The sequence below is a fragment of the Maribellus maritimus genome, from assembly GCF_022267315.1.
In the GTDB taxonomy this organism is placed as follows: domain Bacteria; phylum Bacteroidota; class Bacteroidia; order Bacteroidales; family Prolixibacteraceae; genus Draconibacterium; species Draconibacterium maritimum.
Genome location: NZ_JAIKLE010000027.1, coordinates 1 through 57,671 on the forward strand (window position 1 = coordinate 1; position 57,671 = coordinate 57,671).

The window sequence follows — 57,671 nt, forward strand, 5'->3', positions numbered from 1 at the left end:
GATGAAATACGAAACGGTTTTACCGACTGGCTGAATGAACAAAGTCCGGAGTTCAAACAAAACCTGACGAGTTTGTACAATTCAACCTACAACTGCTATGTACGCCCAAAATACGATGGTTCTCACCAGACATTTCCGGGCCTTGATTTAAAAGCTCTGGGAATACCCAACCTGTATTCCAGCCAGAAAGACGCTATCTGGATGTTAAAACAAAACGGGGGAGGTATCTGTGACCATGAAGTTGGTTCCGGTAAAACATTGATTATGTGCTGTGGCGCTTATGAAATGAAACGTTTACAACTGGCAAATAAGCCCATGATAGTTGGATTAAAAGCCAATATCCATGAAATCTCCCAGACATTCAGAACAGCTTATCCACATGCCAAAATCCTTTATCCGGGGAAACAGGATTTTAGCCCGGCAAAACGGGTAAAGATTTTCAATGAAATCAAAAACAATTCCTGGGATGCAATCATCCTGACTCACGAACAGTTTGGGATGATACCACAGTCACCCGAAGTACAAAAGCAGATTTTACAGGCAGAACTGGACAGCGTGGAAGAAAACCTGGATATTGTCAGAAAACAGGGAGGAGAAGTTTCACGGGGAATGCTGAAAGGTCTGATAAAACGACAGCAAAATCTTGAGGTAAAACTGAAATCCATCACACACGATATTGAAAACAGGAAAGACAATGTTGTGGATTTTAAAATGATGGGAATAGACCATCTTTTTGTGGATGAAAGCCATCGGTTTAAAAACCTGATGTTTAATACCCGTCATGACAGGGTTGCAGGAATGGGAAATCCGTTAGGCAGCCAGCGAGCGCTGAATATGCTGTTTGCCATTCGTACCATACAGGAACGGACAGACAAAGATTTGGGTGCGACTTTTTTATCAGGTACCACCATTTCCAATTCTCTCACAGAGTTATTTCTATTGTTTAAATACCTCCGTCCAAAAGAATTGGAACGCCAACAGATAAAAACCTTTGATGCCTGGGCTGCCGTGTATGCAAAAAAGACCACTGACTATGAATTTTCAGTAACCAATGAAATTGTCCAGAAAGAACGGTTCAGGTATTTTATTAAAGTGCCGGAACTGGCGGCTTTTTACAATGAAATTACGGATTATCGGACGGCAAAAGACATCGGCATTGACAGGCCAGAAAAAGCAGAAGTTCTGCATAATATTCCACCTACACCGCAACAGGAAGAATTTATACAAAAACTGGTAGCTTTTGCCAAAAACGGAGATGCAACAATCCTGGGCAGACCACCACTCTCGGAACGGGAAGGAAAAGCAAAAATGCTGATTGCGACAGACTATGCCCGAAAAATGAGCCTGGACATGCGGATGATAAGCCCGCGCTATGATGACCACGTGGATAACAAAGCTTCTCATTGCGCTGCCCGGATTGCTTCCTATTACAATCAATACAACGATTACAGAGGAACCCAGTTTGTCTTTTCTGATTTGGGAACATACAAACCTAGTGAGTGGACACCTTACAGTGAAATAAAACGAAAACTTGTTGAAGACCACCGCATCCCAACCCATGAAATTCGGTTTATCCAGGAAGCTAAAACAGAAAAGGCCAGAAAAAACATTATTGAGGCGATGAACGAAGGTCGTATCCGTGTATTGTTTGGTTCTACAGATATGTTAGGGACAGGAGTAAATGCTCAAAAAAGAGCGGTTGCCATTCATCATTTAGATTCTCCCTGGCGGCCATCAGATTTGGAACAAAGGGAAGGCAGGGCCATTCGAAAAGGTAATGAGATTGCCAAGTTCTTTGCAGATAATAAAGTGGATGTAATCATTTATGCCGTTGAGAAAAGCCTGGATTCGTACAAGTTCAACCTTTTACAAAACAAGCAGCTATTTATTAGCCAGCTAAAGACAAATAGCCTTGGAAAAAGAACCATCGACGAAGGAAGTTTGGATGAAAAATCGGGCATGAACTTTTCGGAGTATGTTGCAATCCTTTCAGGGAATACAGACTTACTAGACAAAGCTAAACTGGAGAAAAAAATCACTGCATTGGAAAGTGAACGGCAGGCTTTTAACCGGAGTAAATCATCTGCTCGTTTCCGGTTGGAGGACATTCAGCAAAGTATTGACTCAAATCAGGAAACAATTTCCCGAATGCAGGAGGATTTGGATTTACTTAATCACCGGATTCAGAAGGACGATTCAGGATATATTTTGAATCCGGTTCAACTGGAAGGAGTAAAAGGCTCTGACCCTAAAATAGTTGGTGCAAAACTGAACGAAATCAGTGAAAGCGCTCGAACTCACGAGGAGTACAAAAAAATTGGAACTCTTTATGAATTTAATCTTCTCGTAAAAACCGAGTCAAGTATGAAAGATGGTTTTGATTTTAAAGAAAACCGTTTTTTAGTGGAAGGTGAAAGCGGAATAAAATACACCTATAACAACGGCCATATTGCCAGAGACCCGAAACTGGCAGCATCCAATTTTTTGAAAGCTTTGGAACGAATTCCGATTTTAATAGACAATCATGAAAGACATATAGAGAAAGCTTCCAAAGATATTCCGGTTTTGGAAGAGGTTGTAAACAGCCATTGGAGAAAGGAAGATGAACTTAGAAAACTAAAAAGTGATTTGGCGGCACTGGACAGGAAAATTCAGGCAATATTAAGAGTAAACGATGGAGATCATCAGATACTAAAGGAGGAAAATACTTTTCGAGATATTCGAATTGACATTGAAAATAAAGGAATTAAGCTCGTTGCCCAGGAAAATCATTTTAAAATCAGTTAACATATACCAGATAAAGATTAAAATAGCAAAACTGTATTTTGCTTTGGTATGAATAAATTTTCAGTGAGCATTTGTCAATATTATACCACTTACTTCGAGCATAAATCTTAAATAACTCTTGTCATTATTTTATTGTGTTAAAATAATAATCTAGTAAATTATACATATTTTTGAACTAAAAAACAAAATTAGTCAAATGTTTAAGGACGATGTCAGGGATACAAAAGAACTTATTTTAAAAATTGCAATGCAGGTATTTGCAAAGTATGGATTTCGGAAGACCTCAATTAATGATATTGCCCAAGCTGCATTCAAATCAAAAGGTTCAGTCCATTATTATTTTAAAAATAAAAATGAGTTGTTTCAGAAAGTTGTTGAAAAAGAGTTTCAACTATTGCGCACAGAATTAGAATTAGTAGCGAAATCTGACCTAAATGGTAAAATGAAATTGACTAATTACATTATTACACGAATGAAAATTCTTGTGAAATTATCTTACATCTCAGATGCGATAAAAAATGGCTATATGGATTATGAATATTTTGCAGGAAAAATCAGGAAGAAATTCGATGATGAAGAGATTTTATTAGTAAAAGGGATAATATCAAATGGTATAATAAATGGTGAGTTTGAAGAAAGGGATGAAGAGCAAACTGCCTATGTTATTGTGTCAGCATTGAAAGGACTTGAGGAACCTTTAATGGTCAATATTAAATGTAGTGAGTGTGATATAAATCTCGATTACATGATTCAGGTTTTATTAAAAGGAATTGAGAAAAGATAGATTTGTCCTAATATTGATATGAAATCAAACACATGGCAATGTAAGTTCGTAAAAGTGCTTAAAAGTTATAATGAAACTCATATCAAGGCTTTAAATATAATAATCAGGAGTTGTTTTAGAAGCTTTTCATAAAAATCAAAAAATGAATTATATCAATATATCACATATTATAAAAAACAGTAATTCGAAATTTCTAAAAAGACTACCTGATTTCTCTATTAGAATAATTGCCTGGATTATTGGACAAGAGGAAATAAACCGGATTCTAAAAAAATATGAAGGATTTGAGGGTGTTGACTTTCTGCCAAAAATAATTGAAGAGTTGGAAATTACAGTGGAATGTGAAGGACTGGAAAATTTACCGGAAAATGGAAAATGTTTTTTTGTTGCCAATCACCCTTTCGGCCTGCTTGACGGTTTAATCCTTACAAATATTGTTGGTACAAAATATGGACATTTAAAAGCAATTGGAAACGATGCTTTTATGTTTGTTCCAAACTTAAGACCAATAGTCTCAAATGTCAATGTATTTGGGAAAAATCCTAAAAAATACTTTGTTGAATTAAACAATGTTTTTGCTTCTGATTCACCAATAACACATTTCCCTTATGGGCTTGTATCTAGAATTTATAAACTAAAGATACAAGATAAATTCTGGCATAAAAGTTTTATTACAAAAGCAATTCAACATAAAAGAAACATTATTCCGGTGCGATTTTATGGACGAAATTCTTGTCTGTTTTATTCCATATTTTTACTCAGGCAAGTAGTAAAGATTAAAATCAATTTGGAACTGGTTTTGCTTCCACATGAACTATTTCGTAAAAGGGGAAAAACAATTAAAGTTACAATTGGTGAGATGATTCAATACAGTGATTTGCATGCATCTATGTCGCACTGGGACTGGGCACAAAAGATTCGTAATGAAGTTTATTCTTATAAAAATAATTAGTGACAAACTGTTATGAAATTAATTCATAAATTGAAAAGACATTTATCATTCAAATATCAGGAATGCATAAAACATTAAAGTAATGGATATGAAAAAAAATGTTGCATTGGTTTTGGGAAGTGGCGGAGCAAGAGGCTTGGCTCACATTGGTGTAATTAACGAACTCGAAGAGCAGGGATTCAATATCACATCAGTTAGTGGCACTTCAATCGGTTCATTAATTGGTGGATTTTGTGCTATGGGGAAATTAAATGAATTGACAGAATGGCTTACTACACTTCAAAAAAAGGATGTTTACAGTTTGATGGACCCCACCTTAAGCACGAATGGTCTGTTAAAGGCTGAAAAGGTTTTTAGAAAATTGAATACAATAATTCCGGATGTTCTTATTGAAGAGATGAATATTCCGTTTGCGGCAGTTGCAACCGATGTAATAAACAGAGAAGAAGTTATATTTACCATAGGTAGTTTTTATAAAGCTGCGAGAGCATCTATTGCAATCCCCACAATTATTACACCAGTTATATCAGAAAACAGTATTCTTGTTGATGGAGGATTGCTTAATCCAATCCCAGCCAATCGGGTAAAAAGAACAGAAGGCGATATTTTAGTTGTTGTTAATTTGTATGACAGCAATAACCCGGATATATTGTTGTATGAAGAAGACGTTAAGAAACATCTTGCTCCTCAAAAATCATCGATTAGTAATTTAATTATCCTGAACAATAGCATAAATAATATTATAAAGAGAATACAGGACTTTATTCCAACAGGTAATAAAAACAGCCAGGGTTACTATTCGCTGATTCAGTTTACAACATCTGCAATGCTTGAACAGATATCAAAATTATCTCTTGAATTGAATAAACCTGATATACTAATAAATATTCCTTTTGATGCAGCTAGAACGTTTGAATTTTACAAGGCAAAGGAGTTGATTGAAGCAGGAAGGAAGGCTGCACGTTTTAGTATCAACCAGTACAATATTCAAAGTGAGAAATATGCTGATAACCATGGGAATAAACAAGGATGAAAAAATCATATGACAGAAAAATATTTACAATTAAAATGCTTGGAATGGATTTAAAATTTCTTTTAAGTGCATGGTCTAAAATCATCGGCATTAATCGTAATAAGAAGATAAACAAAGCCTTTACGGAAAAAATAATGACAATTGTCACTGCTGTTAACGGATGCACTTATTGTACTTGGTTTCATGCAAAACAAGCAGTTTCAAGTGGGATAAGTGAGGAAGAAGTAAGAAGAATGCTTCAGCTCCAATTTCATGCAGATGCAACCGATTTTGAAATACCAGCTTTGCTTTATGCACAACATTATGCCGAAACAGACAGAAATCCTGATAAAGAAATGACTTTCAAACTATTTGAATATTACGGAGACACAACTGCCAACCATATAATTATAATTATCAGGATTATTTTTTTTGGCAACTTAACGGGAAACACTTTTGATGCTTTTATAAGCAGATTAAACGGGATTCCCGCCAAAAACAGCAATATAATCTTTGAGTTTATTTTCTTCATAGTAACTGCACCACTTTTATTACCACTTATACCATTTACAAAAAAATACAGAAACCCGAATTTTTAAAAGAATTTAATTAGTTTTTGAATGGATAAGATAACTACTATTATTAATGCTTACAATGAAAGATCAACAGGGAAAATTGCAGTTTTTGAATATCCCTAGTTACTCATATTAAAAACTAAGTTTAGAAAATATGAATATCAACACAAATATAACAGATTAAATATTAGTAAGTCAACAGCAATTGGTTGTGCTTGTAACGAAGTGAAAACAATTGAAAAAAGTAGTTGCCACCGTCAGACTGTCGTAAAATCTAACCAGATTTTGTTAAAAATCCAGGCATCTATCAGCGCCAGTAAAATTAGCTTTTTAGTACTTCAGGTATGAAGTAAATCAAAGGACAAAACAAGGCACAAGTAAAGGTTTTCCCGGTTTCGCTCTATAATGTTATTAACACAGAAAATGAAGTCCGCATTATCGACCTGTTTTTTGACAACCTTATTTTACTGGAATTTGGTTTTAATGTTGACCAGCCGGAAAATGGAAGACCGACCTATCATCCTTCTGACTTGCTAAAACTCTACATTAAAAGAGCCGAAGCTGACTTTGGTTTTATAATGGCGGCATACAATTTGCGAAGGATTCTCAATATTGTTTGAGAAAGGAAATTAGAAAAATAAATGGCCGGTATTTTCTGTTTTATGTTCAAAATATGCTCATTTTAAACTATTTTTAAACCAGATAATCAAACTGAATATGAAAAGTCCAATTTTTTTAATTTGCTTCTAAATAACTCGAATAATTTTCAAATAACGATTGCCCAAAGAGGTTTTTAGACAGACTACAGTTACAAAAGGACTGTACAATAAGGAGGTTTTATATGGTCATTAAATATATTGATAGAGAAAATAAGGGTATTTATATTGAACATCCTCCTGCAGAGGGGTTATTAAAATTTCTTTATAAAAATCCCATAGGAAGTAAAACAATCCTACCAATTGTTAAACGTAAATTAATCACCGAATGGTATGGAAAAATGATGGACAAACCCTCATCTGCTAGAAAAATTAAATCATTCGTTGACGATTTTCATATTGATGTAAGTGAGTTAGAAAAAAGTATTGAAGAGTTTAAATCGTTCAATGATTTTTTTTGTCGAAAATTAAAGCCAAATGCACGAAAAATTGGGAATGGGTTGATATCACCAGGTGATGGAAGGATTCTGACTTTTGAAAATATTTCAGATGTAAATAATTTTTATATAAAAGGCAGAAAATTTACCTTGACAGAATTTTTATCAAATAAATTATTGGCAGAGAAGTATCAGAATTGTTCAATGGTGATTCTTCGTATAGCACCTAATGACTACCACCGATATCATTTCCCTTATAGTGGAAAACCTTCAAAATCTATAAAAATTAAAGGAAATTATTATTCGGTTTCACCCCATGCATTGTTTAAAAATTATGCAAAAGTATTTTGCGAAAACAAAAGAGAAATATGTAGTTTAAACATAAACAAAGAGAAAGAAATTTTAATTGTATCAGTTGGCTCAACAATGGTTGGTAGTATCAATTCTTCTTACAGAATAAATACGATTGTAAATAAAGGCGAAGAAATGGGATATTTTTCATTTGGTGGTTCTACTGTTGTACTAATATTTGATCCGGATATTTTTAAAATAAATCAAGATTTATTAGAAAACTCAAAAGCAAATTTAGAAACATTTGTAAAAATGGGTGAAGAAATTGCCATCGAAAACTAACACCGTTTGCTAATTTTGGCAACTGGTGCACAACCTCTAATTTCAGAAAAATCTTCTATATGTGAGGCAAAAATGGTTTCAGTTAAGTGCGTTTCCAAATTCTTAATTTTAATCAAAGAAGGATAAATTCCATGGAATAAACAGGCTTAAAAGGGCGAAATTCACTTCTGGGATAACTGAAATGATATTTTACGGATATTTTAAATTACTATTTCTCAAGAGTAATTATCATTCATGCCTAATAATGTATTTAATCCATTTTTAAAACTCCTACCTAACGGTAACTGTTTCCCGTTCACTTCAACAGTGTTCCCAAAAACAGCTTCAATGTTTTTCACCGGAACAATAAAAGATTTATGAATTCGGATAAAACCTTTTCCTTTCAGCAAGTTTTCGAAGTTTTTCATACGGTCGAGCTTGGTATATTTTTTTTCTTTGGTGTGAATGACTACATATTCTTTCATTCCTTCGACGTACAAAATATCCTCAATTTCTACTTTTACCGATTTATAACCCGATTTCACAAAAATAAAATCACGGGAAAAACACTGATTTTCATTTTCTTCGTATGATTTTGGCAATTTAGCTTCCTGCTCCGAATTTTGTTTTGAAACCACTTTATTTACAGCCCTGGCAAATCGTTCAAATGCCACAGGCTTTAAAAGATAATCAGTAACATCCAGTTCATAACCTTCCAAAGCATATTCGGAATAAGCAGTTGTAAGAATAATGTGTGGCTTTTTTTGCAGGGTGCGAAGAAATTCAATTCCGGTTATTCCGGGCATCTGAATGTCCAGAAAAACGATTTCTGCTTCACCGCTTTCAATAATTTCGTAAGCATCTGCGGCTTTTCCGCAGGTGGCAAGCAATTCCAACTGTGGCATTTTTGCGATGTAATCGCTCAGGTATTTTCTGGCAATGGGTTCATCGTCAACAACAATGCATTTTATCTTCGAAATCATAACATGTCTTTTCTTTCAAACACCGGAAATTGTACAGAAACCATAAATTCATCGTTCTGTTTAACAGTTTGAAGTTCAAAACGGTCACCATAAATTAGCTTTAGCCGTTTTTTTACGTTGCTCAGCCCTATTCCGGGCAGCTTTTCTATTTTATTTTCAGTAAAATTATTCTTGCAAACAAAAAGGAACTGACCCTTTTCATCCCAGGTGTCAAGTTCTATCCAGCCATCTTCTTCTTTGCCAATTCTGCCATGTTTAAAGCAGTTTTCAATAAAAGGTAAAAGCAAAAGCGGAGGAATAAAAACAAACGGCCTGTTTACCTGAACAGAAACACGAATATTTTCAGGCGTTGAGATTCGCATTTTTTCCAAATCAATATAGTTTTGGATAAAATTAAGCTCCTTTTCTACCGGCACCAGCTTTTGCTCTGTTTCATAAATCAGGTAACGCATGGTATCCGATAATCCCAGCACCATTTGTGGCGCCAGTTCCGATTTGGAATAAGTAAGTCCGTACAAATTATTTAATGTATTAAACAGAAAATGCGGGTTAACCTGCGATTTCAGATATAAAATCTGAGCTTCCTGGCTGCGTTGAAGTTCTTCCCGGCTTTCACGCTCTTTTCGGTCCTTGTTTTCGTACAAACGGAATAAAACACCAATAACCGACAAAACGGAATAGATTAAAAAACCGGTTAAATAAGGAATACGCCCCGCTCCCAAACGACTGTAACGTAGTATATTTTTCCTTAAAGTGATATTATCCGGATCAAAAAAGCGGTTGGAGCGAACCGGCCCCGAAAAAAAGGCTGCATCTCCGGCAAAGTAATCTAATAATTTCACTCTTAAAATGGAAAGTGAAAAAATCGAAATCAAACCCAAAGTAATGAAAAGGATGAGATTTCGCTTCTTTATCAGAAATTGATTGGTAAGTATCCACCCTGCAAAATAGAAAGAAGCAGCCATTAATGAGATGCTGCTTACTGAGCGGTAAATGGCAAAATCGACAGGCAAAAAAATGGTAAGAGAAAAAAACAGCGAATAAGCCAAAACCAACCAAACCGCAATATGTATTATTATTTTTCTCATCCTGCAATGCTACCAAAATAAGTAATTCAAACGCAATAATCTAAACCAGTGCATAAAATTCTTCAATCAAAGTGCAGTATTAATCAATTAGCTGCAAATTAACTGTATTTGTAGTTGGTATCAGCAGATGTGCCGTTGGATGAAAATATTCCATGTACCGGAAACGGATGCTGTATGTTTGAATTGAAATTAAAAAATGAAAAAGGATGAAAAAATTAATTGTATTCAGTTTGATAGTATTTGCAATGACAGTAAAAAGCTTCGCACAGGATTTTGAAAATAAATACACCCCGCAGGAACGGGCTCAACTACAAACCGGGTGGATGAAAGAAAGTCTTCAGTTAAATGAGCAGCAGTTGCCAAAAGTTGATTCGCTTAACCTGAAATATGCTTTGAAGATGGAAGAGGTGAAAAGCATTCAGGGACGGCTGAACCAGGTAAAAAAAGCCCGCTCAATTGCTGAAGAAAAAGATGGGCAACTCAAGCAAATTCTCGATAAAACCCAGTACGAAACCTATTTGGAGAAGCGAAAGGAATTACGGCAAAAGATGAATGAAATAAGGAAAGAGAAGTAGGGTACGGAATGATCTATTCGGAATATATATAATTAATGTAAAACAATTAAAAATCAGAAAGATGAGAACTAGAAACACTTTATGGGGTATTCTGGCGCTGGTGGCAGTGCTGGGGCTTAGCAGTTTCCTGCCCGGGCCCAAGGAAGAAATTCAAAAGGCTTTTCGGCGCAGTCCTGAAACACGGGCAAATGCAATAACCAGCATTATGAAAAATCGCTTGGATTTAACCGAAACACAGGTTGAAAAGGCGTATCAGATTAACCTGAAATATGCACAAAAGCTACAACCTTTTGTAGGTGGCAGTGAACGCCCAGTTGCAATTTCGGATGAAGCAACAAAGATTAATGAAGAAAGGAAAAAAGAGTTGCTTGCGATTTTAACGCCAGTTCAACGTGAACAGGCCGACCAAATTCGCAAACAGTGGATTTCGCGCCTCGAAACAATTTTGGAAAGATTAAAACAAAACGATTTTAAAAACTAATAATTTAAAATTTCTCAATTATGAAAACAAAAAATTTCTTATTAGTGGGTATAATTACCCTGGCAGGATTATTTTCTATAACCTCCTGCAACAATGACGATGATCCTGTAGCAGAAGAAGCAATTTCCGAAGAGGAAGTGGTTGAAATTCTATCCACTTCATTAGCAAGTGGTACCGACGGAGTAACTGCGGATATTGAAACCGCTGCCGGACTCTCCAGGCAGTCTGTTGATGACAGCAATAGTATAAAGTCTGCCAACATCGGCAAAACCCTGAGTTGTGGCGAATCCAGTGATACAACTTTTACTATCCAGAGGGGAAGCAGTTTAATTACCTTCGAATCTTCGAAGACGTACAACTACATGCTCGAATGCGACGAATCGGAAAACCCTCTCCTGCTGGATATAAACTTAATGTATGAAGGAAATCTTGATGCACCGCGGGTTGCTTCTCAACATTCGGGAAGTGCTGATTTTACAGTTGCCAGCATTGAACATACGTCAGATATGTACTTGATAAATGGGACATGGAAACGAAGCGGGAGTTTTGAATCCAAAATCCGCAACCAGGGCACACGGCAGGCTTCGCTTCGTTTCGAACTTATTGACGTAGCCGTTGAAAAAGAACCAAAAGAAATTGATAACGGAACGATTATTTTTTCAATAGAAGGTGAAAGCGCTTCCGGAAGCAGCAGCGCTGATTATAAATATGAAGGCACCATCACATATAACGGAAATGGTGAAGCGATTATCGAAATTAGCGGCTCCAGTTCAAGTTACATTACAAATTTAGAGACAGGAGAAGTAGAAGAATTATAGGAATGAAATGGAAAATACGCCGGTAAAAATTTTACCGGCGTATTTTAAGCCCACCAATCAATAATTTAAAAGGATAATAAAATGAAAACGAAACAATTAACTATAGTTTTAATAATGATTTTTTTAATTAGTTCCGGTTACGGATCTTTTGCACAGCGAAGGGTAGTAAATACGCCCCGCCGGACAGTGGTGCAAGGCCCCGCGGAACAGTTGTTTACCGGAAAGCCCCGCCTGTAGTAAAACCTGTACGAAGGCTGCCTGCAAAAGCGGCTGTGGTTCGTTACCACAATCGACCCTATTATTACCATGGAGGGGTGTTTTATGTTGCCCGCAGTGGCTCTTATGTGAGGGTTGTCCCTCCGGTTGGGATAAGGGTTGCCGTTCTCCCGGCTGGTTATGCACGGTTAGTAGTCGGTCCTTCGGTTTTCTTTTATGCCGGCGGAATTTTTTATATTGAAGATGTATCCTCGTATGAATATGTTGTGGCAGATCCCCCTGTCGGTGCGATAGTCAGCCAATTACCTTTCGGTGCTGCCGAAGTAGAAATCGACGGGAAGCTTTATTATGAATACAACGGGATACTTTATAAACCGGTTCAACTGGAGAAAAAAGCGTACGAAGTAGCAGGTAAGCTGGAAGATTGATTTACCACATTAAAAAGTGTTTTTGTATTCTCAATATTTGAAACAAAAATTCAGGGCACGTTGCTTTAATACAATTACAATCCAAAAGTAAATATGGAAATATTGTTGAATATATTGGCATTGTCAATGGGATTTGCAATTGTGGTTATTTCCATTCCTCCGGTTATTAAAATAGCCCGGGCAAAAAAACTTTATGAGCCCTTAGACGAAAGAAAACATCACGCCAAGGATATACCCCCGTTTGGGGGTGTTGCCATTTTCATCGGATTTGTAATTAGCACAATTGTGGCTACTGAAAGTTATGTCTTTGAATCGCTAAAATATATTATTGCATCAATAATTCTGATATTTTTTATTGGGTTGAAAGATGATTTTTTGGTAATAACGGTAAAAAATAAAATGATTGTACAAATATTTGCCGCTGTACTTCTTATCACCCTGGGCAATGTGCATTTTACAAATTTACACGGGATATTTGGCCTTTATGAAATCCATTATTTTTCAACTGTGTTTGTTTCGCTGTTTGTAATGACAGGGATAATTAACGCATTTAACCTTATAGACGGTATTGACGGTTTGGCTTCAGGACTGGCAATGCTTGCAGGCACATTTTTTGGCGTATGGTTTTACCTTGCGGGTCAGATACAGTTTTCAATAATGTCGTTTGCTTTGGTTGGAAGCCTGGCAGGTTTTTTCCTTTTTAATGTTTTTGGTAAACAGAATAAGCTTTTTATGGGAGATGCCGGTTCGCTGGTAATTGGATTGATTGTTTCCACCCTTGTCATAAAATTTAATGAATTTAATATTATCAAAACTGCACCTTATGCAATTAACGCTGCGCCAGCGGTGTCTTTTGCTGTGCTGACTGTCCCGGTTATAGATACTTTACGCGTTATAACCATAAGGTTAATGCAAAAAAAATCGCCTTTTTCTCCCGACAGGAATCATATCCATCACAAACTGCTCATAATCGTACCAAACCATTTTAAAGTAACCCTGATCCTTATAAGTGTAAGTTCCTTTTTGATCGGATTTGCATTGTTTCTTAATAAAATTTCGATGAATATCAATATCCAAATCTTTCTGATATTCTCAACAGGGAACCTTTTATCATTTATTCCTGCAATCCTTACCAAAAGAGACACTATTCATAAGAAGAAAACAACTAAACCGGCCCGTATCCGGCGGCATCCGGTTCGAATTATTGACGTAGCCGTTGAAAAAGAACCAAAAGAAATTGATAACGGAACGATTAGCTGTTCAATAGAAGGCGAAGGCATATCAGGTAGCAGCAGCGCCGGGTATAAATAGGAAGGCACAATCACAAATAACGGAAATGGTGAAGCGATTATCGAAATTAGCGGCTCCAGTTCAAGTTACATTACAAATTTAGAGACAGGAGATATAGAAGAAATAAAAGAATAAAATGAAAACAAGAAAAACTATTTTTTAGCATTAACCGTTGCCGCTGTAACATTCGTAGCATGTGAAAAAGAAGTTGATATAAATGAAAAACTCAACGGAGATACCCTCGCATTGGTAAAAGAAGCCGTAAATACCGAAGCATTTGAAAATGAAATTACATCGAGCATTGATCAGGCAATTACATACGCTGAGAAATTAAATTCCGAAGAGAAATCGGCAACAATTTTAGATTGCACCAATATTACGGTAAGGCCAATTTTTGGTTTCCCGAAAACAATTACCGTTAATTTTGGCGACGGGTGCGAAGGGACAAACGGATTTGTGCGCTCGGGGTCCATGTCAGTTACTATCGGCGATACGTTACGAACCACCGGGACAAGCTACGACGTTGCTTTTGATAATTTTGCCATTGATGGATACTCAATTACCGGGACAATTTCAGTAGAAAATACCAGCTCCGGTGATATTATTTCATTCTCAGAAAAGATGGATTTAACCATGACCAGTGATGGAGGTATTGCAATAACTAAAATAAAAACTACGGAAAGAGCTTGGATTGAAGGGACTGAAACCAGCGATGTCAGTGATGATGTGTTTTCAGTTTCGGGCTCCGCAGATTTTTATTCATCATCGGGAAGAAGTTACTCTTATTCAATTCTTGAGCCACTTATTATTACGAACTTGTCAAAAGTTAAACCGAAATTAGTGTTCTAAAGTGTTGGTAACCAAAAACTTTTGAATGATTAAAAACGAAACAAAAAAACACAAAATTTCGCAATTCTTACTCTCTGGTTTACAGTTCATTATCGACTGTTTCTGCATTTTAACTTTAAACAACTTCTACACGTACTTGTGATATTTTTACCGAAGGTGTAATTAAAATTACAATGACAGGGAGTGAAGATCCAATAACAGTTGATTTTGGAAATAACGGATGCAATTGGAAAATATACGTGTCACAGGGAAATATCGTTAATGAAGAAATCAATTTAAATGATTGATTGTTAGCCGGATTAAGTCTTGAATTTTCTATTTATTCATAATGTGGTTTACTACCACGCTACTTTATAACAGCGGGGTAGTTCATTTCCCTGTTATTTTTTTTCTGTGATTTATTCCCCAATCTCTTAAAGCCTTAATAACATCACCCAGTGTTTCAGCATAGGAGGAAGTATTATATTCTATCATTACAGGATAGCCGTCAATAATTTTTCTTTCTATCAGTTTATTTTGTTCAAGATCTTTTAATTCATTGGATAAAACTTTAGCCGTGATTTTAGGAATGCTTTTTTGTATTTCAGTAAATCGATGATTTCCTGATGAAATTGAAATCAGGATCAACAACTTCCATTTTCCGCTAATAACATCTATTGCGTCTCGAACTGGCATGATAGCGGAAGAACAATCGGTGTGAATCGATTTTTTCATAATTATTTATCGCTAACCTTTAGGTAACTACTATAAATTAGATAGCAAATGTATTTAACTTTACCAAAGAAAAAATATAAATTTTTAAAATTATTGGAGATGAAAAATATTCTGAAGATTACCTCAAGTTTCAGAGGAGAAGATTCAATGTCAAGTAAATTGGCAAATGAAATTGTCAAAAAACTTACAGATGACAAACTGACAAGTATTGATACTATTGATTTATCCCAAGAACCCTTATCGCATTTGAGCAGATTTCATATAGAATCCTTTTTTACACCTGAAAGCGATAGGGTGGGTGAAATGAAAGAAATTGCCTGGCATTCAGATGCAGCCATAGATGCCTTATTGAAGGCAGATACAATTGTGATTGGAGTAGCCATGTACAACTTTGGAATTTCCTCAACCCTTAAGTCATGGATCGATTATATTGCTATTGCTGGAAAGACTTTTAAATATACAGAAAATGGAGCAGAGGGGTTGATTAAAAACAAAAAAGTTTATTTGGCAATAGCCACCGGAGGAGTATATTCCAATGATACTATGAAAAGCTACGATTATACAGAACCATATTTAAGAACTATTCTGGGTTTTATGGGGATGACAGATATAACCGTATTTCGGGTTGAAGGTGTCAATATCCCCGGCATAAAAGAAACAGCATTGGAAAAAGCAATCAACAGTATTGTAATTTAATAACAAAATTTACAACTATGAAATCAAAAAAAGTAGTTTATTGGATAACAACATCCGTTATTGGCTTGATGATGGTATTTAGCGCCTTCAATTACTTTACAAGTATAGAAGCAATAGAAGGTATGGCCCGGCTTGGATTTCAGCCCTTCTTCGTTAAAGAATTAGGATTCTTTAAAATCTTAGGTGTTTTGGCGCTTGTTATACCACAAGTTCCAATTAAAATAAAAGAATGGGCTTATGCCGGTTTTGGAATTGTTTTTATATCTGCATTCTGGGCACATGTAAATGCAGGTGACCCAGTTTCTATGTCTTCAATGCCTATCATTTTCCTGGTATTGCTTATAGTATCTAACATCTATTTGAATAAAATAAAAGTTTCGAAATGAATTTAACAATCTTTGGTGGAACAGGCGAGACAGGAATACTTGTTATTAAAAAAGCCTTGGAAGCCGAATATCGAGTGACTGCTTTCGCACGCAACCCGGCAAAAATATCCTTTCAAGATAAAAATCTTAAAATCATAAAAGGGGAACTTACAGATATTAATCAAATTGAAAAAGCAATGATTGGTGCTGATGTGGTTATCAGCGTTTTGGGGCCAACTGGAAAGACGAAAGGATTGAATATTTCTACAGGTATAAAAAATATCATTTCGGCAATGGAAAGAAATGGTGTGAAACGTTTTATAGCAACAGCAACGCCAAGTTTTAAAGTCCCAAATGATAAATTTCAGTTTAGCTTTTCGCTTGCCATTTTTATGATAAAAACTTTAGCAAAAGATGCTTATTGTGATATAGTGGCAACCGGAGAAGCCGTTTCAAATAGTCAGTTAGATTGGACTTTAGTACGCATACCAACGCTGAGCAGAAAACCAGGAACAGGAAAACTGAATATCGGTTATACAGGAACCGATAATGTTAAAGTATTTTCGCTTTCAAGGGAAGACTTGGCTGATTTTTTAATTAAACAAATTAACGATAAAAATTATTTGAAAAAGGCACCTGTTATAAGCAATTAATTATTAATCATTTTTACTTTGAGTGAGTTTGTCACTCTTGAATCGATTTTAAAGATTGGTTTGTATTGAGAAAAATTCTATATTTGACTAATTAAACAAAATAGTCAAATAGAATGGCAAAACCAGAAATCAAATCGATAATAATAAGTGCTGCCACTCAGTATTTTTCAAAATTCGGGTTTTATAAAACAACGATGGATGAGATTGCCAAACACATCCATAAAGCAAAAGGAGTTTTATATTATCACTATAATAGCAAGGAAGAATTATTTAACGAAGTATTAAAGCAGGAGCTTAGTACCGTAAAAACTGAGTTACAGAAGGTTGTTAATTCTGATGAAGATGCTTTAACTGTTCTTAATAACTATTTTTTTAAAAGGCTTGAGTTATTGCATGAATCTGTAAATTACCATGAAACTTTGAAAGCCGATTTTTTTGAAAAATATCATTTTGTGGAGGAAGTTAGGGAAGACTTTACCACGTTTGAGAGAAATAATTTTTATCAGATGCTAAAAAAAGGTGAGGATGAAGGGGTATTGCATTTTAATAATATTGACTCGACAGTAAATATCCTGTTAATGCTGGTCAACTCCATGGAAGTGCCGTTATTCCTTCAAAACAAATATTCCGAGTACATTCATACAATTAAAGAACTTGCAGAATTTCTTGTAAAGGGATTAAAATCTTAACAATTTATTAACTCGATTTGACTAAAAGTGTTTTATAGTCAAATATTATTATATATTTGCATTGACTTTAGAACATTAATAGTCAATAATTGCAATAATGTGAAGCATAAGAAGAAAATTAGAATTAATAAAAAGTGAATACAATGAAACAATTAAATTGGTTTTTTGCCGTAAGCGCATTAATCCTTGCCGGTTGCAGCACCGGAAATTCAAACATTGATAAAATTGTGGGGGGGAAAGGCATTCCTGTTAAAGTAAGTGAAATTGGTAAAAGTATTAATGCTACCGATCATATGTATATTGGAACCATTGAAGAATCCTTTTCTGTTCCTCTGAGTTTTTTGGTTACCGGAACTGCAGAAAAAGTCCTTGTGGATGAAGGACAAATGGTAAAAAAAGGCCAGTTACTGGCAGTCCTTAACAGTGAGAGTTATCAAAATATGTATCAGGTTGCATTATCAAAAGCTAAACAGGCTGAGGATGCATATAACCGGCTGGAACCTATGTATAAAAAAGGTAGCCTTCCTGAGATTAAATACGTGGAAATAAAAACCGGTTTAGAGCAAGCTCATTCATTGGCTTCAATTTCAGAAAAAAATCTTAATGACTGTAATCTTTATGCCCCTGCGGATGGGATCGTCGGCAGAAGGATGATAGAATCAGGAATGAGTATAATTCCCGGCAACCCGGTTTTTCAATTGGTAAAGATTGACAAAGTAAATGTAAAAATTCCTGTCCCGGAAAATGAAATTGCCGGGATACAAAAAGGACAGGAAGCATATGTAAAAGTAAGTGCTTTAGGTGACCGGAAGTTTGAAGGAGAGGTAACAGAAATTGGTGTATTGTCTAACCCTCTTTCTCATACCTATAATATTAAAGTTGCACTAAATAACCCGGACAAGATATTAAAACCCGGAATGGTTTGTAAAGTAAGCATCAATAATCCTGTAATGGGGAACAGAATTGTTGTTCCACTTTCAGTTATACAGGTTGGAGGGGACAAGAGTAAATATGTATATGTAGCCAACTCAAGTAAAGATAAAGTGGTTAAAAGAAATGTTGAGTTAGGCTCTTTAGCTAGCAACGGCGTGGTTATAACAAGCGGCTTATCTGCAGGTGATCTGCTTATTACCGAAGGGTACCAGAAAATAAACGAGAGCACAACCATCCAAATCGTAAGATAATATGAAAAGGTTCGAGATAGTTGAGTCTGCCATGCGACACAGGCAGATCGTATTTTTAATTAGCGCTTTGCTGCTTATACTTGGCGTTTATGCGCTTTTTGTAATGCCCCGGCAAGAATTCCCTCAGTTTACCATCCGGCAGGGATTGGTAATAGGTGTCTATCCCGGTGCCAGTTCCGAAGATGTAGAACAGCAACTGACAACAAAAGTCGAGAAATACTTATTTGGTTATGGAGAAATTAAAAAGGAGAAAACCTATTCAATCTCGAAAGATGGGATGATGATTGTTTTTGTCACTTTAAACGATGATATCAAAAATACCGATGAATTTTGGGCAAAGTTAAATCACGGACTGAATACTTTTAAGGCTCAATTGCCTACCGGAGTTTTGGCTTTACTGTCAGATAATGATTTTGGTGACACTTCGGCTTTGTTGATTACCCTTGAATCAGACAGAAAGACTTACCGTGAACTGGAAAGTTATTTAGATGAACTGGAAAACCGGCTTCGAAGAATTAAATCAGTATCCAAACTTCGTCATTATGGTTTACAAAAGGAACAAATCAGTATATATATTGAAAAAGAAAAGCTTACCAATTACGGGATAAACACTGCAACCCTGGCAGGAAATCTTTTTACACAGGGTTTTACTACAATGAGTGGCACTGTCGATAATGATCAGTTCATTGCGCCGATCCATATTTCGCAATCGTATAACAGCGAACAGGATATTGCCGAGCAAATCATTTATTCCGATCCTACCGGAAACATAATCCGTTTGAAAGATGTGGCGCGAATCGTTCGTGAGTATCCCGATCCAGACAGTTACATTGCTAACAACGGGCACAAAAGTTTATTGATTTCAATGGAAATGCAGCCTGGGAATAACATTGTTCAATATGGCAAAGAAGTTAATGAAGTATTGGAACAATTTCAATCTGAATTACCAGGTGATGTAAGCATCGAACGCATTGCCGACCAGCCAAAGGTCGTTAGTGATTCGATTAAGACATTTCTGATTGAAATGCTGTATGCCATTATTGCCGTTATTATGGTCACCATGGTTTTACTTCCATTGCGGGTGGCAACTGTTGCTGCAACTTCAATTCCTATCACAATTTTTGCCTCGCTTGGGATTATGTATTTAACGGGCATGGAATTAAATACAGTAACCCTTGCCGCATTGATTGTAACCCTGGGGATGATCGTAGATAATTCAATAGTAATTGTAGATAGTTACATGGAAAAACTTGATCAGGGAATGTCGCGATGGCGTGCAGCCATAAGTAGTGCTAAAAGCTTTTTTAAAGCAATTTTTTCGGCAACACTTGCTATTAGCATTACTTTCTTTCCTTTTCTATTTACCTCAACGGGAATGATAAAAGATTTTGTCAGACTATTCCCCTGGACTGTGACCATAACATTGGGAATTTCCCTGGCAGTTGCAATGTTGCTAATTCCATTCATCCAGTATACATTTATCAAACAAGGATTCGAACAATCAAAACGCAAGAAAAAGGAAGGCAGACGTAATTTTCTGGATATTGTTCAGGAAACCTATGAAAAGTGGCTCGTAAGAGCTTTTAAGCATCCGAAAATAACCATCGGAACAGGAATTTTGTCTGTATTGCTTGGCATTGTACTTTTCACCCAGATACCTCAGCAGTTAATGCCTATTGCCGAACGAAACCAGTTTGCAGTTGAAATTTATCTACCTAAAGGTAATTCACTGGAACAAACTGCCTTAGTTGCAGACAGTTTGGAAATAATGATGAAAAAAGATGATCGGGTAAAATCTATTACCTCATTTATAGGTACCAGTTCACCACGTTTTCATACTACCTATGCACCTAAAATGCCAGCCCGAAATTATGCGCAGTTTATTGTAAATACTCCTTCGAACCGGGCAACAGAAGAAATTCTTGATGAATATACAGACTTTTATGCAGAATATTTCCCCAATGCGCATGTTCGCTTTAAACAGCTCGATTACCAGGAAGCTGCCAACTCGATTGAGATACGTATTTCAGGAAATAATATTGCTGATTTAAAAACAGCCGCTGATTCACTAATTGTTAAAATGAGGACAGTGCCGGAATTAACCTGGGTGCATACCAATTTTGAAGAAATGTTGGCAGGCACACATGTCGATATTAACGATATAGAGGCTAATCGGTTAGGAATTAACAAAACAATTGTAGCCACAAACCTGGCTATGCGTTTTGATGGAGTACCATTAACAACTTTATGGGAAAACGATTATCCGGTTGCAGTAAAGCTAAAAGCGGAACGCGATCATGAAGTTTCGTACAGCGATATTGAGAATGAATACATTCATTCTCTGATCCCCGGAGTTTCTGTTCCGTTACGTCAAATCGCTGACGTTAAGCCCGATTGGACACAAGGTCAGATAATTCGTCGAAACGGAGTACCAACCATAAGCATTGTAAGCGATGTGAAACGCGGTGTGAATTTGAATCAGGTATTCCGATCTGTGAAAAAAATAGCCGATAGTCAACCCTTGCCCGAGGGGACCAGTTTGAGTTATGGTGGCGCGTATGAAACCGATTCGGAGATGCTGCCACAGGTTACCGGTGGCTTGTTCATGAGTATCTTTATTATTTTCCTGATCCTGGTGTTTCACTTTCGAAAAATCAACCTGGCCTTACTGGTTATGGGTTCGTCAACTTTAAGTATTATCGGAGCCGTGCTTGGTGTGTTGATCATGGGGCTCAACTTTGGAGTGACCTCCATATTAGGGATTGTCAGCCTGATTGGTATACTTGTTCGAAACGGCATTATTATGCTCGATTATGCTGAGGAACTTCGACAACATGGAAAGAAAACCGCACTTGAAGCTGCATTTGAAGCAGGTAAACGGCGTATGCGACCTATCTTCCTTACATCGATGGCTGCATCAATGGGGGTAATTCCTATGATTATCAGTAAAAGTGCCCTTTGGGCACCTATGGGTGTCGTAATCTTCTTCGGGACAATTACGTCTATGATATTTTTAGTTCTTATTCTTCCGGTGGCCTACTGGTTAATTTTCAGAAAAGTAGATAAAAACAAGAAGAAAATCACAATAGCTGAGCTTTTAAATAATTCTAAAATAAAGCCAGCATTATTAACACTTGCCGTTTTACTTGGCTTGACACCGGTACTTTCTGCTCAAAATCAAAATAATTATACACTGGAACAATGCAAAACGCTGGCATTACAAAATAATGCCCAGATTAAAAACAAGGTGCTGGATGTCGAATCATCCCAACAGGTAAAAAAAGCTGCTTATACCAGGTATTTTCCACAGGTGGACGCAACCGCATTCGCTTATAAATTTACCGATCCATTGATAAATATGGAAATGCAGGGAGGGAACCTCCCTGTTTATGACGGAAATCCGGCCAATCTACCATTGGCAACGCAATTTGCTTATTTCCCGTCAGTATCAATTCCGTTAATTGAGGAAGGCGTTATTGGAATGGCAACCGCAACACAGCCTGTTTATGCCGGAAAGCAAATTTCAACGGGAAACAAACTTGCTGATTTGGGGATAGAGGTCAATCAACTTCAATTAAAATCAACCGAAAAGGAGATTGCTTTTGAAACCGAGAAAAGGTATTGGCAAATTGTTTCACTGGGCGAAAAAATGAAGACCCTGGAAAATTACACCAGTTTGCTGGATACATTACATAAAGAAGTGACTGATGCTCTAAATGCCGGATTAATTACCCGGAACGACTTGTTAAAAGTTGAGTTAAAACAAAATGAACTGCAGATGAAACGGCTAAAACTTGAGAACGGGACAATCCTGGCTAAAATGGCTTTTTGTCAGTACATCGGTGTGCTTTATGATAAAAACATCAGTTTCGTCGATAGTACAGGATTAACAGAGTCACCGGAACTTATTTACACCGATCATCAGGAAGCGCTGGTTAACCGTGAAGAATATCAATTATTACAAAAAAGTACATCTGCCGAAAAGTATCTGACCAAAATGCAGAAAGGTGAATATATGCCCCAGGTTGCGGTTGGTGTCGGGGCCATGTATCTGGATATTATGGATGATAAGGGAGCTGTTAATGGCTTAGCTTTTGGAACTGTAAAAATCCCTATTTCCGGGTGGTGGGAGGCAAAATACAAGATGAAGGAACGCCAGTTTAAAGAAGAGCAGAACCGCAACATGGTAACCGACAATACCGAAAAACTTTTGCTTCAGATGCAGCAGGGAAGAAATTCACTCGAAGAAGCATACCAACAGGTTCAACTGGCGAAAATTTCTATCGGTCAGGCTTCTGAAAACTTAAGGGTAACACAGGATAGCTATTCCGCAGGTATGGTTAATATCTCTGATTTACTTGATGCACAGGCACAGTTGCAGCAATCAACCGATTTGTATGTAGACGCTTTAACTCAATTTAAACTAGCAAAAGTGAATTATCTGCAAATTACCGGGAGGTAATTTCTATTAGCGAATAGGTTAATATGTACAATACAGGATTAAAATGCAGGATATGGTGGTAAATAATCATCGTATCCTGCTAAAATAAATTTAACTCTACAGTGTTGCTGAGGGATTTACTATAAAAATTGAGAAAAAATACAATTGTTTCCGTGCGAAAAGTTATCACATATATTGTACTAAGTTTGTGCTTATTCTTCACCACTTTTGTTTCGGCACAAGAGGATCGCATTAATATACAGCGTCCAAAAGTGGCTGTAGTACTAAGTGGTGGAGGAGCAAAAGGTTTTGCCCATATTGGCGTTTTAAAAGTTTTGGAACAGGAAGGGATTCCAATTGACATTATAATTGGTACCAGTATGGGAAGCCTGATTGGCGGATTTTATTCATTGGGGTATACTGCGGATGAAATTGAATATATTGTAAAGAGCCAGAATTGGGAGAAAGTCCTATCCGATAATGTGCCACGAAATGATCTCTCAAAAAATGATCAGCTTTTAAAACAAAGATATTTACTCTCTTCTACATTTTCCGATTTCAAAACCATTACTCTTCCCCAGGGGATAATAAAAGGCCAGAATATTTTAAATATTTTTTGCGGTTTAGCCGGGAATGTCCCAGTTGATGCTGATTTTAGTCAACTCCCGATTTCATTTGCCTGCATTGCGGCCAATTTGGAGACAGGGGAAGAAGTGATTATAAAAGACGGTTTTTTCCCTACTGCCTTATTTTCCAGCATGGCAATTCCCGGAGTTTTTCATCCAGTAAATAGAGAGAACCTGCTTCTTGTTGATGGCGGATTGGTAAACAATTTCCCAACCGATGTCGCAAAAAAAATGGGAGCAGACATTATTATTGGCGTAGATATAAGGGGGGACCTATATCCCCGTGAAAAATTAAAGTCAATTGATGGTGTCTTCGGTCAGATGATAAATTTTCTGGGACAGGGAAAAGATTCATTAAACAACAGTTATTGCGACATTCTTATCCATCCTGATATTACCGGTTATTCGGTCGGAAGTTTTTCGAAAGAAGCAGCAGACACATTGGTTCTAAGGGGAGAAAAAGCTACCCTTTTATTAAGAGACACTATTCAAAAACTGAAAAAAGAGAACCATTTGGAACCGAGAATATATTCCCGCGAATATACTATAACAGAAAAATGGAAAATTACCGAGATAGGATTTACTGAACGAAAAAACCTGGATAAAACCTTTTTAAAAAACAAACTCAATCTGCAATTACCTGGGTATTATTCAAATAAGGAGTTAAAAAGTGCAATTGACAGGCTATACGGATATGGAGAGTTTGATCTCGTCTATTATTATCTCACAAATAATGAAACAGGTAAAACGCTCAATTTAAATATTGTCCCAAGAAAGATTTATTCCCAAAGTATAGGATTTAAAGTAAACACAAATGATGCAGCAGCTGTATTATTCAATATTAACAGAAAAGATTATGAAAAAACCATAGGTTTTCTATCTGCGAGTACTGAGCTGTCGGCAAATCCAGGTGTTAATCTTGTAGCAGAAACTAATAAAAGGAATTTGCCAACTTTAGGTATTGAATTAAAAGGGAAATACCAGAAGTATAAAATATATAACGAAGGGGATAAACTGTCAAGTGCAGATGTATTTTATTCAGCGCTAGATATTTATTTATATAAAACCTATTTCAACCGGCTAATTCTGGGTTTGGGCATACAAGAAGAATATTTTAACGGTGATGTTTTTACAAAAAACACTAATTCATTAGTCCTGGCCTCAAAAACCAACCAGTTTCTTTCCAATGCCTATACTTACATTATTTTCGATAATATGGACGATTTTTATTTTCCCCAAAAAGGCACTCGCCTGGAAGCGGAGTTTTCAGTATACTTTGATTTGTCAGGAAATAGCAGCTTAAGTTCTGCCCTGCTTTTTAAAATTAAAAATGCCATCCCACTATCTTTCAATACTACATTCTTGTTTGATGTTTACAGCCGCTCGATGTTCGACAATGCCTATCCACTAATAAAAACAACATTTGTTGGAGGTGAACCCTATTCGCAATACTTTAATTATCATTTACCTTTTGTTGGTCTTCCTCCGGTAACTCTTGCCGGCAGGTACACCAATATCGGGTTGGCAGGAATACGTTTTCATGTGGCTAAAAATCAATACGTTTCATTGGTATATAATTTAATGGCACAGGGCAATAATTATAATGAGCTAAATAATTTTCTTATCACTAATGGTGGCGGAGTAAGGTATTCAGTGGATTCCAGGTTAGGACCTATTGAAATAGGAATAGGTTATGCGGGAAGGTATGATAAACCCACATTCTCCGCCAATCTCGGACTTTGGTATTAAGAATTAGTAACATAAAGCAACGATTGTTTCTTAAATTATGAATAGAGAAAACAACTATTTGAAGATTCTTGTAACTGCAAACATCATTCTTTTGGTTGCACGGGTGATTTGGGTATTATATGGGAATATTCCTTTGCACAGTGAGGAGGCACAGTACTGGCTTTGGTCAAAGCATCTGGCACTGTCTTATTATTCAAAACCTCCTCTTATTGCCTATATCATTTTTCTATCTACCCAAATATTTGGTGATTCTGTTCTGGGAATCCGAATAATTGCCATAATAATTGGATTTATTGTTCCATTGGTCACTTACAGATTCGCTCTTGAACTATTTAAAAGTTCGAAAATAGCATTTTATTCAGTCTTAATCCTGTTTACACTTCCACACTACCATTATACGTCAATGATAATGTCTACAGATTCCCTTGTTATCGCGTTTTGGCTGTTAACCATGTTGTATTCATGGCGGGTTCTGCAGCAGGATCGTCTTAAAGACTGGGGATTGATGGGGATATTTCTTGGGTTAGGAATAATGAGTAAATACACAATGCTATTATGGATTCCGTCTTTTTTTCTGGTTAGTCGATTATTTCATTTAAACCTTTTTAAACAAAAAGAATTCTACCTTTCATTAGGTCTTGCAGGAATTATTTGTACACCGATAATTGTATGGAACATAACAACAGGATTTGTTGGATTCAAACATATTTTTGGGTTAATGGGAGCATATAAACCATTTGCAGGAATTGGAATTTCATTAACCCAGGTTGTTGAATATACCGCAGGACAACTCGGCAGTCTAGTTCCTTTTTATCTTCCGGCAATATATTTATTGATTAAAAGGAGGAATGGGAAACAAATTTCAGAAGATAATTTACCTGTAAGTTATCTTCTTATCCCGATACTATTTGTTCTTTCTTTTTTCGCTTTTGTTGCAATCCGAAAAACAGAAATTAACTGGACTTATTTTGCATATGGAGCTTACCCAATACTGTTAGGCTATGCTTTTGTAAAATTTATCGATAAAAAGAAGTTGAGACTAGCCATGGGTGCTACTGCTCTTTTAATCTTTATAATGTTCTCTCCTTCCGCATTTGGCAGATTAGGAACAAAGATTTATCCTCCTAAGATTGATCCTTTTCATAAGATGGCAGGATGGGACGATTTAGGAAAAACCGTTTCAGAATTTACAAAAGAAATGGAAGATGAAAAAATGTTTATTTTTTCAGATCGTTACCAGGTTGCCTCGGAACTGGCTTTTTATATGGAGGATAAGCCTCAAACCTATTGCATTAATAATGGCAGGAGGATGAACCAGTTTGATATTTGGCCCGGTATTAATCAATTTGCGGGGAAAGGGTATAACGCTATTTATGTCAGTCCTGTACCCATTCCTGATTATCTGAGAGAATGTTTTAAAAAAGTCGAGTTTATTGCCGCACAAAATTGTCTGTATCGCCAGACAGAAGTAGATACGCCTTTTCTAATATATAAGTTAACTGGATTTAAGGTATTTGTGCCTTCAATAAATCAGCAAGCATATTAAAATTGTGAAATGTAAAATAAGGCTTCTATATGGATAAAGATCTGATACAACACTAAAATCTAAGAATTTAGTATAGTGTAATATTCTATGTTTTAATTACTCATGTTTAATAAATGAAATAATGATTAAACCAAAAATTGAAGAAAATGCCAGAAAGATTTGGCAATTCTTAAATGAAAACCAAATAAGCTCTGTCTTTGAAATTGAAAAAAATTTGTTGATGCAACGACGTGATATTTTGATGGCACTTGGTTGGTTAGCCAGAGATGGGAAAGTCTTTTTCTTGGATGATCGAAATGATAGTAAAATAATGTTTCTGGAAGACATAAATGAAGACTAACTCAAATATTATAAGAAAATACCTATTGCCAAATACCGAATTATTTTGGTTTTGTTATCATCGGAAATTTGAGTTTAAAAAGCACTGTTACAGAAGTATAAATTTCTTTTTTAGTTTGATGCTTAGTATGCTTTCCTGTATTTCTGTTATAGCAAGTCCGAATGAGTTGTCTTCCAGGTATAGTTTACATCTGCTAGGCTCTAATATTGGCGAGTTTTCTGTTACCCAAACAGCCGAAAACGGGAATCTAATAATTGAAGCAATAACGGATGTAAATATCAACTTTCTTTTCTCATATCGTGTAAAATATGTCCAGAAAACGATCTATAATCAGGGAACCCTGCAAAGTTCTCAAGTCGAAACCTATAAAAACGGGAAACTCAATTCTGACTTTTTGCTGAAACTTGAAGGGAATTCATACTTGCTCGTTTCCGATGGAGATACTACCATTATAAATGGATTAATTGCTTACAGCGGCAGCATGGTTTATTTTAATGAACCCAAAGGAATTACAAAAATATTTAAAGAAAGAAATGCCGAAACGATGTGGATCAGCCCGGCAAATGAACATGAATACATAGTCAAAGACATAAAAGGCAGGGAGATTAACAGGTATTATTATAAAAACGAAATATTAGAATATGCAGAAATGCGACATGCCGTGGGAACCATTGAATTGAAACGAATAACAAAAGAGCGAAACAATGATTGAATTTTCAGAGATACAGAATATCTATTGGATATTACCGTTACTGGGATTTGTAATCGGGATGTTCGGGACAATGGTTGGCGGAGGTGGGGGATTTTTTTTCCTTCCTGTACTTACCCTCCTGCTGAAAGTCCCGGCTCAAACTGCTGTTCTTACTTCACTAGTGGCCACTTTACCAATTTGTGTAGCCGGTTCATGGGGACATTCACGCAAGGGGAATATCGATTTCAGGAATGCAGAAAATTTCATTGAAGGAGGGATGATAGGAGCATTATTGGGGGTCTTAATATCCTACCTGTTAAGCGGGGCACAATTGAAGGTAGCCTTTGGAATCTATTCCATATTGATTTCCATAAATATGGTATTGAGTAAAAGAGGGAAACAGATATTTAGGGACGAACAAGAGGAAGGTACAAAACTATTCAAAAAGAACAAAGTGTACCTATTCAGCCTGTTTGCCGGAATGATTACAGGAACCTTTGGGACAAGTGGAACCGCACCTGTCATTGCAGGTTTGTTTTCGCTGAAAATGCCTTTGAAGATAGTGATCGGCACATCACTTTTTATTGTATTGTTCAACACCCTTTTTGCCGTATGCATACATTTTTTAATGGGAACTATTGACTTAACCATCTTATTCTTCCTGACAGTTGGTTCTGCTGTTGGGGCGATAGCGGGGCCAAAACTATTATCAAAAATGAAACTTGAAAAAGTGGATAAATCGGCAGGATACTGGTATGCGGCAGTAATGGTAATAATTGGTGTGCTAATGATTACCGGGAGAAATTAGTTATGAAGACATTATGAATTGGATTATATACATTATCATACTTATTTATTTTGTTTCAGGAGGAATCGGTTTTTACCTGATCAACAGAAAGAAAGCTCCTGAAGTTGCACAAAAAAGCTACACAAAGTTTGGTGTTTATTTTATCATCATAAATATTCTATTTTTTAGTATTACTATCCAACCTGTAGTTTTTCGTTATCTGGCAGTTTTAATAGTTGTTTTAGGATATTTTGAATTGTGTCGGCTTTTTATTGAAGGAAAATTTCAGCATAGGTTGTTTTTTGTTTTATCACTGCTAATCTTTTCTATCCTGTCTGCCGGGTTCCTCGTTTTTAGCCAGGCTGCTGAAAATTTAATCCTGCTGACATTTTTGATACTTTCTATTTTTGATAGTTTCAGCCAGATAACGGGCCAGCTTTTCGGTAGGAAAAAAATACTCCCTGACATTAGCCCCAATAAAACATTGGGAGGACTGACGGGTGGAATTATTATTGCATTAATCAGCGCACTCTTATTAAAAAACCTTTTCACAGGCACTATTACCGGGTTATTAGTTTTTGCAATCGGTACAGTAGTTTTTGCATTCTCCGGGGATGTACTTGCATCGCTTTATAAAAGAAAATACAATGTAAAAGATTACAGTAAGCTTATTCCCGGGCATGGTGGTTTTCTCGACCGTTTTGACAGTCTTATTGCAGGAGGTGCCTGGACCGCATTGGCTGTTCATATTTTAGGAATTTAACAGGGAGATTAGTTATGGGGAATATTATTGTATTATCATTTGTTTATTTGATTGGGATCGGATTGCTGTTGATATTTAACGAGTTGGTTTATCGCAGGCTTAATCCGACAGGAGAGATAACCCGAAAATTTGCGCATTTTACTTCTGTTCTGGCAACGGTGCCATTTCCATATATTTTCCCTTCACACTGGTACATTCTGGTACTTGCTCTTTTGTTTGCATTAATCTTATTTATTACCAGAAATGGGAAACAATTAAAATCAATTCACGGGGTGGAGCGGAAATCAATTGGAAGTTACCTGCTGCCATTGTCCATCTACATCACATTTATGATAGCAAATATTACAGATAATAAATTTATATACATTCTTCCCATGTTAATACTGGCAATCTCAGACCCGATGGCAGCCATTCTCGGAATCAATATAAAAACCTACAACGGAAGAATAAAACTGTTTGGGAAAAAAATAAATAAAACCTGGCTGGGGTCAGGAGCATTTCTGGTTTCAAGTTTTGTAATCAGCATTATAGCGCTTTTTTTTCACCGCGGGGTATTCGATTTAGAAACATTCTGGCTGGCGATGCTGATTGCCGTGGTAACCACTTTCGCTGAATTGATAAGCTGGCGCGGATCAGATAATCTCAGTATTCCCTTAAGTGCGGTAGCAGTTTTGGTATTATTCCTCTAAACACAACTGGAAAAAACTCGAAAAACAAAATATAAAAATTGAAATATGAGAACAGTAATTATTAACGGGGCAAACGGATATGTTGCTTCAAATTTCATAAACTATTTATTAAATCAACATTATATGGTTATTGCCCTGGTTCGTGGAAATGGCCAGGACCCGGAAGAAAGAATAAGCAAAGTACTTGCACACATTAATGATGGAAAGGAAATAAACACTCCTAACCTCGAAGTTTACAATTATTCTTTGCTCGACAAGCATTTTGCCATGAATGAGAATATCCTAAAAAGTATTTTTAGTAATAAAGTTGATTATTTTCATTTTGCAGCCAGTTTAAAATACGATGAAAAATCGGTTGACGAAATTTTCTCGACCAATATTGAAGGAGTTGAAAACTCAATCAAAGTCTTTTCAAGATATGCTACAAAAAGCTCTCGTTTTTTTTATATCGGAACAGCATATTCCTGCGGTAAGTCAGAACGTATTTTTAAAGAGAAATTTTATGGGAATGATGACATTTCGGCTTTCCGCAACTATTACGAACAGTCGAAACGATTTGCTGAAAATGTTGTCAGGACAAATATTCGAGAAAATAGTCTGAATGGCCATATAATCAGGTTGTCACAGGTAGTAGGAAACCAGAAAACCGGTGTAACCAAAACCGATTACGGGATTTTTGATTTTTCAAAAAGAATTTTGAGTCTGGGTAACAGGTATCCCAATGAAATAGTACGGGTACATGTCGATCCGGATGCTACCCAAAATTTAATCCCTATCGATACAGTAACAGAACATTTAACCAAGATACTGGAAGGGAAAGAGATTCCTGAGATAATGAATTTTGTGTCAAAAAACCCGGTTCCCAATAGTTTCATTATTGATACCCTGAACCAGTTGGTACCAATTAAAATTATCCCTGTAAAAAACCTGGAACGAAGCGAAATGAACCCTATTGAAAGAATGATTTCTGCAGGAATGTCGTTTACCGAAAGTTATGCTTCAACCGATGTGTTATTTGATACGCGGCAAAGAGACAAGTTCCTGAAAAATACGGAAACAGGTCCCGATTATAAATCTGTCGCTAAAATGATGGAGTATTTTATCGAGACTGTTTCCGAAAAGAAAAAGAAACGGGAACATGAAGCAGCCTGAAAGATTTGCGCTAGTAATAAGTTATAAATTTTAAGATATTAAACATAAAACAATGAAACAGATAACAGTAAAAGGAGAAAACATCATAAATGTCCCGAATTTTATCAGCTTGTACCGGCTTCTGGTATTCCCGGTAATTCTTTTTATGGCGCTTACCGGGCGCGAGAGCGGATTCGTAATCCTGTTATGTATTAGCCTGGTAAGCGATGTGCTGGACGGAAACATTGCGCGGCTGTTTAAGCTGCAAACCAACTTTGGCGCCGCGCTCGATAACCTGGCCGATATTTGCACTTATGCAATGGCCATACTTGGTTTGTTTGTTTTTAAGTGGACTGAAATTGAACCTCATTCCTGGATTTTATTCCTCTTTCTCGGAATATTTATTCTTAGCTATATTGTTTCTTTTGCCCGTTTCGGAAAAATTCCTGGATTACATTTATATTCTGCCGTTTCTGCCGGGTACGCTCAAAGCATATTCTTTTTTGTATTGTTCGTTTTTGGTTTTTATCCCTGGATGTTATATGTGGTTGCCACGTGGGGAATAATAGCATACATCGAAAAGATAATCATCCTTTTTAAATTGGACGACATACGAATTGGGGTAAAGGGACTTTATTGGCTGCTAAAAAAGTAGGAAACGGGAAAATTAAGCCATGTTATACAAAACAGTTCTTACCATCATTATTGCTTTACTTGGTGTAGAGGCTATGGGTCAGGCATTAACGGGCACCATAAAAGATAAAAAATCACAGGAAGCAATTCCTTATGCAAATATCTGGATTAAGGGGACAACCACGGGAACAATGTCAGATATGAACGGAATGTTTCTGTTGAAGTTGTCACCGAAAGATACGCTGTGTGTTTCTTCAGTTGGTTACGAACGAATAGAAATTCCGGCAAAAAATATTACTGAAAATCCACTTATTGTATTCTTGTCGGAAGAAACCCTGCAATTGGGCGAGGTAACAGTCAGGCCTGAAATTTCAAGGGCAAAAGTTTTATTTCAGAAAATACAGGAACGTAAAAAAGAGAACCGGCAAAACATTGAAAATGTAGATGCTTACAAAACCTACAAGCGAACCGCTGTATATCTGGCAATTGATTCAACCTCGCGAATCAACAGGTTTATCCCGAACATGGAAGAAGTAACGGTTCAGGTTGATAGTATGAATATTCGTTTTAGCCCGATATATCTTGCAGAAGAGGGAAGCAATTGCCAAAACAAAGACGACAGCATAGTTTACAGGCGGGTTGACGGAATATTTCCAAAACTGAACCAGACTATTGAGAGTATGATCCTTTTACATGCAGTTGTTGACCTGAATTTTTACAAGGATCAGATCAATATTCTTTACAGGGGAATAGTTTCGCCGTTAAGTAATAATGCAATGGCGCAATACAATTTTTACCTGAATGACAGTACTAACATAAACGGGAAGAAATATTACAGTTTTTCGTTTTCACCTAAAAATAAGTACAATCCTTTGTTTACAGGAAGGTTTACTATACAGGATAGTACTTTTGCATTAACTGATATTTATGCATATTTACAAAAAGAAGCAAACATAAATTTTGTAAATGGGTTCAGGGCAAAAGTCAGTTATTTAAGTAACGATAAAGACGAGTGGTTTTATGATGAACAGGAGATAAGCATGAATCTCTCCTTATCCCTGAATAAAGATACCATTTCACGCTACGGTTCGCAGAGAATAAACGAGGTTTCAAAAGGGAACTGGTTGGTGACAAAGAACACTAAATTTTCTACTTCTACAGAGTTGGACGAAGTAAAGCCCCGCACCTGGAAGAACCGTACTGAATTTACTTCAAAAAGCAGTTTTGACGAAGGTACCTATTTGCGTGTAAGTAAATTAAAGGAAAACTCATTTATAAGAAGCGTCGATGGTATTGGTGGAATGGTACTGACCAGTTATGTTGATTTGGGGAAGATTCAGATTGGGCCTGTTTTCGATATTTACACAACCAATGCCATTGAAGGTCAGCGATTTTCCATTCCACTCCGGACCGGCGAGAAAATGTTTGAGCGTTTTACCGTTGGAGGTATTATTGGCTATGGAACCCGAAGCGGGGAGTTTAAATATGGAGCAAACTTTGCGTGGCAACCAGGTGAAACCGATAAATTTATTTTAAGAGGATCTTATTCTGATGATTATACATTGGTGTCGCAGGATAAGTATCTGCGTTTTATTAAAAAGAATCCAAATGAAAGAGGCAATTCCAATTTCATTTCCATATTTACAGCCAGGGAGGAAAATCCATATTTGAAAGGGGAAAAGAGCATAAAATTAAACCTGGAGTTTAATACTAAAAACGATGTTTGTATAGAAATAGAACCATACTGGCTATACAGTACCCAAACTCCTGATGTTCATTTTCTTCGCAATAACACAGGATATGAGAATTACTCGAATTATGGAATTCTCTTCAATACAAGGTTTGCATTTGGGCAACATTACGATAAATACTACTTCGCCCGTGTTTATTATCTGACCCAGTTACCTGTAATTAATTTTAGTCTTGATATTGGCAAGACAAGTCTGCCAGGCAGTCTACATGATAATTTGGGGATATATGCACAGATTCATGCATCTGCATCGGGTATGTTGAATATGGGAATGATAAATATGCGTTACATGGTAAATGGCGGATACCTGTTGGGAGATGCGCCCTATGATTTACTTGACCTTTCTACAGGTTCCATGTCGCTTGGATACTCAAAGTATGGTTATAATCTTCTGCACTTTGCCACTTTTGCCCACAACCTGTACACAAATTTACACCTTGACTGGACTGGCGGAGGAATTGTTTTGAACCATTTGCCCGTAATACGGAAATTCAAACTACGGGAAATGGTATCTTTTAAATGCCATTATGGTATGTTAAACGATTCATATCATCCTGTTTTCGACCTGCCGGGATATTATACTGCTGAAATGAGCAAACCTTATGCTGAAATAGGATTTGGTCTGACCAATATTTTTAAGATTTTACGTGTTGAATATGTCCGTCAGTTGGGAGGAACCTACATAAACAGTGGTTTTGCCGATAAGAACGGAATCTTTTTCAGGGCAGAGATGAGTTTTTAGAATATTTTTAATATGAATTAACTTAATTATGTTTTTATGAGTGCCAACTACCCAAATGAAATTTTTGAAAAGCTTGAAAAAGAGATAGAATTTATAAAGAATCAATCATTTGAGAAGAAAGAGATAGCTGAAAAATCAGTTGGATTGTGTCAACTGGCATTCCTGGAATTGAGAAATTATGTACTTCAGAATGATTTTAAAAATGTGGAAGAAGAGATATATTTTTTTAAAGTAATTAAACCAAAAATTTTAAGCAAATTGATTTTCTACAATGAATTACTTAGAATGGAAAATTATAAACTGCTGGTTAACCGAAAGCTCATGCTGAAAATGTTAAATGATGAAACTCAGAAAATTCATGAATTCATCAAAAGCAATAAGGAATTTTACCATTATTATACAACCAATGAGACCTGTCTGGATGAAAATTATTTTGTAAGAAGTGATAAGTACATTTTTATTGGCTCTAAAAGCATACAACATTTAGTTGACCCTCAATTTGCGACATTAAAGGATGAGGTCGTAGCCTATATCCTTGCTTATGAGCAGCTCGGAGAATATCTTGACAATGAAATAAGTTTATTAAAAAACAAAAGGGGTTCATGGCAAACATTCCAACCTGCAAAGTTCAGTTTGAAAATGAGTTGGACCGCCTCAAAAGTTGCACTGGTTGAATTGATCTATGCTTTACATTGTTGTAATTGCATTAACAATGGCAATGTCCATGTAAACGAACTTATTGAGTATTTCGAATATATGTTTGACGTTAAGTTGTATAAAGCATACAGAGTTTTTACAGATATTAAGGACAGAAAAAGAGAAAGGGCAAAATTTTTGGTTGAATTAAAAACTGCCTTATTAAATAGGTTAGATGACTTAGATGCTTTGAATTAATTATTAATATTAACATGTTAAATACATTTTTATTTTTGAATTATTTTTGTGATAGGAGGGGAAATGATTCCTCATAGGAACTAAAATATAGAGATATTAAGCGTAAGCTTTTATTTTTGCACTAAAAATCGCCAATTTTTAATACCACAGAAATAATAAGTGAGCGTCCGCGTCATTGCGTGGGGCACACTGATTTGTGGTATGGGCGTTTGGCGATGCCTTAGTGCGATTAGCGTTGTTCCACGCTTTCTTTTAATAGAATCCAACAAATTATAAAAATTTCATTAGATGTATCTTACGGAGAAAAAGATTAAATATGCTGATTTGGTTGTCCCCTTTATGAAATGCCCATTCAAAAAAGCAGAACACGATTGCCCATTTATAGAATATTGGAAATTAGCATCTGTTGAAAAGCAAATTCAGATAATTGAAAATCTACCAGAAGGAGAACTCGATTTGTTAAGGGAACAACATAGACTTTGCCAGGCAAGAAAAATTAAAAATGCTCAAAGTCAATATAAACTAAAAAGCATTGTGGAAATTTTTCATAAGGACTTGATGTTTGAGAATCTTTAAAAAAGATACTTTCCGAAAGTTAATTAGTCCACAAAAGATTTGAATCCACTTTGAAGGAATTTATGTACGTCTGATTCCAAATAGTAAGTTTTCTTTCCGATTCTTTTATATGGAAGTTTTCCCGAACTGCGAAATCGTTGAAGGGTTCGTTTGCTGACTTTCAGCAGAAGACATAAATCCTGATTATCCAACAATATTTCATCATTGATTACATTGTCTTTATTTCCCAGTCGATCAACTTTTTTTTGCAAAAGCTCAACCTGGCTAAGGAGACGCTGCATCCAGGAATCAAAATATTTTTGGTCAATATACATCTCCCTCTATTTGTCCTGATAATTGAATATGCTACCCACTACATGCTGTTTCCTTAGTTTATCAAGTGTTCTTTGATCAGTGGGAATTATTCTTTCCTGAAGTGATTTTTCAATGTCGGAGAGTTTATAGAGGCATCTACCCCGTAACATGGTATAACTAATCATGTTGTCATTCCTTAACCGCTGGAGTGTCCTGATGCTGATTTTTAGTAGATCAGCCACTTCATTGCTGTTAAGCCAAACTTCAGTTTTTGGCGTAGCATCCAACTTGTTTTTAGTTACATAGTCTGCAATGTTTTCTATTTTCTGAACAAGGTCTTGATAAGCTTTACTTTCAAACGTAATTACTTCCATGATTCAAGTGTTTGAAACAAAGATTACACCTTTCAAAAACATTGTTTCCCAACCTTTTCCCAAGTTGGTAAAAATAATTTGTTATCGCTTCATAAATACAACGCTACGACTTTAACTTTTAAATTATTAATTGAGTCATACAGGATTAAACCACAGGAATTGCCAGCTTCTGAAACCCTCTTATATTAGAGATATAATCTTATTGTTCTTTACTTTAATATCCTTTAACATAAAGACTGTATTTGGTGATAGTTTCTTGTTACATGATTTACTCTTGCCAATTAACTAGTATTTCTTTAGTCAAAGAATGAGCAAAAAAACTATTGTTCATTTTTTAATGATCCTTTATTCAACTAACTGTCACCATATATTTTTATCCTATCTTTATTCTCAATAGATGTTGCAGGGACTGATCCCTAGTCAATTGTGAATTATATGACTAAAGCTAATTTTGATTTTATAACTCAGATAAAGGCTGGAAACCTTTATGAATTATTGATTCCAGACAAAGAAAAAGGAATACTCATTTTTAAAATATATGAGCACACACAAGATGGAGGGAACAATTTTTTTTCTGAAGAGGATTTGATAAAAATCATTAGCAATCATAAGAATTATCCAATAAAAGAGCAACATGAAGATATAAAGGATATAATAAGAGACCTAAATGAATTTTTTCTAAAAGAAACAAGGAGAGGATACAGACTTTCAGAATACGGAAAAAGTTTTTGTCAAGGTATAAAAGAGAAATTAGAGGAAGACATTAAAACATCGGAAATCGTCAAAAGACTAACAGGATTAAAAAGCTCTTTGAGAGATAACGAGTTTAACGATTGGTTCGAAATCTTCTTTAACGAGCAGAAAGTTCATATTGAGAGACAATTAGAAAGCTTAGAACGTCAGGTAATCAATACGATAAAGCAGTTTAGGAAGGATATTATAGAAGAAAATATTGATGTAATAAAGTTTGTGAAAAAAGTATTAGGCAATTTAGAAGAGATCAACACACAAACACAAAAATTAAAAGACGCCCTCAGATATGCAGATGATATTAACCGGGAGGTTGATAATATTGATTTAAATAGTACTTCTCAACAAGAAAAAGCATTGGTAAACCAACAATCCGTTAAAATTTTTTTTGAAACTATTTTCTTCGATTTAGAAAGGATTAGCAGGAGGATTGAGAAAATTCAACCAAAGCTAAGACAATTCTATGGAGATATGAATAGGATTGATTTCGAGCGTAATTCAAAAAAACTTTTGGAGTATCTTCTTGAAAACACCCAGATAGTCGGATACAAACCAAATTGGAAGCTCAAATTTCCAAACACTTCAAATAACATTCTTGCATTAGATGGTAAAAACCCTGTCCTTAACAGTAAATTCCAGTACGTTGATAATCTGGTTGACTTATATAAAACGAAAAGAATAAAATTTAAGAAACCGGAAATCAATAGGTCAGAATTAGAAAAAATAAAAATTGAAAAGCAATATAAAATAAAAGCGAGAGAAGACATTAATAGTTTTATTGATTTGATAAAAAATGATTTAGAAGAAAAAAAGATTATTAGTCTCAAAGATTACTTTTTTGAAATATTATTAAAATCGCAAAACATGAATGTTCCTGTCAAAATTGCTTATTTATTAGTTAAAGAATATAAAGAAAAAGAAGGATATGAAATTGATATTCAAAATCAGTACACAAGAAACCCGAAATTTAATAATGTATTATTATGGAACTTGGAAATAAAGAAGAAAATATAAATACAGAATTAAACAGATACAAATTCTTAACGCATCCATTGTCAAGAGAAGTATTTGCAGAAACGGATTATTTGTTAAAATCAGGTTGCCATATCCAAAAACAACATCCGAAACAAAAACGCATATTTGAATTTATCACTGAATCCGATTCATATCTGGATAATTTTTATAGGGATTTTTATGATGTTAGTTTAGAATACAGAAATGAAGATTTAGACCAACGCTATTATTTCATAAGCTTTTTTAAAGATGATAATGAAAGATACAATAGGGGAAATATAAGACTTAGTAGGAGTGAATATCTTGAACCACAACATGTAATTGTTGGATTGTTTTTATGGTACATAAATAATGCTGACTATGTTGATTCTATAACAGAAGTTCAAAAAATGCTTGATAATGATTATGATGAATTAAAAGATGGTTTCTATAAACTGTTTGCCAAAGTTTCAGATAAAAAATATTTGAATGCTGATAGAAAATTAGTGAATAAAACCATTGAGAATGCTCTTCTGAAATTTGGAGAAATAGGCTGGCTTTACTTCCCCCTTGATGACAATAACAAGTTTGAGATTATGCCCTCATTTGACAGATTAACTCATGTGTTCTATGCCGATGCAATAGAAAATTTTGAAAAATTATTCAAATCTAAAAGCAAAGATGAATAATATCGGAAAACAATATCCCCGGATTTTTAGCTTTTCAACAATCGGGCTGATTCAACATTTTAATGTTGATTATCTGTTTCATCCCTTCCGTACTGATTTTTCAGGTGAGTCGGGTGTTGGAAAAACATCAATAGCGAACCTGCTACAATTAATTTTTATTGGAAATAAGCATTTTAAACCAGCATCAAATTCAACCTATAATCCATCAGGATATGTCTTGAATTCAAGAAATGGGAAACAACAAAGTTTTGGGTATGCGTTCATTAATATTGAGATGGAAAAAGGAAGATACTTAGTTGCTGGAATTTTTATTAAATCCACAACTAATTATGTTGACCATTTTATTATTCAAGGGGGTGCTGACTGGGATAGCCCGACGTATCTGGATCGTCCGCTTTTACATACAGACTTGTTAGACAACGAAGAAATAATTTCACTGGAGGAACTGCTGGACTTTATAAAACACAAATTTTACTGCGAAAAATTTGAAATCAGAAGATTTCAAGAGAAACTGTTAAACTATTCGATACTTCCATTCAACCTGCATGAAGATGAAAACAATACCTTAAAATATGCTAAAATTTTAAAATCATTTTCAGCCGGGAAAGAATTTCAGTGGAAAGAATCAGAAAGTCTGAAAAAATTTCTGTTTGGAGAGAGTACTTATAAAAAAATAAGAGAGGAATACGAAGAAGGGATCATACAAATTGAGAAAAAATACAACAATTCAGACAGAAACGATAAGGATATAGAAATTGCAGTTACTAAGGGAAAACAAGTATTAGAGTTAGCTAGATTGAAAAATGAAGAAAATAAAGCAAGAATTGAAAATTCGATTGCAAATAATGTGTATTGGTATTTTCGTAAAAAAGAACTGGAGAAAAATTTGAAAGTTCTTAATGAAAAGAAACTTAAAACGAACATAGAGATAACATTGCTGGATTTTGAGCAAAAAGATGCTCAATTAAAATCTTTAGAAGAAGAATTAAACACTATTTTAAAAAAGCTGGAAGAGTTAAATAAAACAAGTGAGGAAATAAATACCCTTTCAAAAATTGATTTTGCTAACACAAAGCGACTAGCCGAAGAAAAATGGAATAAGACGCTGGCTCCTTTTCTTAATGTACAACAAATAGAAAAATGCTTGAAGGAGCTGAACACGATTGAAACATTAAAAGCGGAGTATGAAAACCACTTAAAATTAATCGGGATTAAAAAATTACTCACGTTTCTTAATGATAAAAACACTCCTGAAATTAGTTGGACAGATGAATTTGAAGAGTCAGCGTGGAGCAGAAATTTTAATAATGCAGAAGCAAATTATCCAGATGAAATCAAAGCGTTGGATGAAAGGATTAAACATTTTGATGACTTGATGGCATTTTCGAATTATTCAAATGAGAATTCAATCATAAAATGGGCCGTAGATAACAAAGACATTAAATACAAATTCGATGAAATTCAAGAAAGCGTAATTGCTCATTATTACGATAAACTTTTAATTAAGCCAGATGAACAACCGGGAGAAAAATACATTCCTTCTCCCGACGAACTCATTGAGCAGACAAAAAAGGTCCAGATTGACAATCAAAATAAGAAAGGGTTTTGGCTCAATTTGGGAGGTATTCATGAATACATAAAGTTTAGAGATACATACTTCCTAAATATAGAAAAATCAACACTTGTTAATGAAATAAATACTTTCTCTGAAAAAATTGAAACTGAAAAGAAAAAGATAGTTACTCAAAAAGAAAAGCTAATCCAGCTTAGAAAGATTTTAAATGAATTCACAAAAAGAGAAGTCTTTTCATATTACTGGGATAGAGAAGAAATAATGAAAAAAGGGAATTATGAATGTTTAAATGAAATTACTTCCCCTACTGATTTGAACCAAAAATTAAAAGATTATTCAGAGAAAGACCAAATTATAAGGGACTATAAAAAAGCAGAAAAGGGAAAAACTGAAATTTATGAACAAGAAAAAAAACTAAACAACTTAAAGACTAAAAAAGAGGAACTAGTAGAATATTTAAAGAAGCATAAAGAGGACGATAAAAAGGATCTAATAAAATCGACAAAAGAAAAAGCAAACAAGCTCAATGCCGAATTAGTAAAATACCAGGACATAGAGAATTTCCATAAAATAAAACTTGATTTAGACAAGGAGGTAAATGATAAAGCAAAACAATTTATTGATACTCTGGAAATATGGAAAGGGAAAAATACAGAAAAACAAAACACAGAAACCTTAATTCAGAATACACAGAAGGAGTTAGAAAATGCTAAAGAAAAATTAGAGAAAGCCGAAACCGAATGCATACTTAACGATGTCAAAATTGGCCTGAACGATTTACGTGACACCTATACGAAACTACCAGAGAATATACAGGGAAAAGAATTAAGTGACAAAGAGGGGAAATTCAAAGAACATTATAATTTTCTTGTGAAAACCTATTTCGGAGATGATAACATTTTAAAAGAGATACTCAACTATGGAATATTGGTTCAAAAACTACTACCTCAGATTTTTAAGAATTTAAAATTTGAGGAATCAAAAGTCATAGATGAGGTTGAGAAATATTTAAAAAAAATAAGCTCTCTGAGTAAGGAAATAAATAGTGTATTTGTACAACTTTTGAGTGAAAGATTTCAAGAAGTAATATCTGCCTACAACGAATATGACAGAAAACACAAACGTTTAAAACAGTTCTTTTCAAAAGAAGGCACAAGGATTACGGGAGGCTATAACGTAAAACTAACATTTGAAAAAAGTGAAAAATTTCCGATAGCTTTTTTAAACGATGTCAAAAGTGAATTAAATAACGAAATGAGTTATACAAAAGGAATGTTTCTTGAGCATTTACCCAAACGAAAAGATATAGAAACCAAAATCCTGGAAATTTATAAAAGACATGCAAAAGTTTATACTCCACCAGTAATAGAACTCTTGAATCCATTAAACTATTTCGGAATGGAATTTAGTATGGAATCGGCTCGTGGAAAACGGAACAAAGGAAGTACAGGTCAGAATTATGCCGCTATTGCGTTACTCTGTATTGCTCAGATGTCAGAAATATATAAAGATACGAGAAATAAAACTCCAGATGGTATTAGAATTATGCCATTAGATGATGCTCAGGATTTAGGGAGCAATTATGAAATGCTCTACAATATTGCTAAAGAGGAAGATTATCAGATAATTACAATGTCAATCTCTCCTTTGGACAATCTGGAGTTAAAGAACCAGAATTGGTACATGTTAAATGATAATCCTGAAGAACCAGAAATAAATTACCCTCCCTTTGCTGTACTTTCCGGAGAAGAAGAGACAATCTATGACTGGGAAAAATACTTAAATAGAATTGCTGATGAAAAACCTGACATGGATTGAACTTAGAGGACTTTACAAACTATATAACGGGATTCCGGTAAATAAAGGAAGTGCCGAAAATAAAAGCAGTTTTAGAAATCACCCCTATATCAAACTACTATATAACCGCGGATTTATTAAAGACAAACTGGGTAATGACAACCTGTTTGTAAAAGAAGAACATAACTCCAAATACGATAATTTTTACAGACAAGAATTTATAAATAGAAATAATGAAATAATTTTTGAAGTCTATTTTACTTTTCTCGAAGAAATAGGAATAAATACAAATACAACCAGAATCAGGGAAATTGACATTCACCGTTTGATGGATATAAAAAAGATATTTACATCACAGGAATTGGTTGAGCTAAAGAAACAAATAAAAGAAGGGAGGGAGAATCGCCAGGGAATTTCCAAAATGTTTTTTAAAGCAAACAAATACATTAAAAAAGGGTCGAGCCTTGAAACTGCCACATTAAAATTATTAGAAATTGATAGAGATGAATTTTATGAAAGAGAAGAAAAGGATAAACAATATTTGTATAAACTCTACCCTAAAGACCAAAAGAGCAAAATGATTGTACTCTGTGAAAATCTATACTTTCTAAAGTTTCCTCATATAGTTGATGAAATGGGTATTGAACTTTGGTATACCGGAGGAAATAACATTACAAAATTGGAAAGGGTTCCTAAAATTGACAAACCAATTTTTTATAGTTGTGATTGGGATTATCATGGGTTGGTAATTTATGAGCGGGCAAAAAAAATAATCGAAAGTAATAGTGATTTTAAATTAGTACTTCTAACACCAGATGGCAAACCGGAAAAATTGTCAGAAACAGAAGAAAACCATAGTAGCCAATGGGAGCAGAAACAAAAACCGATTTGTGGTTTAACTTTAGATTATTATTCCGAATATCAACAGGGATTGATAGAACAACTCAAAATAGAAGATGAATGGATCGAAGAAGAGGGCTGTAATCTCATAAACATGTTACAAGCAATGTAAATTTTTAAGAAATGCCAAAACCAATCCGACATAACAATCACGTCCTTGAAACTGAATCCAACAAGTTTTTTAGTAATCAGGTTCCAAATGAATGGATTATTGACAAACCGGAACACGACTATGGTATTGATTACAACGTAAATATAGCCATAGATAATGAGGTAACAGGATTAAGTTTTTCTGTCCAGTTGAAAAGCAAAATACAGGATAAACATCCTGATTTTGCAACGATAACACTGAAACACTCTACTTTATCATTATACAATACCATGCTTGCCCCTGTTCTGTTAGTTGCATATATTCAGGAAGAAAAAGAAGCCTACTGGTATTGGTATAATGATTTGAATATCGACTTGGCCACTCAACAGAAAACGTTCAAAATAAAAATTCCCAAAACAAATAAGTTAAGTCAAATAAGTTGGAGTACCGTAGTTAAGTATGTGCAGGATATTTTTAGCATCAAAACCCTTGTCGATGGAATTAGATTTTTGGAATACAACGAAATCTCAAATTCCGAGTTGTTAGCCTGGCGATATTATTACTCCGGAGATTATGAAAACGCAATTCTTTATTTTAAAAATCTGCTTCGTGAAAATCCCCAGAATATTGCCATTTTGGAAGGCTTGTCTCAAAGTCAATATCAAGCTTTCAATTACAAAGAAGCGCTTTTCAATATCAATAAAGCAATAGAACTTTCCGGCAAGCACAATTTAAACCTTACCAAAGCCTGTATCCTTGCCGAGGATGGAATCCAAAACGGAATAAAGGGAAAAATTATTGAAGCTCGAGACATCTTTAAGCAATTCATTGATAGTGGACAAAGTCAGGCGGGGTATCATTATAACTATGCAAATACATTGAGTAAGTTGGGGCATTACGAGGAAGCAATCAACCACTATCAGAAATGTCTGAAAATAGACCCCAATTTTGCAACTGCATGGAAGAATTTAGGACAGGTATATTGGGATATTCAGGAACATGAAAAAGAATTGGAATGCTACAATAAAGCATTGGTGATAAATCCTAAATTACCGCAAGCCCTCTTTAGTAAAGGTGTTACCCTGTCGCGCATTTACAATCAACATGAAGAAGCACTAACTCTAATGCTTGAGGCTTTAAAATACGAAGAAGAAATGCTTCATAGTTACCCTTATGGATATTTTGGAATTGCTTATGCGTATGAAAAACTTAATAAACTAAGAGACTCTTTGATTTGGATAAATAAGGGCTTAGACCTTTATCCCGAAGATATTTATTACCTTAATTTCAAATCAAATCTGCTTATCGAACATTGGAAAGAAAATGAATGGTTAAAAGAAGAAGCCATTCGCTTTTTTAAATTCCGTCTTGAATTGGAAAATGATTTTAAAAGTCTTTATGCTTTAATGATAATAAGAGATTTAGATGATGAGCAAGAAATTTTAAGTCTGCTAAAGAAACATACAACATTGTTAAAAGAAACAAGCTTAGATACGCTCAAAAAATGTGGAATAAAACTGAAAGAACACATTATTTTCTTACTCCATTGCAATAAATATCAGGATTTTAGAAAAGATTATTCCATTCACAGGTATCTCGACCATTTGATTTCTGAACTGTTTGTTATTTCTGCAGAATTCTGGGAAATACTCGACTTAATATTTGCGACGAGTTTTAGTAGTGCTGTTTTTGAATATTACAAGAATAAAAATTCAAATATAATAGCACAGAAAATCTTAGAAGGATTAATGTTGTCACCAAACGCAATTACTGAACTAATACCGGATGCAGATTATAGGCAAGAGGAAGCAATCTCTCTCATGTCTCATATTTATTTAGGATTTCCCACCATTATTGTTCGTGAATTTGGAGCTCAATTCGGCATAATAACGGGTGCATTAGGGTTGGAAAAACCAAGTGAAGCTGATAGTCTGCCTCAGCCTTGGTATGATGACCTTTGCGAAAAAATACTATTGACAACAAATAATAAACTTAAATTACTAAGAGAAGACTAAACAATAGCTCTCCAAACAATTATATTATAATATGGAAGGTATATTTTCAAAATATGAAAGAGATGAACTGAATAAGATTACAGCTAAATCAATCTTAGAAAAGTTGATGAATATTCGGCAAAAAATCGATGCCGGATTCATTGCAAGAAGGTTGGCCTGGGAACTCATTCAAAATGCAAAAGACAATGTAAGTCTTTGTAATGAACAAGGAGAACCGGTTGATATAAAAATAGAAATAACAGAAGATGAATTTATTTTTTCTCATAATAAGGGATATTTCACAAACGAACATATACGAGGACTTATAAGGAAGTATTCTTCCAGTGATAAGAATAGAGATGCTGATAATCTCGGGAAGTCATACAAAACAACTGGTCGTTTTGGGACTGGATTCATGACGACACATCTACTTTCTGAGAAAGTTAAAGTAATTAGTAATTACAAAAATGAAATTCAAACTTTCAATCCATTTTCTTTTTGGTTAAATAGGAGTGGGAAAGGTGAAAAAGAAATTATTCAAGGTATAAATGAAGCTTTTGAGGAAGCAGAAGCAAGTATACTGAGTAGTTCTAGTGTTCATTTGGACAAAAAGGTTCTTCAAACGTCTTTTATCTATCCTTTATCCGAGAAGAATAAATCATTAGCAGAAATTGCTTTTGATGAGGTTCGAAAAGGTATTGCTTATACTCTAATAAATGTCCCGGAAATAAACTCCGTTACTCTCTTCGAGGATTTGGTTGGCAACGAGACTTATAGTATTGAAAAAAAAGAGATTAATTCATATCAAGGGAATGAAATATTATTATACAATCTATTAATAAACGGTAAAGCAACAGAGAGCTACTATATAACAATTGAGAATATGAATGTTCGAATAATGCTTCCTATTTTCTTCTCGAATAGCGGCAACTATTCAGTTTTGCATCTGGCCGATTCTATTCCAAAGCTTCATTTAGATTTTCCGATGATAGGAACCGAAGATTTGAATTTACCTTTCATAATAAATAGTTCTCTGTTTGAGCCAACAGAAAAAAGGGATGGAATAAGTCTTATTGATGATGACGATAATGAATTTTCAAGATTGAATTGTGAATTAGTGCTCCAAGCTGTAGAGCTCTATAAAATACTTTTGTCATATATAGAGCAAAAAGCAAATTGGAATGATTTGTATAATTTGGCGCGAATAAAAAATCCCAAAAGGCACTCTTGGATCGATTTTGATTGGTTTAAAAAGAATGTAGTTGAAAATTTAAGAGAGGAACTCCTTTACGTTAAACTTGTAGACATTAATAAGGATGAAAGAGTTTCCATATGGAATAACAATGGTGAAAATCAGGTGTACTTCCCCCATGCAGATAATAATACCATTAGAGAGAAAGTTTGGAAGTTATCAAAAACATTATTTCCTCAGTCAGTTCCGATGAATCATATTGAGGAATGGGATAGAGTTATATGGAGTGATTGTTACAGTTTCTCAACTTCAAACTTGTCCCAAGAAATACATAAAAAGGGTAGCTTACATGACCTTTCTGAATTACTTAAAAAAGATGAAGAGAGTACAGTAGTCTTCCTTAATGATTATTACAATTTATTAAATGAAGAAGCAATTCATATTAAGGAAATAGTTACAGATGAATTTTCAGTAATACCCAATCAATTAGGAATCTTTAAAAAGAAGAGTGAACTGTATATTGATGAAGACATCGACAAAGAAGTAAAAAAAGCTTGTTCATTAATTAGCGCAGATCCTAAAGAATACCTAATACATAAAAAAGTACATACAGGTGCTGGTATTTTATATTCTGTAAAAAAACAAGACGATATTATAACGGAGATAAATAACATTATTCAAGAAAGTAAGAATGAAAATATCCCTAAAGTTTGTGATTATTTAGCTTCCCTGTTCCCTGATAAAAAAATTCCGGAAAAGCGAACACATATTTTCGAGTTTTCAAAAAGAGTTTATCCTGATGATTTTTCAAAAAAAAGAGAAGTTATTTATTGTGGGGATAAACTATGGGAAGAATCTGATAAAAAATCACTTTTTTATATCGTTTCAAAAATTGCTGAATATAAAAATGTTGAAGATGCAGCAAAAGCGTTGGGTTTTGAAGATGAAGACGATTTTTTAGAATGGCTAAATTCGTTAATCGCATTTTTAGTTAAAGAGAAATTTGAAAATAATATTAACAGAGAAAAACATCCCATTTTACCAAATCAAAGAGGAGATTTTTGTTCAAAAGAACATTTGTTTCTGGATGATGGAAGTATTGATGAAATACTAAAAGATATTTCAGAAGAACTGGGATATGACTTTAGGGAAGAATTATTGGATAAGTCAATATTTCTAGAGTTACCTGAAAACAGAACATTTACCATTGAAAATGTAGCTGAAAAAATATCCACATTTATAAAACCTATTTTAAGGGATGTCGATAAAAGAAAGGTGTATAAAGAAACTTTAAAAAAGTTTTATATATGGATGAATGAATATAGGAAAAAAGCTGATACGTATTTCTCAGATTTATTTGAAAAGAGATTTTTATTTCTGGAAGACGATGATATTTCTCAAAATATAAAAAAGGCAACAGAATTTGATCAATTGATGGAAGAACACGGAATTAAAAGCATAGAAGATTTGCGTAATCAGTTATCGAAACTTAACATTGATTCTCAAGAAAAAGAAGACGAGAAGATTGACATTACTCGTGAAATTCTGGTTAGCTTAGGAATCTCTTCTTCAGAAGAATTAGAAGAAGCCTTTAAAGACCCATCTATTTCTTCAAGATTTTATCATACTTCTACTCCAACAATTGAAATGTTCATTTATGCACAAAAACTTATTAAGAGAGCTAAACAAAATATAATTCAGTTTTTGGAGAATCATCCCGATTATGATTGTACGGATATGGAGGAAACTGCTCCTACAATTTTAGCAGGAATTATAAAAAATGGGGTATCAATCCAGATTGTTACCAGGCCTTCGGATAATGGCGAAGTTATTATTTACTATTCTTCAGAAAAAGATACTTTAGATAGTGACAATTCGGAACTTTGGGTTGACAATGGAGTTAATGACCCTCATATACTTACATTGGGAAGAATTCTTAAAAGTACAGGTATTAATAGAATACCAATAAATATGAATTAAAGCATGGAACTACAAAAACAAGTATCTTCAATTATATTACAACCCGAAAGTGAAGTATTAGAATATAAAGCAGTATTGCCTCCGTCTAAATCCATCGCACAAATAATTTGTTCTTTTGCAAATACAAATGGAGGGTTACTTATTTTAGGAGTTTCTGAAATTGGAGGGCTGAAAGTTTCAGGGTTAAGTGAGGATTTCCGTGCAACTTCTATAACTCATAAGGCAATAGATTTATTATCACCTAAACCAGTTGTTGATTATGGATACGTGGAGTATAATGATAAAAAGCTGTTTGCGATAAAGGTCGAAAAATCTAATGTTGTAGTTTCTCTTGAAGGAAAAATATTTATTAGACAGGGGGAAAAGATAATTCAAACAAATCCGACTACAAATATATTCCAAGCCGGAGGATATAATCAGATTTCAATAATTAATGCCCTTTTGGAGTCATTTAAAAGCAATACGACAGATTCAAAGTTCAAATTTCTAGAGCATTATCAGAGTGTTTTGAAAATGATCGACAACCTTAAGCCTTTATTATATCCTGAAGGTCCAGCCAAATTTACATCAATAAAAGAAGGAAAAGTTTTAAATAGAATCTTATTCTCTTCTGTAGTTGATAGCTTTGAAGCTTATTTGTCCGATATTCTTTTTGAGATTTATCTGGCTAAGCCCGATACATTAAAGTCTGAACAGATGGTAAAAGTCGAAGATGTATTAAATTGTTCGGACATACAGGATTTTATAACATTTTGGGCTAAACAGAAAATAGGTAAGTTACAGAAAGGAAGCGTAAGGGGATTTATTGCTGAAAATAAGCAGATTAAAGACCTGAATGTGATTGGCAAATCTGTCCAAGATGATATAGAAAGAATCTTGCAAATCAGACATTTATATTCTCACAGGAATGGGATTGTAGATGATAAATTCCTTAAATATTTTCCGGTTGGATACTCTAATGGAACGGAACATCAAATGTCAATTGATGAAGTTTTGGATAAAATAGAATATTTGGCAGGCATAGTTGACAAGATTGATAATGCAGCAATATTAAAATACAATTTGTCTACACTTTAAAAGATTCCCTACAACGCAAGAATTAAGAATTATTCAAACTCTATATCGAATATTTTTTGATTTAGTTCTGGTTTATTCTTAAATTTGGGAAAGCTATTTGGCAGTTCTGTGATGTGATGAATCCGATGCTTTGGGGAGTGGGTTCTGACACATGGGGACAATCAAATGACAGTGTCACGGTTACAATCTGGTTATAGGCCAATTTTTCAAAACCGTATATTGCTGGAAATAAATGAATTAAAGACATAGTTCGTCCCCTACCTGGGGAGCCAGTACAAAAAGACAAAAACTGTCAAATGATAAAAAACCGTGTAAGTCAGATACTTGCACGGTTTTTTATTTTTTGGTGAATGCCATTAAAAGACCCAAAAATGCCACTTTTAGGCCTGTTTTGGTTACAATTTGGTTACAGAAGAAATCTTAAAGTCTCCTGTAACCATTTTTTAAAAGTCTTCATAAGTCTCTGTATTGTCGCTTTTTGACCATTTCCAAGAGAAGATTGAATACAACTATCAACGAATAAAGGACGAAGTGGCTCAGATTATTGTGGATAAACTGGCTAGAATTAAGAGTGAAACCTAAACTGAAAGCATCACGATTCAATGTCATTCTTTACTCAGGTAATTCCTTTTTGTCTGATAAAGCAATAAATAGGCACGTTTTGTCTTATCATTTAGAAAAGAACGACGAGTTAATTCTTCAACCATCGGTTGTCTTTGCAGGTAAAGAGCAAGGATTTTATCCCTTCGTTTTTCATTTATTCCGAATCTTCCCGCCAACTCCTGAAAGTCGTGCAATCCGGGGTGATTGCTTTTTTTCATTTCCTCCGATTTGAAACCATCACTGAATAATCCGCCATCCAATGCAAAATCCGAATCATCTGTGTGGATTCTTGTATTAAGCAAGTCATAGGCCGGACTTAACACATAATCTCCACTGGGTGTTTCAATGAGTGAAAAGTTTTTCAGATGTGCATCTCCGTTTGAAAACAAGAAGTTAAAAACAATCAACGAATACAACTTTTCGATTTCCACCCGCCGGGCAGGAACATATTTCTTCAGTAACTCACCCACAGCCTCATAGCTGTAATCGTACTTGAAATTATGCCCCGTGTTTCCTTCTATTTTCCCTGCCAGTGTTGCAAAATCTTCCTGTCCCCATTTCGAACCATCCTCCTTTACATCGAACCGTTTGGTGATATAAGCAGGTTCTCCATTATCGAAAAAAATCAGTACATTTTCAGCAATTTGCAAACCATATACCTGCCGGGCAATCTGCATGGTCAGATGTTCGTTTGCCGGAACCTGGTCAACACTTTTTACATCCCTGGGGATAGGCTTTAATATGTAAGTTCCCTGTTCACCTTCTTCGGTCAGGCGTAATTTATTTTTGTCAAGCAGAAGCGATAGTTTTTCCTGTACGCCGGAAATTGAAATCCGTTTCCGGTTTTCTATAAATTTCTCAGCATCTTCTTCATTGCTTTGCGGAGGTGCATACGGCAATATGTGGCTCACTTTTCGTCCATCAAAAACCCGTCTTAAACAAGCTGTACTGTAAGTAGCAAACCCTTCTGCTAGTGTCCCCGGACAATATTTTATTTCTGGCAAACTCATTCTTTTATCTCTGAAATGGTTATTGCTCCAATGGTATCGGTTTTTGCGGTTGCCAGTAACAAACCAAAATAGTCTTTTTCGTCTATCTTTAAATGACGACTTTGCAACTGCCTGTTCACACCTTCCGACAACATATTAAAGAAAAACGGGAATAAATATTCCGATTTATAAACTTGTTGACTTTTCGGCATAGTAAGACTAATTGGAGGAAGATCTCCGTTGGCAAACCAACTATCATCATATCTGAACTCGTAATCGTTTGTTGAAAATTGGGAGAGTACCCCAACTTGTTCTCCATTTCTATAAACATTCGCTTTTCGCATCGCTTACAGCTTTGGTTGTTTTACTTCAAGCTTTAATTCCATCCCCAAGATATCCGTAATTTTATTAAGTACTTGAATAGTTGGATTCGCCTGTCCGCGTTCAATTTTGTATAGTGTATTTATGCTGATAGCCGCCATCTCAGCCAAGTCAGGCTGGGTAATCCGAAGCACTTTTCTTCTTTCCTTTATTTGCACCCCTATTTCTGAAACTGTCATTATAATATGATTTTGAGGTAAAATTAATTGTTTTAATAGATAAAAACAATAAAAATCATATTATACTGTGATTTTTGGTGAAAAATCAAAATTGCTGTTGATTTGGCGTTTCTAAATCACATTGTATTGTGATTTTTTTTGTATCAAGTTATTTTTAACATTGTATATAAGATTTTTCGACGCAACCAAATACCGGGAAATAACGTCATATTTTTTAAATCAATTACTGTGAAAACTATCAGGATTTTATTTGTATTTATGCTGTCACTTGTCTTATTTTCATGCGAAAAAGATGAGTTGGATATTGAAAATCCAGATGTAAGGTTGTTTGTTGAACAACTAAAGAATGGCTCTTATAATCAATTTGAACGTAACGAAAATGGTGAAAAAGTAGGTGCAATAATGCCTGCTTTTAACTTAAAACATGTATCCCAACTAATCGGTTATGCTGCTGATACTTCTTTCATCCCCAATTTAAGCTGTGTCCCAATCAATCCAATATCTTCTCGCTTGATGTGGCCAGTAAACAGGCCGGGGAAGGTATTTTTAGGAGAATATCTATTATGGTGTGCCCAATATGCAATGGATGGTCATTTCCCTTCTTTGGATCCATATTTGGTTAATATTAATGAAGAAAAAACAGGAAAAGGAATAACAGCTAAAGAAGTATTACTTGTCAGAGATTATTATGAAAAATGGTGGAATCTTCATAATAAAAATGTTTTAGAAGCTCCTCACCCATTAGCAGGGATAGCTTATTCTTGGTTTTAAATACGACTATAATGTCGTATCAATCCCCTCCAATGCCAACCCGGAAATCCCAACTCGAATGAACTGCCCCGCTGCGAGCAGACGGAGTATCACAAAGGAATGAGTTCGTCAATTCGCTGCAAGCAGGGGGGAACTAACCCCAGATTAGACTGACAGTTAACCAAACTACACCTCATAGAGTTGATTGCAACATTGAACTTTAAATGGAGCGGACAGAACAAGAGGCCTTCTCAACCACTTTCTTTTCCCAATTTTTTGAATACCTGCCGGTATTGGGAAATACCAGTTTCAGCTTTGCAAATTTACAGGCTGTAATTTTTCTTTCTACAGTTGTCCGAATTTTACTTTTCTCCTAAATAGTAAGAAGTTACCGGCGACTGAAAATACCCCATTGAACGATGAACCACATCAGAACGATATAAGGGATCTTGCATCAAACAATTTCTTTTGTCTTTTGCCGGAATAGTTGTAGTGTAAATCAATAACTTTCCCGGAACTGCTGTAATCAGTTCCTCACGCCAGTCACCATATATATCGGCCATCATCATTACTGTTCCCTGAATACTATCAATATGTGTTTTCCCGTGGTACTTGACAATCGATTTGAAACGCGAAAAACGACGGTTTGAGTTTTCGGGATTTGGTGTACTGACAATATTTTCGCGAAGCAAATCTTCATCCCAAAATATCCAGTCGCGCGGAGAAGGAACATCTTCATTCATGGCAATTATATTTCCTTTTGCGTCGAGTAAATATTTATCTGTTCTACCTGCTTTTGAATCTTCGGTTGCCATACATTCCAGTCCCGGCAATTCTGGAAAAATATCGGCCACCATGCCATCGCCAATGTGTTGGGTAAACTTATTAATTGCCCAGATTCTTTCTCCTGTTTTTGCATCAACTATACACACTCCCAAACTGTCGTGCCAAACTTCTACAGCATAAAATCCTTCCAGACCGGGTCTGTCAGGAATTATATCTGTAAAAAAACTTTTGTCCGGATGTCCCAGACCTGTTGAATACAATAAAGTCCCGTTGTCGTCTAAAACAGCCGATCCGAGCGCAATTTCATCTCGTCCATCACCATCAACATCTACTGTTTGCATGCCGTGTGCTCCCTGCGAACGAATCACAGGATTTTCTTCATCGCCATCCCAGCGCCAGACTTTTTCCAGTTTTTTGTTTTTGTATTGGTAAGCATCTACAATCATCAAACGATACGTACCTCGAGCCACGAGCAAAAAAGGCGTTTTCCCGTCGAGATAAGCCATGCCCATTTGGTTGCGGTTGTTCCGGTTATATTTTCCAAATCGTGGATTTCTGGCTGGCCAGTCAACTTTACAAACTTCATTTCCGGTCATTCCATCTAAAATTGAACAATATTCGGGACCATCAAAAACACGTCCTTCGGCATCACGGAAATCCTCATCGATTGGCGCAGTTTTAAGGGCTACTTCAGCTTTGCCATCACCGTCAAAATCATAAACTACCATTGGAGAATACCAGATTCCCAACTCAATGTTCCATCCCAAATCTTTACGCCACAAAAAAGTTCCGTCGCTTAAATAAGCTTCTATTTTAAAAGTGGTATCGCTTTTCCGCCAAACGCCGGGGTCAACCCGACCTCCCGGTTGTTTTATTACAAAATCATACTCACCATCGCCATTTAAATCTCCAACAGCAACGCGATCGGGCCAATAGTCTCCATCAAATTTAATGGTTTTGAACACGTTATTTTCAATTGCTTTTAGCTCAGTTTCCGCCAAAACGTCGCCTTCCGAATCTTCGAGCGAATACAAAATGATTTTTCCCGAGCCTACACTTTCATCCACAAAATCGGTAGTTGATTTTATCGGGTCCTTACTCAGTTTTGTCTTTTTCCCATCAACCGTCTTGTACAAATCAAAAGTAACGGTTTCAGCATCTTTTTTAAGGATTCGCCAACCTATATACGCTTCATTTTTTTCGATTCTAACTGCTATTAATCCCCGGTTCAGCTTTTCATCGAAACGGGTTTTCGCCCAACCTTTCACCTTTGGTTTTTCAACGTGATCCGGATTAATAACTTCGTAATTGTATAATCGTTCACGCGGGTCCTGGGCAAAAACGAACTGCACTGCAACAAAAAAAAGGATAAAAAATGATAATTTCATAGTCTGACTTTTTTGAAGTTCTTGGATTTAGATTAGTTATTCGTTTAATTTACTATTCAAAAATACCATATTCAAATTAAAGAAAATCAGTACTTATTGATTAAAGTTCGTAATAATTTCAAATTAGGATTGCCTCAAAAGCAAGTTCTGAAGATTTCACGGATTTAAAAAAAAATAGTTTTTACCATGAGAAAATCAGCGTTCATAGCATTAATCGCTATTTCTATTTTATCAACCAATTGCCAGGTGAGTCAACCTGAAGAACCAGTCTCCGGCACAATACAATTTACCGGAATTGAATTTGAAATGCCTGAAATAAACAAGCCTGTTATTCCCGATAATGAAGTAAATATTGTTGATTTTGGCGCCAAAAGCGGCGGACAGTTTTTAAATTCAGAAGCGTTTGAAAAAGCGATAGCTGCCGTAAGCGAAAAAGGCGGCGGGAAAGTTATCATTCCTGCGGGTATTTGGCTCACTGGTCCGATTATTTTGAAAAGCAATCTTGAACTTCATGCCGAGGCGGGCGCTTTAATCATCTTTTCAACCAATAAAGATTTGTACCCGGTAATTGAAACCAATTTTGAAGGACTGAATACATTTCGTTGCATGTCGCCAATTTATGGAAAGAATCTGGAGAATATAGCCTTTACAGGCTCAGGCGTTTGGGATGGTTCGGGGGATGCCTGGCGCTACGTTAAAAAAAGTAAGCTAACTGAAAGTCAATGGGAAAAACTGGTTGCTTCCGGCGGAATTGTAAACGAAAGAGAAGACGGCTGGTATCCTTCGGAACAATTCAGAAAAGGAATGCTGGGAAGCGGAGACCAGAATGTCCGCGATGATTTGAAAACCAAAGAAGATTTTGAGCAAATACGCGATTATTTGCGCCCGGTAATGGTTAGCATTCAAAACAGTAAACGGGTAATGCTGGATGGGCCGGTTTTTCAGAACTCGCCGGCATGGTGCTTACATCCTTTATTGGTTGAAGGCTTAATCGTAAAAAATGTAACTGTGCGGAATCCGTGGTACTCGCAAAATGGCGATGGAATTGACATTGAATCGTGCAAAAATGTGTTGGTTGAAAATTGCAATTTTGATGTAGGCGACGACGCCATTTGTATAAAATCGGGCAAAAACAAAGAAGGCAGAGACCGCGGCATTCCTTGTGAAAATCTGGTGATAAGAGATAATGTTGTTTACCACGGGCATGGCGGGGTTACAGTAGGCAGTGAAATGTCGGGCGGAGTAAAAAACATGCATGTTTCAAACTGTACTTTTATGGGAACCGATGTGGGATTGCGTTTTAAAAGTACCCGCGGAAGAGGAGGTGTTGTTGAAAATATTTTTATTTCGGATGTGCGAATGACCAACATTCCAACTTTTGCCATTTCTTTTAATTTGTATTACGGAGGGAAATCGGTTTCTGAAATGATGGAAGCTGGTGGACTGGAGAGTTCGGAGGAAATGATGCCGGTTACAGAAGAAACGCCGCAATTCAAAAACATCTCGATTTCAGACATCACTTTAAAAGGTGCAATGCAGGCGGTGTTATTGCAGGGGCTACCCGAAATGAATATTGAAAATGTAGAATTAAAAAATTTGTTACTGGAAGCCGATAAAGGTTTTTTGGTGGTTGACGCTGATAACGTTACCATCGAAAACATCGAACTCATAACAGAGGCGAACCAGGCTTTTCAGATTTTCAATAGTAAAAATATTAGTTTGAATGAAATCAATTTTCATTTCAAGGCTGAAAACAACATTGTTGTGAATGGTGAAAAATCGGATAACATTGAACTTGTCTCAAAACCAGGCCAAAACCTTGAAGACTTTACCCAAACCGGAAATGAAATAAAAGAAAATGCGGTAATCTTCAAATAGCGTTGAATATGAAAAAATTAGTGATAACCGGCATATTATTCATTCTTTTAATTAATGCATGCAAAACTGAAAAAGCAGATATTTCAGTTTATTCAATTGGCGATTCAACCATGGCCAATAAAAAAGCTGAAGTGTATCCGGAAACAGGATGGTGCCAGGTAGTCGGACAGTTTTTTGATGAAACAGTTACAGTGCATAACCACGCTGTTAACGGACGAAGTTCAAAAAGTTTTATCGATGAAGGAAGATGGCAGGCAGTGCTCGACAGTCTGCAAAAAGGCGATGTGGTTTTTATACAATTCGGACACAACGACCAAAAGGATTACGATTCCACACGTTATACAACCCCGTTTGAAACTTATTCTGAAAACCTTACAAAATTTGTAGAAGAATCACGCGAAAAAGGTGCTACACCAGTACTCTTTACTTCCATCATCCGGCGAAAGTTTGGTGAGCATGGAAAACTAGCCGATACACACGGAGATTATCCGGTGGCCACAAGAAAAGTGGCCGATAATTTGGATGTTCTTTTAATTGATCTTCAGAAAATAACTGAAACGTGGGTGAATGAGCTTGGCGACGAAGATTCAAAAAAAATGTTTCTTTGGACCGAGCCCAACGAACGATTTAAGGAAGGTAGGAAAGATGACACCCATTTATCGGTTAAGGGCGCTACAAAGGTTGCACAACTTGCCATTCAGGAATTGAAAAAAGCAAACCTTAAAATCTCCGAAAGAATAAATTTTGAAGAAGAAATAAGAAAAGAAGATGATTAGTTGGAAGATAATGTCGAATTTAAGCAAATACAAAA

At 35.4% G+C, this 57,671-nt stretch carries 50 protein-coding genes; 41 read left to right on the forward strand and 9 right to left on the reverse strand.

What is annotated here, in order from left to right; all coding sequences use genetic code 11:
* The 6 genes from K5G00_RS20490 to asd form a co-directional block, all read left to right on the forward strand.
* Positions 1 to 2,787 (forward strand): helicase-related protein (locus tag K5G00_RS20490; protein WP_238768107.1); only part of this gene is annotated, 2,787 nt, incomplete at its 5' end.
* Between the two features lie 196 nt (positions 2,788 to 2,983).
* Positions 2,984 to 3,571 carry a TetR/AcrR family transcriptional regulator gene (locus K5G00_RS20495; protein WP_238768108.1) on the forward strand — a complete coding sequence of 196 codons (588 nt, stop codon included), beginning with the start codon at positions 2,984 to 2,986 and terminating at the stop codon, positions 3,569 to 3,571.
* Positions 3,572 to 3,713: 142 nt separating this feature from the next.
* Positions 3,714 to 4,523 (forward strand): 1-acyl-sn-glycerol-3-phosphate acyltransferase, encoded by an 810-nt coding sequence (locus tag K5G00_RS20500; RefSeq protein ID WP_238768109.1) that lies wholly within the window; start codon positions 3,714 to 3,716, stop codon positions 4,521 to 4,523.
* Positions 4,524 to 4,611: 88 nt separating this feature from the next.
* Positions 4,612 to 5,556: a patatin-like phospholipase family protein gene (locus tag K5G00_RS20505; protein ID WP_238768110.1), complete on the forward strand. Its 945-nt coding sequence runs from the start codon at positions 4,612 to 4,614 to the stop codon at positions 5,554 to 5,556.
* Positions 5,553 to 6,134, forward strand: a complete 582-nt coding sequence (locus K5G00_RS20510; RefSeq protein WP_238768111.1) for a carboxymuconolactone decarboxylase family protein — start codon at positions 5,553 to 5,555, stop codon at positions 6,132 to 6,134. The genes K5G00_RS20505 and K5G00_RS20510 overlap by 4 nt, the downstream gene beginning before the upstream one ends.
* A gap of 817 nt (positions 6,135 to 6,951) precedes the next feature.
* Positions 6,952 to 7,836, forward strand: coding sequence for an archaetidylserine decarboxylase (gene asd, locus K5G00_RS20515; RefSeq protein ID WP_238768112.1), 885 nt, complete (start codon positions 6,952 to 6,954; stop codon positions 7,834 to 7,836).
* Positions 7,837 to 8,051: 215 nt separating this feature from the next.
* Here asd and K5G00_RS20520 read toward each other — a convergent pair whose 3' ends face one another.
* Both K5G00_RS20520 and K5G00_RS20525 read right to left on the reverse strand, forming a co-directional pair.
* The gene (locus K5G00_RS20520; protein WP_238768113.1) at positions 8,052 to 8,798 is read right to left on the reverse strand and encodes a LytR/AlgR family response regulator transcription factor; all 747 of its coding nucleotides are present in this window, start codon (positions 8,796 to 8,798) and stop codon (positions 8,052 to 8,054) included.
* A complete protein-coding gene (locus K5G00_RS20525) occupies positions 8,795 to 9,886 on the reverse strand; it encodes a sensor histidine kinase (RefSeq protein ID WP_238768114.1) in 1,092 nt (363 codons plus the stop codon). Before K5G00_RS20525 ends, K5G00_RS20520 begins: the two co-directional genes overlap by 4 nt.
* 206 nt (positions 9,887 to 10,092) lie before the next feature.
* On the opposite strand from K5G00_RS20525, the gene K5G00_RS20530 reads away from it, so the two are divergent.
* From K5G00_RS20530 to K5G00_RS20560, 7 genes are all read left to right on the forward strand, one after another.
* Positions 10,093 to 10,461: a hypothetical protein gene (locus K5G00_RS20530; protein ID WP_238768115.1), complete on the forward strand. Its 369-nt coding sequence runs from the start codon at positions 10,093 to 10,095 to the stop codon at positions 10,459 to 10,461.
* 61 nt (positions 10,462 to 10,522) lie between these two features.
* A complete protein-coding gene (locus K5G00_RS20535; protein ID WP_238768116.1) occupies positions 10,523 to 10,942 on the forward strand; it encodes a hypothetical protein in 420 nt (139 codons plus the stop codon).
* Positions 10,943 to 10,962: 20 nt separating this feature from the next.
* Complete coding sequence (locus K5G00_RS20540; RefSeq protein WP_238768117.1) at positions 10,963 to 11,760, forward strand: hypothetical protein; 798 nt, start codon at positions 10,963 to 10,965, stop codon at positions 11,758 to 11,760.
* A gap of 81 nt (positions 11,761 to 11,841) precedes the next feature.
* Entirely contained in the window at positions 11,842 to 11,997 is a 156-nt protein-coding gene (locus tag K5G00_RS20545; RefSeq protein WP_238768118.1) for a hypothetical protein, read from the forward strand.
* 17 nt (positions 11,998 to 12,014) lie between these two features.
* The gene (locus K5G00_RS20550) at positions 12,015 to 12,404 is read left to right on the forward strand and encodes a DUF6515 family protein (protein WP_262921408.1); all 390 of its coding nucleotides are present in this window, start codon (positions 12,015 to 12,017) and stop codon (positions 12,402 to 12,404) included.
* A gap of 93 nt (positions 12,405 to 12,497) precedes the next feature.
* Complete coding sequence (locus K5G00_RS20555) at positions 12,498 to 13,715, forward strand: MraY family glycosyltransferase (RefSeq protein ID WP_238768120.1); 1,218 nt, start codon at positions 12,498 to 12,500, stop codon at positions 13,713 to 13,715.
* A 225-nt stretch (positions 13,716 to 13,940) separates the two neighbouring features.
* Positions 13,941 to 14,543, forward strand: coding sequence for a hypothetical protein (locus tag K5G00_RS20560; RefSeq protein ID WP_238768121.1), 603 nt, complete (start codon positions 13,941 to 13,943; stop codon positions 14,541 to 14,543).
* A gap of 369 nt (positions 14,544 to 14,912) precedes the next feature.
* Here the strand turns inward: K5G00_RS20560 and K5G00_RS20565 are convergent, their stop codons facing one another.
* Positions 14,913 to 15,257: a winged helix-turn-helix transcriptional regulator gene (locus K5G00_RS20565; protein WP_238768122.1), complete on the reverse strand. Its 345-nt coding sequence runs from the start codon at positions 15,255 to 15,257 to the stop codon at positions 14,913 to 14,915.
* 99 nt (positions 15,258 to 15,356) lie between these two features.
* On the opposite strand from K5G00_RS20565, the gene K5G00_RS20570 reads away from it, so the two are divergent.
* From K5G00_RS20570 to K5G00_RS20655, 18 genes are all read left to right on the forward strand, one after another.
* Entirely contained in the window at positions 15,357 to 15,953 is a 597-nt protein-coding gene (locus K5G00_RS20570; RefSeq protein WP_238768123.1) for an FMN-dependent NADH-azoreductase, read from the forward strand.
* A gap of 17 nt (positions 15,954 to 15,970) precedes the next feature.
* The gene (locus K5G00_RS20575; protein WP_158869003.1) at positions 15,971 to 16,339 is read left to right on the forward strand and encodes a DoxX family protein; all 369 of its coding nucleotides are present in this window, start codon (positions 15,971 to 15,973) and stop codon (positions 16,337 to 16,339) included.
* Positions 16,336 to 16,971, forward strand: a complete 636-nt coding sequence (locus K5G00_RS20580; RefSeq protein WP_238768124.1) for an NAD(P)-dependent oxidoreductase — start codon at positions 16,336 to 16,338, stop codon at positions 16,969 to 16,971. Before K5G00_RS20575 ends, K5G00_RS20580 begins: the two co-directional genes overlap by 4 nt.
* A 113-nt stretch (positions 16,972 to 17,084) precedes the next feature.
* Entirely contained in the window at positions 17,085 to 17,660 is a 576-nt protein-coding gene (locus tag K5G00_RS20585; protein WP_238768125.1) for a TetR/AcrR family transcriptional regulator, read from the forward strand.
* Between the two features lie 143 nt (positions 17,661 to 17,803).
* Positions 17,804 to 18,844 carry an efflux RND transporter periplasmic adaptor subunit gene (locus tag K5G00_RS20590; RefSeq protein WP_238768126.1) on the forward strand — a complete coding sequence of 347 codons (1,041 nt, stop codon included), beginning with the start codon at positions 17,804 to 17,806 and terminating at the stop codon, positions 18,842 to 18,844.
* A 1-nt stretch (position 18,845) separates the two neighbouring features.
* A complete protein-coding gene (locus K5G00_RS20595; RefSeq protein WP_238768127.1) occupies positions 18,846 to 23,306 on the forward strand; it encodes an efflux RND transporter permease subunit in 4,461 nt (1,486 codons plus the stop codon).
* 251 nt (positions 23,307 to 23,557) lie between these two features.
* On the forward strand, positions 23,558 to 25,660 hold the full coding sequence (locus K5G00_RS20600) for a patatin-like phospholipase family protein (RefSeq protein ID WP_238768128.1): 2,103 nt from the start codon (positions 23,558 to 23,560) through the stop codon (positions 25,658 to 25,660).
* 37 nt (positions 25,661 to 25,697) lie between these two features.
* A complete protein-coding gene (locus K5G00_RS20605) occupies positions 25,698 to 27,206 on the forward strand; it encodes an ArnT family glycosyltransferase (RefSeq protein ID WP_238768129.1) in 1,509 nt (502 codons plus the stop codon).
* 121 nt (positions 27,207 to 27,327) lie between these two features.
* A complete protein-coding gene (locus K5G00_RS20610) occupies positions 27,328 to 27,546 on the forward strand; it encodes a winged helix-turn-helix domain-containing protein (protein WP_238768130.1) in 219 nt (72 codons plus the stop codon).
* A gap of 118 nt (positions 27,547 to 27,664) precedes the next feature.
* Positions 27,665 to 28,258: a DUF6134 family protein gene (locus K5G00_RS20615; RefSeq protein WP_317235561.1), complete on the forward strand. Its 594-nt coding sequence runs from the start codon at positions 27,665 to 27,667 to the stop codon at positions 28,256 to 28,258.
* Positions 28,251 to 29,045, forward strand: coding sequence for a sulfite exporter TauE/SafE family protein (locus K5G00_RS20620; RefSeq protein WP_238768132.1), 795 nt, complete (start codon positions 28,251 to 28,253; stop codon positions 29,043 to 29,045). The genes K5G00_RS20615 and K5G00_RS20620 overlap by 8 nt, the downstream gene beginning before the upstream one ends.
* A gap of 13 nt (positions 29,046 to 29,058) precedes the next feature.
* A complete protein-coding gene (locus K5G00_RS20625; RefSeq protein WP_238768133.1) occupies positions 29,059 to 29,787 on the forward strand; it encodes a phosphatidate cytidylyltransferase in 729 nt (242 codons plus the stop codon).
* A 14-nt stretch (positions 29,788 to 29,801) separates the two neighbouring features.
* Complete coding sequence (locus tag K5G00_RS20630) at positions 29,802 to 30,476, forward strand: diacylglycerol/polyprenol kinase family protein (protein ID WP_238768134.1); 675 nt, start codon at positions 29,802 to 29,804, stop codon at positions 30,474 to 30,476.
* Positions 30,477 to 30,521: 45 nt separating this feature from the next.
* On the forward strand, positions 30,522 to 31,628 hold the full coding sequence (locus K5G00_RS20635; RefSeq protein ID WP_238768135.1) for an SDR family oxidoreductase: 1,107 nt from the start codon (positions 30,522 to 30,524) through the stop codon (positions 31,626 to 31,628).
* A 52-nt stretch (positions 31,629 to 31,680) separates the two neighbouring features.
* Positions 31,681 to 32,262, forward strand: coding sequence for a CDP-alcohol phosphatidyltransferase family protein (locus tag K5G00_RS20640; RefSeq protein WP_238768136.1), 582 nt, complete (start codon positions 31,681 to 31,683; stop codon positions 32,260 to 32,262).
* Positions 32,263 to 32,281: 19 nt separating this feature from the next.
* On the forward strand, positions 32,282 to 34,732 hold the full coding sequence (locus K5G00_RS20645; protein WP_238768137.1) for a DUF5686 and carboxypeptidase-like regulatory domain-containing protein: 2,451 nt from the start codon (positions 32,282 to 32,284) through the stop codon (positions 34,730 to 34,732).
* A gap of 36 nt (positions 34,733 to 34,768) precedes the next feature.
* Positions 34,769 to 35,626 carry an RteC domain-containing protein gene (locus K5G00_RS20650; protein ID WP_238768138.1) on the forward strand — a complete coding sequence of 286 codons (858 nt, stop codon included), beginning with the start codon at positions 34,769 to 34,771 and terminating at the stop codon, positions 35,624 to 35,626.
* 288 nt (positions 35,627 to 35,914) lie between these two features.
* Positions 35,915 to 36,202, forward strand: coding sequence for a hypothetical protein (locus tag K5G00_RS20655; protein ID WP_238768139.1), 288 nt, complete (start codon positions 35,915 to 35,917; stop codon positions 36,200 to 36,202).
* A gap of 23 nt (positions 36,203 to 36,225) precedes the next feature.
* On the opposite strand, the gene K5G00_RS20660 is transcribed toward K5G00_RS20655, so the two are convergent.
* Both K5G00_RS20660 and K5G00_RS20665 read right to left on the reverse strand, forming a co-directional pair.
* On the reverse strand, positions 36,226 to 36,516 hold the full coding sequence (locus K5G00_RS20660; protein ID WP_238768140.1) for a helix-turn-helix domain-containing protein: 291 nt from the start codon (positions 36,514 to 36,516) through the stop codon (positions 36,226 to 36,228).
* 6 nt (positions 36,517 to 36,522) lie between these two features.
* Positions 36,523 to 36,870 carry a helix-turn-helix domain-containing protein gene (locus K5G00_RS20665; RefSeq protein ID WP_238768141.1) on the reverse strand — a complete coding sequence of 116 codons (348 nt, stop codon included), beginning with the start codon at positions 36,868 to 36,870 and terminating at the stop codon, positions 36,523 to 36,525.
* Between the two features lie 435 nt (positions 36,871 to 37,305).
* Here K5G00_RS20665 and K5G00_RS20670 point away from each other — a divergent pair, with 435 nt between their 5' ends.
* The 7 genes from K5G00_RS20670 to K5G00_RS20700 all read left to right on the forward strand — a co-directional run bounded on the left by K5G00_RS20670 (position 37,306) and on the right by K5G00_RS20700 (position 49,906).
* Complete coding sequence (locus K5G00_RS20670) at positions 37,306 to 38,634, forward strand: hypothetical protein (RefSeq protein WP_238768142.1); 1,329 nt, start codon at positions 37,306 to 37,308, stop codon at positions 38,632 to 38,634.
* Positions 38,604 to 39,302 carry a hypothetical protein gene (locus tag K5G00_RS20675; RefSeq protein WP_238768143.1) on the forward strand — a complete coding sequence of 233 codons (699 nt, stop codon included), beginning with the start codon at positions 38,604 to 38,606 and terminating at the stop codon, positions 39,300 to 39,302. Before K5G00_RS20670 ends, K5G00_RS20675 begins: the two co-directional genes overlap by 31 nt.
* A 274-nt stretch (positions 39,303 to 39,576) precedes the next feature.
* A complete protein-coding gene (locus K5G00_RS20680; protein WP_238768144.1) occupies positions 39,577 to 42,693 on the forward strand; it encodes a hypothetical protein in 3,117 nt (1,038 codons plus the stop codon).
* Positions 42,671 to 43,684, forward strand: coding sequence for a hypothetical protein (locus K5G00_RS20685; protein WP_238768145.1), 1,014 nt, complete (start codon positions 42,671 to 42,673; stop codon positions 43,682 to 43,684). Before K5G00_RS20680 ends, K5G00_RS20685 begins: the two co-directional genes overlap by 23 nt.
* Before the next feature lie 11 nt (positions 43,685 to 43,695).
* A complete protein-coding gene (locus K5G00_RS20690) occupies positions 43,696 to 45,678 on the forward strand; it encodes a tetratricopeptide repeat protein (protein ID WP_238768146.1) in 1,983 nt (660 codons plus the stop codon).
* A 31-nt stretch (positions 45,679 to 45,709) separates the two neighbouring features.
* Positions 45,710 to 48,829, forward strand: coding sequence for a sacsin N-terminal ATP-binding-like domain-containing protein (locus tag K5G00_RS20695; RefSeq protein WP_238768147.1), 3,120 nt, complete (start codon positions 45,710 to 45,712; stop codon positions 48,827 to 48,829).
* 3 nt (positions 48,830 to 48,832) lie between these two features.
* Positions 48,833 to 49,906 carry an AlbA family DNA-binding domain-containing protein gene (locus K5G00_RS20700; RefSeq protein WP_238768148.1) on the forward strand — a complete coding sequence of 358 codons (1,074 nt, stop codon included), beginning with the start codon at positions 48,833 to 48,835 and terminating at the stop codon, positions 49,904 to 49,906.
* 605 nt (positions 49,907 to 50,511) lie between these two features.
* On the opposite strand, the gene K5G00_RS20705 is transcribed toward K5G00_RS20700, so the two are convergent.
* From K5G00_RS20705 to K5G00_RS20715, 3 genes are read right to left on the reverse strand one after another with little or no spacing between them, the layout of a single operon-like run.
* Positions 50,512 to 51,519, reverse strand: a complete 1,008-nt coding sequence (locus K5G00_RS20705; RefSeq protein ID WP_238768149.1) for a type II toxin-antitoxin system HipA family toxin — start codon at positions 51,517 to 51,519, stop codon at positions 50,512 to 50,514.
* Positions 51,516 to 51,842, reverse strand: a complete 327-nt coding sequence (locus K5G00_RS20710) for a HipA N-terminal domain-containing protein (protein WP_238768150.1) — start codon at positions 51,840 to 51,842, stop codon at positions 51,516 to 51,518. The genes K5G00_RS20705 and K5G00_RS20710 overlap by 4 nt, the downstream gene beginning before the upstream one ends.
* 3 nt (positions 51,843 to 51,845) lie before the next feature.
* Positions 51,846 to 52,058 carry a helix-turn-helix domain-containing protein gene (locus tag K5G00_RS20715; RefSeq protein ID WP_238768151.1) on the reverse strand — a complete coding sequence of 71 codons (213 nt, stop codon included), beginning with the start codon at positions 52,056 to 52,058 and terminating at the stop codon, positions 51,846 to 51,848.
* A 228-nt stretch (positions 52,059 to 52,286) separates the two neighbouring features.
* Here K5G00_RS20715 and K5G00_RS20720 point away from each other — a divergent pair, with 228 nt between their 5' ends.
* Positions 52,287 to 52,829, forward strand: a complete 543-nt coding sequence (locus tag K5G00_RS20720) for a DUF4943 family protein (protein ID WP_238768152.1) — start codon at positions 52,287 to 52,289, stop codon at positions 52,827 to 52,829.
* 341 nt (positions 52,830 to 53,170) lie between these two features.
* Here the strand turns inward: K5G00_RS20720 and K5G00_RS20725 are convergent, their stop codons facing one another.
* The gene (locus tag K5G00_RS20725) at positions 53,171 to 54,982 is read right to left on the reverse strand and encodes a rhamnogalacturonan lyase family protein (RefSeq protein ID WP_238768153.1); all 1,812 of its coding nucleotides are present in this window, start codon (positions 54,980 to 54,982) and stop codon (positions 53,171 to 53,173) included.
* Positions 54,983 to 55,168: 186 nt separating this feature from the next.
* Between K5G00_RS20725 and K5G00_RS20730 the strand changes: the two genes are divergently transcribed.
* Together K5G00_RS20730 and K5G00_RS20735 are read left to right on the forward strand one after the other, a co-directional pair.
* Entirely contained in the window at positions 55,169 to 56,860 is a 1,692-nt protein-coding gene (locus K5G00_RS20730) for a glycoside hydrolase family 28 protein (RefSeq protein WP_238768154.1), read from the forward strand.
* A gap of 8 nt (positions 56,861 to 56,868) precedes the next feature.
* Entirely contained in the window at positions 56,869 to 57,636 is a 768-nt protein-coding gene (locus tag K5G00_RS20735) for a rhamnogalacturonan acetylesterase (protein ID WP_238768155.1), read from the forward strand.
* Positions 57,637 to 57,671: the final 35 nt, after the last annotated feature.

Bases quoted from the DNA above. Each gene is read 5' to 3' on its own strand.
- K5G00_RS20495 (WP_238768108.1), top strand. From the start codon at position 2,984: ATGTTTAAGGACGATGTCAGGGATACAAAAGAACTTATTTTAAAAATT.
- K5G00_RS20500 (WP_238768109.1), top strand. From the start codon at position 3,714: ATGAATTATATCAATATATCACATATTATAAAAAACAGTAATTCGAAA.
- K5G00_RS20505 (WP_238768110.1), top strand. From the start codon at position 4,612: ATGAAAAAAAATGTTGCATTGGTTTTGGGAAGTGGCGGAGCAAGAGGC.
- K5G00_RS20510 (WP_238768111.1), top strand. From the start codon at position 5,553: ATGAAAAAATCATATGACAGAAAAATATTTACAATTAAAATGCTTGGA.
- asd (WP_238768112.1), top strand. From the start codon at position 6,952: ATGGTCATTAAATATATTGATAGAGAAAATAAGGGTATTTATATTGAA.
- K5G00_RS20520 (WP_238768113.1), bottom strand. From the start codon at position 8,798: ATGATTTCGAAGATAAAATGCATTGTTGTTGACGATGAACCCATTGCC.
- K5G00_RS20525 (WP_238768114.1), bottom strand. From the start codon at position 9,886: ATGAGAAAAATAATAATACATATTGCGGTTTGGTTGGTTTTGGCTTAT.
- K5G00_RS20530 (WP_238768115.1), top strand. From the start codon at position 10,093: ATGAAAAAATTAATTGTATTCAGTTTGATAGTATTTGCAATGACAGTA.
- K5G00_RS20535 (WP_238768116.1), top strand. From the start codon at position 10,523: ATGAGAACTAGAAACACTTTATGGGGTATTCTGGCGCTGGTGGCAGTG.
- K5G00_RS20540 (WP_238768117.1), top strand. From the start codon at position 10,963: ATGAAAACAAAAAATTTCTTATTAGTGGGTATAATTACCCTGGCAGGA.
- K5G00_RS20545 (WP_238768118.1), top strand. From the start codon at position 11,842: ATGAAAACGAAACAATTAACTATAGTTTTAATAATGATTTTTTTAATT.
- K5G00_RS20555 (WP_238768120.1), top strand. From the start codon at position 12,498: ATGGAAATATTGTTGAATATATTGGCATTGTCAATGGGATTTGCAATT.
- K5G00_RS20565 (WP_238768122.1), bottom strand. From the start codon at position 15,257: ATGAAAAAATCGATTCACACCGATTGTTCTTCCGCTATCATGCCAGTT.
- K5G00_RS20570 (WP_238768123.1), top strand. From the start codon at position 15,357: ATGAAAAATATTCTGAAGATTACCTCAAGTTTCAGAGGAGAAGATTCA.
- K5G00_RS20575 (WP_158869003.1), top strand. From the start codon at position 15,971: ATGAAATCAAAAAAAGTAGTTTATTGGATAACAACATCCGTTATTGGC.
- K5G00_RS20580 (WP_238768124.1), top strand. From the start codon at position 16,336: ATGAATTTAACAATCTTTGGTGGAACAGGCGAGACAGGAATACTTGTT.
- K5G00_RS20585 (WP_238768125.1), top strand. From the start codon at position 17,085: ATGGCAAAACCAGAAATCAAATCGATAATAATAAGTGCTGCCACTCAG.
- K5G00_RS20590 (WP_238768126.1), top strand. From the start codon at position 17,804: ATGAAACAATTAAATTGGTTTTTTGCCGTAAGCGCATTAATCCTTGCC.
- K5G00_RS20595 (WP_238768127.1), top strand. From the start codon at position 18,846: ATGAAAAGGTTCGAGATAGTTGAGTCTGCCATGCGACACAGGCAGATC.
- K5G00_RS20605 (WP_238768129.1), top strand. From the start codon at position 25,698: ATGAATAGAGAAAACAACTATTTGAAGATTCTTGTAACTGCAAACATC.
- K5G00_RS20610 (WP_238768130.1), top strand. From the start codon at position 27,328: ATGATTAAACCAAAAATTGAAGAAAATGCCAGAAAGATTTGGCAATTC.
- K5G00_RS20615 (WP_317235561.1), top strand. From the start codon at position 27,665: ATGCTTAGTATGCTTTCCTGTATTTCTGTTATAGCAAGTCCGAATGAG.
- K5G00_RS20620 (WP_238768132.1), top strand. From the start codon at position 28,251: ATGATTGAATTTTCAGAGATACAGAATATCTATTGGATATTACCGTTA.
- K5G00_RS20625 (WP_238768133.1), top strand. From the start codon at position 29,059: ATGAATTGGATTATATACATTATCATACTTATTTATTTTGTTTCAGGA.
- K5G00_RS20630 (WP_238768134.1), top strand. From the start codon at position 29,802: ATGGGGAATATTATTGTATTATCATTTGTTTATTTGATTGGGATCGGA.
- K5G00_RS20635 (WP_238768135.1), top strand. From the start codon at position 30,522: ATGAGAACAGTAATTATTAACGGGGCAAACGGATATGTTGCTTCAAAT.
- K5G00_RS20640 (WP_238768136.1), top strand. From the start codon at position 31,681: ATGAAACAGATAACAGTAAAAGGAGAAAACATCATAAATGTCCCGAAT.
- K5G00_RS20645 (WP_238768137.1), top strand. From the start codon at position 32,282: ATGTTATACAAAACAGTTCTTACCATCATTATTGCTTTACTTGGTGTA.
- K5G00_RS20650 (WP_238768138.1), top strand. From the start codon at position 34,769: ATGAGTGCCAACTACCCAAATGAAATTTTTGAAAAGCTTGAAAAAGAG.
- K5G00_RS20655 (WP_238768139.1), top strand. From the start codon at position 35,915: ATGTATCTTACGGAGAAAAAGATTAAATATGCTGATTTGGTTGTCCCC.
- K5G00_RS20660 (WP_238768140.1), bottom strand. From the start codon at position 36,516: ATGTATATTGACCAAAAATATTTTGATTCCTGGATGCAGCGTCTCCTT.
- K5G00_RS20665 (WP_238768141.1), bottom strand. From the start codon at position 36,870: ATGGAAGTAATTACGTTTGAAAGTAAAGCTTATCAAGACCTTGTTCAG.
- K5G00_RS20670 (WP_238768142.1), top strand. From the start codon at position 37,306: ATGACTAAAGCTAATTTTGATTTTATAACTCAGATAAAGGCTGGAAAC.
- K5G00_RS20675 (WP_238768143.1), top strand. From the start codon at position 38,604: ATGGAACTTGGAAATAAAGAAGAAAATATAAATACAGAATTAAACAGA.
- K5G00_RS20680 (WP_238768144.1), top strand. From the start codon at position 39,577: ATGGAAAAAGGAAGATACTTAGTTGCTGGAATTTTTATTAAATCCACA.
- K5G00_RS20685 (WP_238768145.1), top strand. From the start codon at position 42,671: ATGAAAAACCTGACATGGATTGAACTTAGAGGACTTTACAAACTATAT.
- K5G00_RS20690 (WP_238768146.1), top strand. From the start codon at position 43,696: ATGCCAAAACCAATCCGACATAACAATCACGTCCTTGAAACTGAATCC.
- K5G00_RS20695 (WP_238768147.1), top strand. From the start codon at position 45,710: ATGGAAGGTATATTTTCAAAATATGAAAGAGATGAACTGAATAAGATT.
- K5G00_RS20700 (WP_238768148.1), top strand. From the start codon at position 48,833: ATGGAACTACAAAAACAAGTATCTTCAATTATATTACAACCCGAAAGT.
- K5G00_RS20705 (WP_238768149.1), bottom strand. From the start codon at position 51,519: ATGAGTTTGCCAGAAATAAAATATTGTCCGGGGACACTAGCAGAAGGG.
- K5G00_RS20710 (WP_238768150.1), bottom strand. From the start codon at position 51,842: ATGCGAAAAGCGAATGTTTATAGAAATGGAGAACAAGTTGGGGTACTC.
- K5G00_RS20715 (WP_238768151.1), bottom strand. From the start codon at position 52,058: ATGACAGTTTCAGAAATAGGGGTGCAAATAAAGGAAAGAAGAAAAGTG.
- K5G00_RS20725 (WP_238768153.1), bottom strand. From the start codon at position 54,982: ATGAAATTATCATTTTTTATCCTTTTTTTTGTTGCAGTGCAGTTCGTT.
- K5G00_RS20730 (WP_238768154.1), top strand. From the start codon at position 55,169: ATGAGAAAATCAGCGTTCATAGCATTAATCGCTATTTCTATTTTATCA.
- K5G00_RS20735 (WP_238768155.1), top strand. From the start codon at position 56,869: ATGAAAAAATTAGTGATAACCGGCATATTATTCATTCTTTTAATTAAT.